We start from the raw sequence: 57,671 nt of genomic DNA, 5'->3' as shown, positions 1-57,671 counted from the left end.
AAATAATCACTCATATTAAGGATAAATGTGATTACATTGCTAAAACTTATGGATTTCATCCAACACCTTTTGAAATTGAAACGGCTTTGGCTTTTGAATATTTCAAAAGAAAGAATTGTGATATTGTGTTAGTTGAATGCGGTATGGGTGGTGCAACAGATGCCACAAATGTTTTCAATAAGGTTCTTTGTAGTATTATTGCCAATATTTCCTTGGACCACACAGCTTTTTTAGGTGACACAATTGAAGAAATAGCAAGGGTAAAATCGGGCATAATAAAAGCAAACTGTCCCGTTGTAGTAGCAAAACAGCAAAAAGAAATATGCGATGTAATAAGGGAGGAAGCTGAAAAAAAGAATTCCCATATAGTTATGGCTAAAGAAGCACAACTGGATTTGGGTAATGGAGAAAATATTGTAACTTACAGAGCCTCTAATGGAAAAGAATATAAAGCTAATCTAAAAATGCTTGGAACTTATCAGGGAAAAAATGTGGCAACAGCAATTGAGGTTGCATTAATTCTTGAAAAAAAGGGTTACAATACAGAAAAATATATAAAAAATGGCATTGAAAATGCAGTCTGGAAGGGAAGATTTGAAATAATTTCAAAGCAACCATTATTTGTAATTGATGGCGCACATAATCCCGGAGCTATAGAGGAATTGGTAAAATGTATTGATTTGTATTTTACAAATAAACGAATTACCTTTATAATGGGAGTGTTGGCCGATAAAGACTTTGAGAAGGAAGCAGGTCTTATTGCAAACAAAGGAGAAAATATTTTAACTGTTACACCAAATAATGCCAGAGCATTAGATGGAAAGAAGTTGGCTAATACAATTTCTAAATACAACCCAAATGTTCAGTATGTAGAAAGTATAGATCAGGCTGTAGAGAAGGCAATTGATTTAGTAAACAGTAAAAAATCAGATATGATATTAGCTTTTGGCTCTTTATCACATCTAAATGATATTAATCAAGCAGTTAAAGCCGGAAGGAGAGATTGACTGATGTTTGATAAAAACAAAATAGAACAGGGAATCAAATTATTATTAGAAGGTATCGGTGAAGATCCAAGTAGAGAGGGTTTAGTGGATACTCCAAACAGAGTTGCACGTATGTATGAAGAGTTATGTGCAGGTATGGACAAAGATCCAATGGAGCATCTGTCAAAGACTTTTACATGTGATAATGAAAATGTAGTTATTGAAAAAGATATTACATTTTACTCAACTTGCGAACATCATTTGATGCCTTTTTATGGTAAAGCAAACATTGCTTATATTCCAAATGGAAAAGTTGTTGGAATAAGCAAGCTTGCAAGAACAGTGGAAGTTTTTGCAAGACGATTGCAGATTCAGGAACAAATGACAAATCAGATAGCCGATGCTATTGAAGAATGCTTAAATGCAAAGGGGGTATTGGTTATGGTTGAGGCTGAGCATATGTGTATGTCAGCAAGAGGAATTAAGAAACCAGGTAGTAAAACAATTACTTTTTCAGCAAAAGGCGCTTTTGAAGAAGACAGCAGTTTAAGAAGAGACATTCTTCATTTAATGGAAAAGTAATTAGACTTCTTATCATGGATCATATGGCAGAAGATAAAAACAGTTGCTTAATAGGCACGCATTTTTTGTGTAATGTATCGTAGGTGATATTCTTTTTTACAAAAATAATTAATAGAGAGTAAAGGAAAAATAAATGCAAATTGGAAAATATAATTTTGACTTAGATAACGATCCTATTATTATGGGAATTTTAAATGTAACACCTGACTCATTTTCTGACGGTGGTAAGTGGAATAACATGGACGCAGCTTTAAAGCACACTGAAGAAATGATCAAGGACGGTGCAAGAATTATTGATGTTGGCGGTGAGTCAACAAGACCGGGCTATACTTTAATTAGTGATGAAGAAGAAATAGAAAGGGTTGTGCCGGTTATTAATGCGATAAAAGAAAGATTTGATGTATGCGTATCCCTTGATACATACAAAACTAATGTGGCAAAAGCCGGAGTTGAAGCCGGAATCGACATGGTTAATGATGTGTGGGGATTTAAGTGGGACAGGCAGGATATGGCTGATTTAGTAGCAAAATCAGGAGTTGCTGCATGTGTTATGCATAATAAGGATAATACTAACTATGAAAGCTACGTGGAAGATGTTTTAAAGGAAATGAAGGAATCAATTGACATTGCCCACAAAGCTGGAGTAAAGGATTCACAGATTGTATTAGATCCGGGCGTTGGTTTTGGAAAAGATTATGCACAGAATTTATCGATTATTAAACATGTGGACAGGCTAAAAGAACTTGGTTATCCTGTGCTTCTTGGAACATCCAGAAAGTCAGTTATCGGACTTACACTGGACGTAGATAAGAATGACAGAATGGCTGGAACTGTTGCAACAACTGTTATGGGATATGAGAGAGGCTGTAGTATTTTCAGAGTCCATGATGTAAAAGAAAACTATCAGGCATTAATGATGGCAAAGGCGATAAGAAATGAAAAATTGTATTAAAATTAAGCAGTTAGAAGTATTTGCATACCATGGCTGTGAGGAACAGGAAAAAATAAATGGTCAGAAATTTTATATTGATGCTAACTTATATACAGACATAAGTGTTGCAGGCAATACTGATGATTTAAATGAAACTGTTAATTATGCTGAGGTTTGCGACTTTATAAATAAATTTCTAACAAAAAACAGATTTGATTTAATAGAAGCTGCGGCATGGCAGTGTACAACAGAATTGTTAAAAACATTTCCGAAAATCAGAGAAGTGGATTTTACAATATACAAACCACAGGCACCTATACCGTTGCCTTTTGGAAATGTTGCAATTTCCATCAACAGAAAATGGAGCAAGGCAATTTTATCAATCGGCTCTAATATGGGCGACAAGGAAGAACACCTAAATTGTGCAGTGGACAGTTTGTATGACGATGATAACTGCAGAGTTAATGTAGTATCAAATTATATAGAAACTGAGCCTTATGGGCCTGTTGAACAGGACAATTTCCTAAATGGTTGTATTGAAATAGAAACATTGTATTCACCTGAAGAATTACTGAAAAAAGTCAACCAAATAGAAGCTTTTGAAGGTAGGACCAGGGAAATACACTGGGGTCCAAGAACATTGGATATAGACATTGTTTTTTACGAAAACCAGATAGTGGATTTACCAGAATTAAAGATACCACATGTGGAAATGCACAAGAGAATTTTTGTGTTAGAACCATTAAAACAAATTGCACCATATTGGACACATCCTATTTTAAATAAAACAGTAACTCAGTTGTTAGAGGACTTAAGTCCTAATAGTGGCGGTTGCAGTGGTTGTGGTGGTTGTCCGAAAATTTCAGAGGAGACAGATAATTAAACAACGAAAGAAAGGTCTTTAACGTATACATGAAAGATTTACAGGAAAGTAGAAAAGAAATTGATTCAATTGATAGCGAGATTGTAAGCTTATTTGAAAGACGAATGGAAGTCTGTAAAGACGTTGCTGAATACAAATTAAGAACAGGTAAGGCTGTTCTTGACAGACAAAGAGAATTAGACAAAATTAAAACATTAAAAAACAAAGCCTCAAGTGATTTTTATGCTCATGGTGTGGAAGAATTGTTTGAACAGATAATGGCAATGAGCAGAAAGATGCAGTATAAGCTTCTAACAGAAGAAGGGGTAAATAACGACATTGGATTTGATATTGTTGATAAAATCCCAATGGATGGTGCAAAAGTCGTATATCAGGGAATTCCGGGCGCCTACAGCCAGCAGGCAGCTACAGAATACTTTGGAGATAAGGCTGAATACTTAAATGTAACAACTTTTAGAGAGGCAATGAAGTATGTAAGAGACGGCAAGGCTGATTACGCAGTTTTACCAATGGAAAATTCATCTGCAGGAATTGTAACAGATGTGTATGACTTGCTGGTTGAATTCTCTAATTATATTGTTGATACATTCGATGTAAAAATAGAGCATTGTCTTTGTGGTTTAAAAGGTTCAAGAATAGAGGATATTCATGAGGTATATTCTCATCCACAGGCTTTCATGCAAAGCAATAAATTTATTGAGGAACATGGTTTTGGAAAAGTGAATCTTGCTAATACAGCAATTAGTGCAAGATATATTTCAGAACAGAATGACAAGACAAGAGCGTGTATAGCAAGTGCTAATGCAGCAGAAATTTATGGACTTGAAATATTACATAGAGGAATTAATTTCAATGATACAAATACAACAAAGTTCATTATCATAAGTAGAGAGAGAATAGCAAGAGTTAATGCTGATTTAATATGTATCAGTTTTGAGATGCCACATGAAAGCGGTACTTTATATCAGATGTTGTCTCATATTATTTACAATGACTTAAATATGACACGTATAGAATCAAGACCTGTACCTGAGAAGAAGTGGGAATACAGATTCTACGTTGAATTTGAGGGAAAAGCAAATCAGGCAGGAGCAATTAATGCTTTAAGCGGTATTAATGCAGAAGCCCTTAATATGAAAATATTAGGAAATTACTAGAAAAATTAATATCCTGTTGCGTGGCTATATGAAAAAAGGGGTTGCATTTTTGCAACCCTTTTTCATATATGATTTTATTCTATTGTAACTACTTTCTGCAGTGATAAACATAAAGCAGTTAATGTTAGTCCTGATATCTAATATCTTCAATGCCAGCCTTGATTTCCAAAAACTTAAGTATGTCTTCATAAACTTCCGAAGCGTTCTTTTCATTAAATACTTCATGTCGCATACCTTTGTATACTTTAGAAAAAGTATTAGGAAAGCCACAATGCTTAAAGTGTAAAACAGCCTTCTTGAAAGCTTTGTCCCCTTGTCTGCAAGGATCATTCTCACCTGAAACAAACATTACAGGAAGATCACGATTTTTCTTGGACCAACCAAGTTTGCTGTATACTGTTTGAATCAAACTAAACAGTGCATAGTAACCATTTAAAGTAAAAGTCACGCCACATAACGGATCCTTGTTGTATTCTTCAACAACATCTCTATCTGAACAAATCCATGCATTTACGATGCCCTCTTTCATAAAAGGTTTTTCAAAAGGTCCATTAACCATTTTCTCAATCATTGGGCTTCTGTAATTCCAGCCTCTAAAAAGAGCCATAAATCGAATTAGTCGTTTGCCAAAGCTGGCAAGCTGATTATCAGAAGGAGAACCACTTAAAACGACGGCATTCACTTCGTTAGAAAACTTTTTCAAATAAGCTCTTACAATAAGAGAACCCATGCTGTGTCCTACAATAATAAGTGGAAGATTAGGATATTCTCTTTTTAGAAACATTGTAAATTGATGAACGTCTTCGACAAGTCCTTTGTAGCCCTCGTGACCAAAGTAGCCCAAGTCATCAGTGGTTAAAATATTTTCACCATGCCCTTTTATGTCGGAAATGGCACAAATAAAACCACAATTACTAAAATACTGTAAAGTTTTTTCGTAACGTTTTCGCGTTTCACACATACCATGTACAAATTCAATTATACCAAGAGGTTCAATACCCTCCGGTGGAAAAGTAATAGTAGTTGGTCGCATATTACTCACCTCGCAATTAGTCGTTTATATCCATTCCCTCAGTTGTGTAAACAGTTCTCTTTCTAGCCATTTCGTCATTTTCAAGATATTCGTCATAAGTTGTAATCTTGTCAATAAGCTTGCCGTTTACAATTTCCATAATACGGTTTGCAGTTGTCTGAACAACCTGATGATCTCTTGATGAGAATAAAAGTACACCAGGAAACTTAATAAGGCCTGTGTTAAGGGCTGTAATACTTTCCATGTCTAAATGGTCAGTAGGTTCGTCAATAACTAAAACGTTAGCACCGCTAATCATAAGTTTTGAAAGCATAACCCTAACTTTTTCACCACCTGAAAGAACCTTAACTTTTTTAACACCATCATCACCTGCAAAAAGCATTCTACCAAGGAAACCACGAACGTATGTGGCATCTTTGATTTCTGAATACTGTGTAAGCCAGTCAACGATTACATCGTCACAGTCAAAATCTTTTGTGTTGTCTTTAGGGAAGTATGACTGACTTGTTGTGATACCCCATTTGTAATCACCTTCATCAGGTTCCATCTGTCCCATAATAATCTGAAATAATGTTGTTTTTGCAAGTCCGTTTGAACCAACGAAAGCAACTTTGTCTTCTCTACCGATTGTAAATGAAACATCATCTAAAACCTTAACACCGTCTATGGTTTTTGATAAATGTTCAACAGTTAAAACTTCGTTACCGATTTCTCTTGCAGGTCTGAAATCAATGTAAGGGTACTTTCTGCTTGAAGGCTTAATGTCATCAAGTTCGATTTTTTCTAAAGCACGCTTTCTTGAAGTAGCCTGTTTTGATTTAGAAGCATTGGCGCTAAATCTTTGGATAAAGTCCTGTAATTCCTTGATTTTTTCTTCTTTCTTTCTGTTAGCTTCTTTCATCTGTTTAACAATTAACTGACTTGATTCGTACCAGAAATCGTAGTTACCGGCATAAAGCTGAATCTTTGCATAGTCAATATCAGCAATCTGTGTACAAACTTTATTTAAGAAATATCTGTCATGAGATACAACGATTACTGTGTTTTCAAAATTGATTAGGAATTCTTCAAGCCAGGCAATTGCATCTAAATCCAAGTGGTTAGTAGGTTCGTCTAAAAGAAGAATGTCAGGGTTACCAAATAATGCCTGAGCTAAAAGAACCTTAACCTTTAATGTGCCGTTTAAATCTTTCATCTGGCTGTAGTGATATTCGGTATCTACTCCTAAACCGTTTAAAAGAGTAGCAGCATCAGCTTCAGCGTTCCAGCCGTCCATGTCGGCAAATTCAGCTTCAAGTTCTGATGCCTTAATGCCGTCTTCATCAGAAAAATCTTCCTTCATGTAGATTGCATCTTTTTCTTTCATGATTTCGTAAAGACGGGCATTACCCATAATTACTGTATCAAGAACAGTGTATTCATCATACTGGAAGTGGTCCTGCTTTAAGAAAGAAAGACGTTCACCAGGTGTGATAATAACTTCACCGCTTGTAGGTTCAATCTCCCCTGTTAATATTTTTAAAAATGTTGATTTTCCGGCACCGTTAGCACCAATAAGTCCGTAGCAGTGACCTGGAACAAATTTAATATTTACATCTTCAAATAATGCTTTTTTGCCAAAACGTAAAGAAATATTACTTGTACTTATCATTTATAAATCTCCTTATTTTTATACATGTTTTAGGTAAATGCAAAAGAATAACGGATTTTTGACCGCAAAAATCCCGTAAACTTTTGCTGATTGCTCATCAAAGTATATCAGTTTTTAGGAATTAAAGCAATCTAGGAAAGGGAAAAATTACCTTATAATATGGGAAAAATAATTAAAAACAGTTTTATGTTTTTATAAACGGGTAAATATGTTATTATATGTCAGTAGGAGGCGAGGACATGAATAAGAAGAGACTGATTAGTTTGTTGTTAGTTTCAACACTTACAATTACAAGTGTATGTGGCTGTTCTTCAACAAAAGAAAAGACTACAAAAAAAGATAATACAGCAAAAACCAAGGCTGAAACTACTGTAGGACTTGATCCTGCAAAAGATTCAAGCTGGCCAAGAAGTTTTAGTATAAATGAAGGTTCAAAGGAATCTGATAATGGAACATATATTGAACAGTTAAAAATAAACGGAAGAAGACTTTACTTAAAAGGAAAGTTTGGCGTAATTGATGCCATGGACGGTCAGGTGTCAACAAGAGAAGAAGCGGATATTGAAATATCAAAGTCCTGTTCTTTTTATGATCAGAGATTAGATGGTGATGGCTCAATGACATTTAAAGAATTTAAAGAACATATTGCAGATAGCGGTTACACAGCCCCTGATAATTACATGATAACAATAGATCGGGGAAAAGTTTATTTGATACAGTTATTTGATTAGAATGATTCTGTTACAATGGCGGAAGTTAGAAACAGGGAGAGGGACCTGTAATAGAGATTGGTTTTTTTGAAACCAGATTAATTTAAGCATAAAATAAGACAAGTTACAGACATGAAAGGACGACAACATGGACAAGTTAGGCAACATAAAAGTATATAGGGGAAATCCGTTAATAATGGGTGCTACGGTAATGGGTGACAATGTTAATTTTGCAATTACTGCAAAGTATGGTAGCAAGTGCGAAGTAATATTGTACAGGAAAGGTGAAGACAGGGAAGCTTTTCGAATCCCATTTGAAAATGCACAGGTTATTGGAAGTGTTTATGCCATGTGTGTAACAGGACTTGATTATAAGAAATATGATTATAACTTTTGTGTTAATGATGAGATAATTGTAGACAAATACGCGAAGGCTTTATCAGAAAAAAAGCAATGGGGAGAAAAGAGCAAAAATCTTAGGGCAGGAATTGTTTCAAATGAATATGATTGGCAGGGGGATGCCCCTTTGAATATTCCTTTTGATGAGACAATTTTGTATCGTCTACATGTTAGAGGCTTTACAAAGCATGTTAGCTCAAAAGTAAAACATAAGGGAACTTATTTAGGTATTGTAGATAAGATTCCTTATTTCAAAGAACTTGGAATTACAATGATTGAGCTTATGCCAGCATATGACTTTAATGAAATAAAATCAAGACCTGCAACTTCAATGAAAGGCCAGTTCTCAATTGAGGAGCCAAAGCTAAACTATTGGGGATATACTGATGGTTTTATTTTTGCACCAAAAGCGGCTTACGCTTATTCTAATGCCATTGGTGGAGAAGTAGAAGAATTTAAGTATATGGTTAGGGAATTACACAAAAATGGAATTGAGATTTCCATGGAATTTTTCTTTCCTGAGCAGACTAACCCTAAGGAAATTTTAGACTGTCTTCATTATTGGGTAATGGAATACCACATTGACGGAATTCATGTGAACCTTGAAAGTGCAGTGATGCGAATGGTTCAAGCAGATAATTTGCTATGCACAACGAAAATATTTACTTATAGCTTTGCGACAGATACAGATTTTTACAATAGTGCAACGGAAGTAAGAAATCTGGCTAATTTTAATGATGATTTTATGATTGCCACACGAAGATTTATAAAAGGTGATGAAGACATGCTTTCAACCATTGCCTATAAGGTGAAGGCAAATCCACCGGCAGTGGCAATTGTAAATTATGTGGCAAATCATAATACATTTACATTATATGATTCTGTATCTTATGACAGAAAATATAATCAGCCAAATGGTGAAAACAACAGAGACGGTGCTGTCTATAATTACAGTTGGAACTGTGGGGCTGAGGGAGATACAAGAAAACGTAAAATAATGGACTTAAGAAAAAAGCAGATTAAGAATGCTTTAAGTTTGGTATTTTTAAGTCAGGGTGTGCCTATGCTTTATGCAGGTGATGAAATGTGCAATTCTCAAAAGGGAAACAATAATCCATATTGTCTGGATAATGAAATTTCGTGGACTAATTGGAATAAAACAGCAATGGCAAAGGAAATATTTGAATTTACAAAGAATATAATTAAATTTAGAAAAGAACATAAAGTGTTACATCTAAAAAATGAAACAAGACAGATGGATTATAAATCCTACGGTTTACCGGATATGTCTTATCATGGAACAAAGGCGTGGTACGGAGACTTCAGTCATTTTAACAGACATTTTTCAACTATGTACTGTGGAAAATATGCAATGGATGAAACAGGAAGTGATGAAGCTGACGTGTACATTGCATACAATATGTATTGGGAAGAGCAAAGTTTTGGAATTCCTTCAGCACGAAATAAAAGGAAATGGAAGGTTGCTTTTTCAACCAGCCCTAATCAGAAAAGTGAAGAGGTGGGCAGAACATTTAATGTACCGGGAAGGAGCATAACGGTTTTGATTGCAAAACCTGAATAATATGTTAAAAGAATTAAACGAAAAAGGAATTGGTAAATATATTAATCTTGAAAAATGGGGATTAAGCACATTTGAATTAAAGATTTTAGCAATCCTTGCAATGTTTATTGACCATTTTTCAATTATTTTTTTAGAAAACAATAATAATACATTGTATTTAACGGGCCGTGCCATTGGAAGAATTTGTTTCCCAATAATATGTTTTGTTTTGGTTGAAGGATTTTTCCATACAAAAGACAGAATGAAACATGGAATTATTTTAGGCATATTCGCGTTATTATCAGAGGTTCCTTATGATTTAATGTATGGTTCATTATGGGACCTTGCAAGACAAAACGTGTTAATAACTTTGTTTATCGGTTATATGATGATATGGATGCTTGATTCAATTTCAAAGTTCAGAATTTCATATCCTGACAAAGTGTTACAAAAAATCGGAGTGGCAAGACTAAATACTTTGATTGAATTAGTAGTTATGTTGGTAGGATTTGCCATGGCATATTTTATTAATTGCTCATATTCCTATGCAGGGATAATGATAATTCTTTGCTTTTATGTTTTTAGAAAACATCACATAAGTCAGGGGATTGTAAATATTGTTTTTAATATGGGCATGTATCCATTGTCAATTCAGTGGTTTGGGGCATTAAGTATTATTCCTATTGAATTATACAATGACACACCGGGAAAACATAAATGGAAATATTTCTTTTATTTATTTTATCCATTACATATAGTGATTTTGGTAGGTATAAAAATATTTTTAATAAAATGATTACCTTTTATATAATTTTTTATCTTTCTATAGTTTTTAGTTTTTGTATACTTAAATTAGCTTTGAGCGGAAAATTTTTAGGAGGGTAAATTATGATATCAAAGTTAATTAAGAAAACAACAACATTTGTAGTTTCAGCAGCCATGGTTTTTTCGACAATTACATTTGCAATGCCTGAAAAAACAGTTAAGGCTTCTCCAACTACAGGCTCTACATTAGTATGGAGCGATGAATTCAATGGGAATTCCATTGATACTTCAAAATGGGGATTTGAAATAGGAACAGGTTCAAATGGATGGGGAAACAACGAACAGCAATATTATACTAACAGATCGGACAATGCTTATGTTGCTGACGGTGCCTTACACATTAGAGCAAAAAAAGAGTCTTACGGTGGAAAGAATTATACATCTGCAAGACTTAATACAAATGGGAAATTTACATTTACATATGGCTATGTAGAAGCAAGACTTGCATTACCATCTAATCAGGGAATTTGGCCTGCTTTTTGGATGCTTGGTGCAAATATTGGTAGCGTAGGTTGGCCATCATGTGGTGAAATCGACATTATGGAAGCAATTAATGCTGAAAATAAAACATATGGTACATGTCATTGGAACGCAAACGGACATGCTGAATACGGTAAGCCAACAGGTAATTTTGATATAACACAGTATCACACATATGGTTTACAGTGGGATAATGAGTATATCAGATTCTTTGTTGATGGAAATAAATTCTACGAAATGTCAATTGCAAACAATGTAGGCGATACAGAAGAATTCCACAGACCATTTTATTTATTATTAAATGTGGCAGTTGGAGGAAATTGGCCTGGCTTCTCAATTAATGACAGTGCATTTCCACAGGAAATGAAGGTTGACTATGTTCGTGTATATCAGGACAATCCTTCATACAATAGTTCATCATCAAACAATGTAGATAAGAGCAATGGTAGCAGTGCAGGAAGTAGTGGTAATACAGGAAATACAGGAAATACAGGAAATACAGGAAACAGCGGCAATAATGGTTCATCTTCAAATACGCCGGCAAGTGGTATGGGAATGAATTATGCTGGTGACAGTTCTGCAACAGCTTATGTAAATGATTCAAAGTGGACAGACATTCATTATTCAGTAAATGGTGGTGGACAGCAGAACGTAAGAATGACTCAGTCAGGAGATAAAGCAACTTACACAGTTAATGGCTTGAAGTCAGGGGACACAGTTAAATACTGGTTTACATACTGCAATACTTCAGGCTATGTAAAAGACACAGCAAGTTATTCATATACACATAAAGGTAACAGTTCTTCAGGTGGTTCATCAAGTGGTAGTTCTTCATCAGGAAGTACATCAGGAACAGTAAACACTGCATCAGGTGATGTAACAATTTATCAGGATGCAAATTATGGTGGTAAAAGCACATCATTAGGCGTTGGAAGTTACAATCTTGCATCACTTATTGCAAAAGGCTTTAAGAATGATGATATGTCATCATTAAAGGTTCCATTTGGTTATAAGGTAACAATTTATCAGGATGACAATTTTAGTGGAAAGTCAAAGCTAATTACAAGCGATGCAAGTTACATTGGAAATGACTGGAATGACCAGTTGTCATCTGTTAAGGTTGAAAAAGCAAGATATAAAATTATCAACAGACACAGTGGCCTTTGTCTTGATGTTGCAGGAGCAAACAAAGCAAGTGGTACAAATGTACAACAGTGTCAGGCAAATGGAAACGTAGCCCAGGAATGGGAAATTGATTTTAATAAAGATGATTCAACATACATTCTTAAGAGTGCATTAACAGGAAAAGCACTTGATATGGGGGGCTGGTCACAGGATAATGGTGGTAATGCCATAATCTGGGATAACAATAAAACTAATAACCAGAGATGGTATATTACAATGGTTGATGGAGAATATTCATTCCTCATTAACAAACACAGTAACAAATCATTAGAAGTTGCTGGTTGGTCAACATCAAATGGTGGTAATGTACAGCAGTGGGATTATTTTGCTCAGGCAAATCAGCAGTGGAAGTTTGTTTTAGCTAATTAAATACATCTAAAAAGCTTAAAGGCTTAAAAAGTAAAAACAAAAATACCTCTAAAGTAGACAGATAGAATTGGAAAGTCTGTTACTTTAGAGGTATTTTTATGTAAATGAGTGTGGTATATTATTAGCTAAAGATTTATTTTTTTGGGGGAAGAACATATTAATTTAAAAGTATTCAGTAAAAATTAAGAATAGATTAATTAAAGGTTTACTAGGGAGAAAATTAAGAAAATTATTAGCTAAAATTAATTTGAGAGAAAATTATAAACTAAAATTTATTCGGGAGAAAATGAAAATGAAGATAAAACCAGCATATACGTTAAAAGGATATAAGAAAGAAAATTTAATAAAAGATATATTTACAGGAATCATTATAATGGCTGTGTCTATTCCAATATCCATGGGATATGCACAGATAGCGGGCTTGCCGGCAGTATATGGTTTGTATGGCTCGGTTTTCCCAATTATAATTTTTGCACTTTTTTCAACATCACCACAGTTTATTTTCGGAGTTGATGCAGCTCCGGCGGCGTTGGTAGGTGCAGCTCTTCTTAGTATGAATATTCAGGGCAGTACAAAAGAAGCAATGGAAGTAGTTCCTATAATTACTTTTTTAGTGGCAGTTTGGCTGTTGGCTTTTTATTTTATGAAAGCAGGAAAATTTGTAAATTATATTTCGGCCCCTGTTATGGGTGGTTTTATTACAGGAATATGTACAACAATTATTTTAATGCAGGTTCCTAAAATTATGGGTGGCACATCAGGTACGGGAGAGCTTCCTGAATTGGTGGAACATATTATTGATACAGGAAAAGATATTAATATGCCTTCGATTTATATTGGAATCGTGGCACTTATTATTTTACTTGTTTCTAAAAAGATTATGTCAAAATTTCCTATGGCGGTTGTACTTATGGTCATAGGTGTTATAATGACAAAATTTATGCCGTTACAACAATGGGGTGTAAAAACTCTTGATAGTGTTGCACTGGGACTTCCAAGTTGGAAGGTTCCTGATTTTGGAGCATATCCTATGACTGATTTGGTTATGATAAGTCTTTCTGTGGCAGTTGTTATTATAGCTGAAACGCTTTTGGCTGAAAATAGTTTTGCACAAAAGAATGGTTATAGAATAAATGATAATCAGGAAATACTTGCCTTTGCCCTTGGAAATTTTGTGGCAGCGTTTACAGGTTGTTGCCCTATAAATGGCTCAGTTTCAAGAACTGCAATGGGAGAGCAGTATCAGGGAAAAACACAATTAACGGGAATTGTGGCAGGTTTCTCCATGATGCTGCTTCTTTTGGTAGGTACAGGCTTTATTGGATATTTGCCGGTGCCAATTCTTACGGCAATAGTAATTTCTGCATTAATCGGCGCAACAGAGTTTGATTTGGCTGTCAGACTTTGGCAGGTAAGCCGTACGGAATGTTTTATTTTTATAGGCGCCTTTATGGGGGTGCTTATGCTTGGAACAATTAATGGTGTTTTAATTGGAATAATTCTTTCATTTACTGAAATGATTATCAGAACGGCAAAGCCGGCTACATGTTTTCTTGGCATACAACCGGGCCATAAGCATTTTAGAGATTTGAATGAGGGACGTCACATACATGCCATACAGGGTGTGGTTATTTACAGATTTAGCAGTAATTTGTTTTTTGCTAACATACAAACATTGCAAAGAGACATTGAAGATGCCATTAAAGAAGATACAAAGGCTGTAATTATTGATGCAAGTGCTGTGGGTAGCATTGACATAACAGCAGCCGACAGATTGGAAATTTTATATAAATCTCTTCAGGAGAAGGGGATTCGCTTTTATATGACTGAACATATTTCAGGTGTTAATGAACAGTTAAGAAAATTAGGTCTTGGTTATTTAATTGAAAATGGAAATGTTAGAAGAACAATTCATGTAGCGTTAAAAGACATGGGAATTAATAGACCTTATCCCTTAGAAGGAGATGTAGAAAATGAGCAACTTACACCTTCAAGAAAACGAGTAGACAACAGGGTTCAGGAATTTGTTTGGGCATTTGGTAAGGAAAGTGAAAAAGAAATCGAAAATCAAATAATGCTACAGATAGACCAACTAAAGAAATCAGGAGATGTGGAAAATCTTTTCCATGGACGCTGGTCCCACATGGATGCTTTTGACGAGGACGAATGGTTGGAGCATCTTGAAGAACACTTAAAAGAGATTGTAAATATTTCAGGCAAAGACGAAAAAGATATTGCTAAGCGACTTGAAGAACATAGAAGAGAAATTCACAATCGTATACACAAGGAGCATCCTGAACTTGCAGAACGCTTTGTAGAACGCAGACATATACTAGATGAGCATTTGCAGAAACGACATCCGGAAGTGTATGATTTGATTGTAAGTATAAGGGAAAAATAAGAAGTGTATGATTTGATTGTAAACATTAGAGAAAAATAAGAAGTGTAGTTGTTTTTTTCAATAGATTTGATGATTTGACTCTTATGCTTGCAAAAGATTCCAGCGATTTCCACCCCTTTAGTCATGTTATAGAGCATAGGGGTGGAAAAAGTGAGCTTGATGAACTTATGCTTGCAAAAGATTCTGGCAGTTTCCACCCCTTTAGTCATGTTATAGAGCATAGGGGTGGAAAAAGTGAGCTTGATGAACTTATGCTTGCAAAAGATTCTGGCAGTTTCCACCCCTTTAGTCATGTTATAGAGCATAGGGGTGGAAAAAGTGAGCTTGATGAACTTGTGCTTGCAAAAGATTCTGGCAGTTTCCACCCCTTCGGTTATGTAATAGCACATAGGGGTGTAAAAACAGAGTTTGATGAGCTTGTGTTTGAAAAAGATTCTGGCAGTTTCCACCCCCTCGGTTATGTAATAGCACATAGGGGTGTAAAAACAGCATTTGATGGACTTATGCTTATAAATGATTGCAGAAAAATCCACCCCTTTAGTTCTGTGAGAACATAAAGGGGTGGAAAAAGTGTATTTGATTAGTTTCATTTACAAAATTTGTCGAAAATAGATTAACTTTGTGGATAAACCAAATGCTCATCTGTAATATCTTCAAGAACTTCTGTGTAGAATTTGTTACACAAATACTTTGCCATATTAAGATTCATGTCTAAGTAGTTACCGCAATCCTTAGCACATGCGCCTGGCACTTCGCCTTCAAAGTTTCTCATAAAGTCGAACATTTCTTTCATTAAATCAACAATATCTTTTGATTCGTAATCTCCGGCCAAAACTAAATAGAAACCTGTTCTGCATCCCATTGGTCCAAAGTAAATTGTTTTGTTAGAAAATTCCTTATGGTTTCTTAAAAATGTAGCGCCTAAATGCTCTATAGTGTGAACTTCCGCAGTATTCATAACCGGCTCAAAGTTAGGTCGTGTCATTCTAATATCAAAAGTTGTAATAGTATTCTCACCAACTTTGTCTTTTCTTGAAACATATACTCCGGGTAATAGTTTCAAATGGTCTATTGTAAAACTTGCAATTTTTTCCATAGTATGCCTCCTGATAAATAATAAATTTCTAGAAATATATTAAATAATTGTATGGGAAAAATCAACAAAAAGATAGCGTGATAAGTTTCTAAAATTATATTGAAATATTTTGACGAAATATATTATTGATAAAATAGAATATGGCAACCCAAAGCTTATATAGAATCATAAAGCACTATCATATAACATAAAATATATATTGTTTTGATGCTGTTTTGATGCTTATTTGATGTAAACATTTGGTATATCAATAACAATTAATATATTATGGAGGTTTTAAAGATGAAAAGGATTCTCATAGGCTTAGTTCTAACAACTATATCAATCATTTTGATTGCATGTAAAAATGATGGTGTACAACAGAAAAGTACAACAGTAAAAAAGCAAGTGATAACAGTGACTGAAAATAGTAGTATTACATCGGATGCTACAAATACTAAAGAAAACCACAATTCAATGCATAAAGACAACAGCAACACAAGGGAAACAACATGTACAGATAATAGTCAAACAATAAAATCAGCATATTCTGATGAACAAATTGATGAAGCAAAAAAAGTCGCAATAAACTATTATAAAAATTTCCCACATAAGTTGAGAAACTTGAAGTTTAAAAAAGTCGAAGGCAAAAAAGTAATGTTTCAAATATACGATGAAACTAATCAGGCTACCAGAGCAATATATTTGAAATTACAAAATGGTAAATGGAAAGTTACTAATGAGGGATATTAATTTGAATATGCTGGCTTAGTTTTAGTTTACGATTGTATCGGTGAATTAATGAGTTTTGAGTAAAATAAAATTGGCAACCAAAATCAAATATAAAATTGTAAAGGGTTGCCAAATTCCTAAAAATATCGACACAATACTAGATATTATAAGAATATTGTTTACGTTATGATGTCTGTATAGTAGAATTATGAATATAAAATGGTGTAAAATAATTATTTAGGAGAAAATTTTATGAAAAAGAAAAAAGCATATTTAATCATAGTGATTGTTATATTATTGGCAATACTATTGGGATTTATCTATATGTACGTTCAGAGAAAAAATACTGTAGCTCAAATTAAAAAAGTAGTTTTGAATTGTACACAAAATAAAGTTGATGCTAGGTTTATAAATAACAGTGCCGGAGAGAAGATTTATAGCACAATACAAAATAATTGGAGCGAAGCAGGTGGAATAAAACTAAAAAAAATGGAGTGTGATATTGAAAACGAAAACTGGGGCAAAAATTATATTTGCGTAGTTGTACGTTACAAAGGAACATTAAAGAATGGAAAAAATGCTGAAGATTGTGAATATTACAAAGTGCATTTCGAAAAGAATAGTAACGGCATATATATTGATAAAGTGGGTGTGTCTGTAGGCGAGAAAGGTATTTATATCTATTAGGAAATAGTTGATACAGAAAATAATTAATAAACAACATATAAAACAGTAAATTATTGAATGTTGATTATAGTAAAAAGTGCTAGACGAATATTATACAAGGTATTATACTAATTTCAAAGAAAGTGTTCAACTTAACAAGTTTACTTCTTGCGGGAGTTGGGGCATTGCCGCCCAGCACTTTCTTTTTTTGATATAATTCGGAATGTTAACTAAGAATAATTACATTAAATTTAAATAAATGCACCCAATATAATGTATAGAAAAGATAATACAAATTAAATATAGAGAAAATAATAGATTTTGTAAAAAAATTTACAATAAAATATAACTGAAAGAGTGTGATTCATGTAATAAAATTCAAACCACAAATATTATCCAAAATACAAACATCAAATCTACAAGAAAATATAACTAAAACAGTACAATTCATGTAATAAAATACATTAGTAGGAACAAAAAATATCAGTTACGATCAATGCTAAATAGGAACAAAAATAGCAATGATTCCAAAATATTTGCAAGTAGGAATACAGATAACAAAAAGCGAATAGTACAAATACAGGAGAAATTGCACAAATGCCTAAAATAAAGGATATATTGTGCAAAATATATAAGAAAGTATAGAGAGTAGAAAATGGAAGATAACAAGAACAACATAAGTGAAAAGAACATAAATACAGACAAATATGAAAAAACTCAGAACAATACAAATCAAGATAGTCAGACAAAAGAAAACAATATACTAAATAGCCAGCAACAAGATAACAATATTCAGGATAAAACACACAAGCGTCGTGTAAGGTACAAGGGAACTCATCCTAGAACTTTTGCGGAAAAGTACAAGGAGCACAATCCTGAAAAATACAAGGATACAATTGAAAAAGTAATTAGCAAGGGTAGCACACCTGCGGGAATGCATATTTCTATTATGGTTCAGGAAATTCTTGATTTTCTTGAAATAAAACCGGGACAAAAAGGGCTTGATGCAACTTTAGGCTATGGTGGGCATACGTCAAAAATGTTGGAGAGGCTAGAAGGAAAAGGGCATGTGTACGGACTTGACATTGATCCTATTGAAATAGAAAAAACTAAAAAAAGGCTAAAAGACAAAGGCTTTGGGGAAGATATTTTTACAGGTGTAAATATTAACTTTAAGGATATTGATAAGGTAGCAGAAAAGTATGGAAAATTTGATTTTGTTTTAGCTGACTTAGGAGTATCGTCAATGCAAATTGATAATCCGGAAAGAGGCTTTACTTACAAATATGAAGGACCGCTTGATTTAAGGCTGAATCCAAATCAGGGAATTTCTGCAGCAGAAAGGATTAATACAATTTCAATGGATGAATTGGAAGGTATGCTTATTGAAAATTCAGACGAACCTTATGCTTACGAAATTGCAAAAACAGTTGTTGAAGAAAGAAGAAAAAAGAAAATCGAAACAACAACTCAGTTAAAAGATATTATTGAGAAGGCTTTGATTTACCTACCTAAAAAAGAAAGGGAGGAAGCTGTCAAGAAAAGTTGCGCAAGAACATTTCAGGCACTTAGAATTGATGTTAATAATGAATTTGAAGTTTTATATGATTTTCTGGAAAAATTGCCGGAGGTTTTGGCACCAAATGGTAGAGTAGCAGTACTCACATTCCATTCAGGAGAAGACAGATTGGTGAAAAAGTCATTTAAGGCTCTAAAAAAACAAGGTATTTACAGTGATGTGGCAAGAGATGTAATAAGACCGGGAAAGGCTGAATGCAACAGAAACCCAAGAGCCAAGTCGACAAAAATGCGCTGGGCAATTAAGAAGTAAAGGTTATAAAAGTATTAATATATTCTATATTTGACGTTTAAATATTTAAAACTTAATTTGCGAACATTGTAATATCATAATATGGAAAAATAATTTGCAGGTAAAAAGCTTTGTAATTGCAGTAATTAAAGAACTGGTTCCATACTTTTTTCTATACAATTTATTACAAAAGTGATACAATACAATGGTATGTTAAATAATGGACAAACAATATTATTCAAGGAGAAAAAATATGCTAGGAGATAAGAAAGTTTCATATAGTGCCATGCAGTCAACAGGCACACTTACATTAGGAAATTATTTAGGAGCTCTTGACAACTGGTTAAAGATGCAGGAAGAATATGAGTGCTTTTATGCAATTGCAGATTTACATTCATTAACTGTAAGACAGAATCCTGCAGAACTTCGAAAGAGAGCAAGAGATTTATATACATTATATATTGCAGCAGGATTAGATCCTGAGAAGAACTGTATTTACTTCCAATCACATGTATCTGCACATGCAGAGCTTGCATGGATTTTAGATTGCTTCACATACATGGGTGAACTTAACCGTATGACACAGTTCAAGGACAAGGCTGCAAAGCATGCTGACAATATTAATGCAGGATTATTTACATATCCGTCACTTATGGCAGCAGATATTTTATTGTATCAGGCAGATGTTGTTCCTGTAGGTGTTGACCAGAAGCAGCACTTAGAGTTGACAAGAGATATTGCTACAAGATTTAATGGAATTTACGGTGATGTATTTACAATTCCTGAACCATACATTGGAAAGTCAACAGCAAAAATTATGAGCCTTCAGGATCCATCAAGAAAAATGTCAAAATCAGACGAGAATCCAAATGCAAGTATTTTGCTTATGGATGATCCTGACACAATTATCAGAAAGTTCAAGAGAGCTGTTACAGATTCAGATATGGAAATCAGATATTCTGATGACAAGCCTGGAATTCAGAACTTAATTAACATTTATTCATGTATTACAGGAAAGACTATTGAAGAAGTTGAAAAAGAATTTGACGGAAAAGGTTATGGCGAGTTTAAGTTAGCAGTAGGTGAATCAGTTGCAGACAGACTTAAACCATTACAGGACAGATTCTATGAAATTCAGAAAGACAAAGCATATCTTAATGGTGTTATAAAAGAAAATGACGAAAAGGCTGCATATTTTGCAAACAAAACATTAAGAAAAGTTCAGAAGAAAGTCGGACTTACAGAAAAAATCAGATAATGATAAAAAATATATTATTAGATTTAGATGATACAATTTTAGATTTTAAAAAGTGCGAGCATGTAGCATTGGATAAGGCTTTAACAGTTCTTGGAGTGCCACATGATGAAAGTACTATTAAGCTTTATAGCAAGATAAATGATCTTCATTGGAAAAAGTTGGAAACAGGAGAACTGACAAGAAATCAGGTACTTTTAGGCAGATTTGAGATGCTGTTTGAGAAGATAGGTGTTCAGTGTTCAGGGCAAAAAGCTTGGGAAACATACGAAGAAATGTTAAGTAATCAGTATTTCTTTGTGACTGGAGCAGTAGAGCTGTTGGAAAATTTAAAAGACAAATATGATTTATACATAGTTTCCAACGGAACCGCTTCAGTTCAGGATAGAAGAATAGCCGGAGCCCACTTAGAAAGATATTTTAAGAAAATATTTATTTCGCAAAGAGTTGGAATAAACAAGCCGGACATTAGATTTTTTGAAAGATGTTTTGCTGAGATTCCTAATCTAAATAAAGATGAAACAATTATCGTGGGCGACAGCTTAAGTTCAGACATACAGGGTGGAACAAATGCAGGTATTAAAACATGCTGGTACAATCCACATAATCTAACCACACCTGACAATATGAAAATCAATTATGTTATAGGCAACTTAGAAGAATTGTATGATGTTCTAAAAAAAGAAAAATAAAGAATTATTTCCTAGTGGAATGTTTTATACGTAATAGGAATTTCAGAGAAATTTTATATTACTTACATAAAAAACATTAAGTATTTATTGAATGACCAAAAGTTAAATTGGTAATAAAAATTAAACTTGTAATATAAGTTTAACTTGAAACATAACAGTTTAAAGGTTGATTCAAAGAAATACTTAATGTTTTTTTGTTTTTAAATTGCTTAAAAATTTATCTGCAAAAACAATAATAGTATTAACCGCCAGAAATATAACGGTAATTACCACAATGTAGAGTAAACACTTTCTCATACCCAAATAGTCATAATTTAGGAAAAAGTATGGGTATTTAGGTACATTTCTAAATTCTTCCGGTGTGTTACAGGCACATCTTGTAAAAAATGCGAAAATATATACTAATGGGAAAGCAAGCCAACTGAAAATATAACTCCATTTAAATAATCCCTTGGGCTGGAATATAAGCCAGTCAAAAACAAACATAAACGGCACAATATAGTGGGCGATGATGCTTTCCACAGGCAATCCAAGAGGTGTCATAGTGTCCTGTTGCAATACTATTTTATGTTCTGAAAAATGATAAATTAAAAATGTACATGTAATGCAGGACAGTGCCATGCCCTTAAAATAAATTAAAAGAGTAGAGCGGGTATTCTTTTTTGTAAAATGTTTAATTAAAAGAACACTCATAAATACAGCACAGAAAATATTGCTCCACAATGTAAAGAAACTAAATTCGTGAACATTAACATCCCTGTCATTAATGTCAAAATGTATGGCGATTCCTGTAATTGATATGATTATAAATAAAATTCTGTAAATTAACTCAAATCTTTTTTTCATAAAACAAACACTCCTGATAATAATATTATTACCAGGAGTATGAAAAAAACATTTGTAAAATATTTCATTGTTAATTGCGTGTTTTAAAATCTCAAACACTTTTATAGATTAAAAAACATGTTTGAGTAATATATTAAAAAATCTAATATATTTAAACTATTATATTTAAATTATTATATTTAATCTAATATATTCAAATTATTATATTGTTGTAGTTTTTACGATTACAGATTTTACATAACTATAGTTTGCGTATTAACATTTGTGTATGAACAAATTAAGTTCCCAAATAAGAGAAATGCATGTAGTCTTTTCTGTTGCCCCAAAAGCCTCTTTCAAAGCCATACTTATTTAAAATTTTTACAAGCGGGCATTTTAGTGGAATTGAATATTTGCTTTTTTTAGGTTTCCAAAAAGAACCTGCTAAAATCTGACCGTTGTCAATCATATAGTTTTCATTTGAATTAATATCAAAGGCTGTGCCGATACAGTGTTCAGAGGCTGAGCCGTTTCCACGCCAGTTGTAGCAACCAATGTCGTGAATAGGAAAACGTTCTTTTGTTTTGTAAATTTCTTTAAACATTTTTTTTACAGAAGGTGCCAGTCCCTTGTTCACCGTAACATAAAAATGTCTTGTATATTTTTTGCCAACTGTTGTTCTGTCCCAAACCTTAATTCTAACTGTTTTCATATTTTTACTTGCAATTTTTGAAGTTTTGTACCAGGCAGTTTTACTGTTGCCAAACAGTCTTTGTATACGACTGTCATAAGGTTCATTTTCAAAAGAGTAGTAGTTACAGTATTTTTCATAATAGCCGGGTTCAACGCTTAGAAGCATTTTTCCGGAAACTGTTTTATAGCTGTAAACCTTGTAATAATAGGCTTTGCCGTTTTTTACTTTTTTATGAGTGTAGTGTAATTTGTTGTTACCCTTTAAGGTGGCAAGCTTTTTGTATTTGCCATTGTATTTTGTTGAATAATAAATTACATAACCGTTACCATCTGAAATTTTCTTCCAGTAAAGAGTGTTGGTCTTTGGTTTTTTTGAATATGTAGTAGTAATTTTTGCACTGTCAGTTCGAACCTGGGCATATTTTACTGTAGAAAAATTACTGTAATATTTTACATTGTCATAAGTTACATAAGCACGTATTTTATAGTAATAGGTTTTACCAACTGTAAGTTTTTTATTTGTGTAACTGTAAGGTGCCATATAGTAATCAAAAGAGGTAGTTTTTACGGTTTTTATTAATGAATAACTTCCATTTGAAGTGGTGCTTCTGTAAACTTCGTAGCCTTGTGAGTCCTTTGTCCCGTTCCAGCTAAGTGTTATGCCATGAGACTTAACGGCAGTTGCTGTTTTTAATGTTGGTACAGCAAGAGGTGTAAAAACATCTTCTACGAAAGTTGCCTCGCTTGTTTGCAAATTATCATTTTCATCGAAATATACTGTCTCGATTTTATAAAAATAATGCACGCCGGCACTGAAATTATAATCAGTATAATAAGGGAAATAGCTTTGTGACAATAACTGATAGTCGCCGTCCTTAGAAGTGGCTCTGTAAATATTAAAGTAGTAGTAATCATCATCACTAACATGCCATCGTAGTTCAACTGAGTCTGCAGTCTTATTTACATTGTCAATAACTGGCTGATAGTTTGTGGATAATGTGTCAGCAAAAACATTACCATTAAAAATAAAAGCAATATTAAATAGTAATGCGACAATGAAAAGCCCGACTAAACTATATTGTTTCTTTTTCATTTTCATATCTCCTTGTAAAATATTTTAGGCATAAACATACCCTGTCTACAAGTTTACCATAAAAGATGATTTTATAATAGAAAATAATATTTTATAACAGAAAATCATTTGAAGAAAGAAAATAAATATTGTATAATATATTGGTTAAAGTGGCTTTTTGCGTTCTGACGTTGGAAAGCTTAGACTTACTTAATGGAAAAGAGATATTATGATTTTAAAAACTAATCAATTGGACATAGATACATATTTAAAGTTAAGAGAAAAAGTAAACTGGAAGAAATTGACCAAAACTCAGGCAGAAGCAGCAATAAAGGGGAGTCTTTATACAGTAGTGGCTTATGAAGATAATGAGCCTGTAGGCATGGGAAGAATTGTAGGTGACGGGGCAGTAATCTGCTATATACAGGACCTTATAGTTGTTCCTGAATGTCAGAAAAAAGGCATGGGACATGCAATTATTACTAAGCTTATTGATTATGTAAAGGAAATAAAGTTAAGTGACACAGAGATAATGCTTGATTTAATGTGTGCAAGAGGCAGAGAAAACTTTTATAAGAAGGAAGGCTTTATTTCAAGACCTAATGATAAGTTAGGCCCGGGAATGATTATGTACATAAAATAGAATTTTGGAAGGAGTAAGATTATGAATATTTACTTAATAAGACACGGCAGACAAAACAGTACATTATGTAATGTAGATGTGGAACTTTCAAAAGAAGGTAGAGAGCAGGCAGATTTATTAGGAAAAAGACTTGCAGAAAATGATTATGGCATAGAAGCTGTTTATTCAAGTCAGCTTATTAGAGCAAAAGAGACAGCAGATATAATTAATTCTCATTTGAATAAAAAGAGAGTAATAGATGAAAGATGGCAGGAAGCAAACTTTGGCGGTATGACAGGACTTGAGAATTCTGTTATTAAAGAAAAATATCAGGATTTTCTTTCTAAGAGAGTCTTAATGGAAGAAGATTTGCCATATCCTGACGGTGGTGAAAACTGTGAAATGGTGTTTAACAGAGTAATGGAAGCACTAAAGGATTTAACAAAGGAACCATACGAAAATGTATGCGTTGTAACTCATGGTGGAGTTCTAAGAGCTTTGCTTACAGGAATTCTGGGAGCTGATTATTGTAAATGGCTTACATACGGAAGACAAATTGAAAATAGCAGTATCACTCACATTATGTATGATGAAAAAATGAAAACTTTCCATATTGAAAGATTTAATGACTTTGCACATTTGGAAGGAAAAGATTATTTAATGAGAAAGCATTTTGGAACAGGTTTTTTCAGAATGCAGAAAGATAAATAAATTTAAGACAGGGAGTTTTTTATGGCTAATAATTATGATGGAAATAGTATAGCGGTACTTGAAGGACTTGAACCGGTAAGAAAAAGACCGGGAATGTATATTGGTAGCGTAGGTACTAAAGGACTTAATCATCTTATATATGAAATAGTAGACAATTCGGTGGATGAACATTTGGCAGGGTACTGTTCTGAAATTACAGTAACTTTGGAAAAAGACGGTTCGGCTACAATTAAAGATAATGGACGAGGCATACCGGTTGACTTAAATGAGCAGACAGGTAGGCCGGCAGTGGAAGTTGTTTTTACAACCCTTCATGCAGGTGGTAAATTTGGTGATAGTAACTACAAGATTTCAGGTGGCCTCCATGGTGTAGGCTCATCAGTTGTTAATGCTTTATCACTTTGGCTGGAAGTTAATGTAAAAAGAGACGGAAAAGTTTACAACCAAAGATATGAACAGGGTAAGATTTGCTACGACTTAAAGGAAGTTGGAAAATGCAGAAAAAATGATACAGGTACAACTGTTAGCTTTTTCCCTGATGGAGAAATTTTTGAAAAAACATATTTTAAGGCAGATGCAATTAAAAGCCGTCTCCATGAAACAGCATACCTTAATCCTAATCTGACAATTATTTTTGAAAATAAAAGAGTAGGGGAAGAGGAGACAGTAACATTTTCTGAACCTGACGGAATTAAGGCTTTTATAGCTGACATGACTAAGGACAAGGAAAAAGTAACAGACATTATTTATTTTAAAGATGATATTGAGGGCATTGAACTTGAGATTGCTTTTCAGTATATAAATGAATTTACAGAAAATATTTCAGGTTTCTGTAATAACATTTACACCCAGGAAGGCGGTACACACATAACAGGTTTCAAGTCAGTTTTAACACAGACAATTAATCAGTACGCAAGAGAACTTGGTGTGTTAAAAGAGAAGGATTCAAACTTTACAGGGGCAGATGTTAGAAATGGTTTAGTGGCTGTTGTGGCATGTAAGCATCCTGATCCAAGATTTGAAGGGCAGACAAAAACAAAATTGGACAATCCTGACGCTGAAAAAGCAACAAAGAGCATCGCAGGAGAACAGCTTGTTTTATTTTTTGATAAAAATATTGAGACTTTGAAAAATGTAATTAGCTGCGCTGAAAAATCTGCAAAAATCAGAAAGTCAGAAGAGAAAGCAAAAACAAACATGCTTTCAAAAAGTAGATTTTCCATTGACAGTAATGGTAAACTTGCAAACTGCGAAAGCAGAAAACCTGAAAAATGTGAGATATTCATAGTGGAGGGAGATTCTGCGGGTGGTTCAGCCAAGACAGCAAGAGACAGAAAGACACAGGCAATTATGCCAATTCGAGGAAAAATATTAAATGTTGAAAAAGCATCAATAGATAAGGTACTGGCAAATGCAGAAATTAAAACAATGATAAATGCTTTCGGATGTGGTTTTTCAGAAGGCTATGGAAATGATTTTGACATTGAAAAATTAAAATTCCACAAAATTATTATTATGACTGATGCGGACGTTGACGGTTCTCATATTGATACATTATTACTTACATTTTTCTATAGATTTATGCCTGAATTAATTAATCACGGTCACGTATATATTGCAACACCACCTCTTTACAAGGTTGTTCCAAAAAGAGGAGAAGGTGAATATTTGTATGATGACAAGGCATTGGAAAAATACAGAAAGACTCACAAAGGTTTTACACTTCAACGTTACAAAGGTTTAGGTGAAATGGATCCTGACCAGTTATGGGAGACTACGCTTAATCCTGAAACAAGAATTTTAAAACAGGTAGAAATAGAGGACGCAAGACTTGCTTCTGATGTAACAAGTATGTTAATGGGAAGTGAAGTAGGTCCAAGAAGAGAATTTATTTATAATCATGCAAAAGACGCTGATTTAGATATTTAGGGAGATATTAATGGCAGAACAAATTATAAAAACAGAATATTCTGAGGTAATGCAGAAAAGTTATATTGATTATGCGATGAGCGTTATTTGTGCCAGAGCACTTCCGGATGCAAGAGACGGATTAAAGCCGGTACAAAGACGTGTACTTTATGCAATGGATCAGTTAGGCTTATCTCATGATAAACCACATAGAAAATCAGCCCGTATCGTAGGTGATACAATGGGTAAATATCATCCACATGGTGATAGTTCAATTTATGAAACTTTAGTAGTTTTGGCACAGCAGTTCAAAAAAGGAATGGCGTTAGTTGACGGTCATGGAAATTTTGGCTCAATTGAAGGTGACGGAGCCGCTGCAATGCGTTATACTGAAGCTAAACTACAGAAATTTACAGAAGATGTTTATTTGGCAGACTTAAATAAAGATGTTGTAGATTTCGTACCAAACTTTGATGAAACAGAAAAAGAACCACAGGTACTTCCTGTACGTGTACCAAATCTTTTGGTAAATGGTGCAGAAGGTATTGCCGTAGGTATGACAACAAATATTCCTACTCATAATTTAGGGGAAGTTGTGGATGCGGTTATTGCTTACATGGACAAGAACAGCATTACAACAGAAGAATTAATGAAGATAATTCCCGGCCCGGATTTTCCCACAGGAGGAATTGTTGCCAACAAGTCTGATTTGCCTAAAATTTATGAAACAGGTACAGGTAAAATCAAGCTTCGTGGAAAAGTAGAATTTGAAAAAGGCAAAGGCAGAGAAAAAGACAAGTTAGTTATTACTGAAATTCCATACACAATGATTGGTACAGGAATAAGCAAGTTTATTTCAGACGTAATTGACCTTGTTGAAACAAAGAAAACAAATGATATTGTTGATATTTCCAACGCATCAAATAAAGATGGTATTAGGATTGTTTTAGAGTTGAAAAAGGGAGCAGATGTTGAAAAATTAACAAACATGCTCTATAAGAAAACTAAACTTGAAGATACATTTGGAGTTAATATGTTAGCCATTGCAGAGGGTAGACCGGAAGTAATGGGCCTTAAACAGATTGTTAAATACAGTGTTGATTTTCAGTATGAACTTGCCACAAGAAAATATACAACTCTTTTAAATAAGGCTTTAGAACAGAAAGAAGTTAAGGAAGGTCTTATTAAGGCAACTAACATTATTGATTTAATAATTGAAATAATCAGAGGTTGTCAAAGCCAGAAACAGGTTAAGGACTGTCTTGTAAACGGTAATACTGAAGGCATTAAATTTAAGAATCCTGAGTCAGCTTTATTAGCAGGCAATTTATGTTTTACAGAACGTCAGGCCCAGGCAATTTTGGACTTAAGACTTGCCAAGTTAATCGGTCTTGAAATTATGGCTCTTCAAAAAGAATACGAAGAACTTGTAAACCAGATTGCTGATTACGAAGAAATTCTTAACAGTAAAAGAGCCATGACAAATGCCATCAAGAAGGATTTAAGAGCCATTAAAAAGGAATACAACAGACCACGTAGAACTCTTATTGAAGATGGAAAAGAAGCTGTGTTTGATGAAAACGCATTTGTTGAACAGGAAGTTGTATTTGTTCAGGACAAGTTCGGTTATGCCAAACTTTTAGAGCCGGCAGCATTTGATAGAAATATTGAAAGTGTTACAGCCAATAACAAATATTACTTTAACTGTATGAACACAGATACAATTTGTATTTTTACAGATAACGGCAATGTTCATCAGATTAAGGTACAGAATATTCCAACAAAGAAAGTAAGAGAAAAAGGTGTCCCAATTGACAATTTAGGCAATTACAGTAGTCAGGGGGAAAACATAATTGCATTAATGTCTTTTGATATGATTAAAGATAAGAAACTTTTATTTACAACTAAAAACGGAATGATAAAGCTTGTTGATGGTAGCGAGTTTGAGACTAACAGAAAAACAGTAGCAGCCACAAAGCTTGGAAAAGATGATGAGTTAGTATCAGTAGTCATTACAAGAGTTTCAGAGAAGGAAGTTGTGGAAGACACTGAAATGCCTATTGCATTATCAGGTGGTTCAGATGATTTTGAAATGCTTGATTATGAGCAAATGGAATTTACCAATATGGATACTGACAATCATCAGGAGAAAGAATTACAGTATACAAGAGAAATCTTAGTTTTACAGACAAACGACGGTATATTCTTAAGATTCCCAATTAAGGAAGTACCTGAATTGAAGAAGGCAACACTTGGTGTTAAGGGTATTAAACTTAATGCAGAAGACTTTGTTACACACGTATATCTTTTGGATATTGGCGATAATGAAGTTGTTGAATATAAAGGAAAACAGGTGGAACTTAGAAAACTCAAAATTGGAAAGCGCGGTACTAAAGGTGTAAAAGTTCGCAGATAATGAGACTTTGAAGAACTTGTAACTTGTTGTTATGCAAAAAAAGGATGAAATATATGAGAGCACGCAAAAAAACAGTAAAAAACACAATTATAATAATTGTTATAGTAACCATGATTGTAAACTTGTTTTTTGGAATATCTTTTGACAGCAGAGAAGTAATGGCAGCAGATTCGTTTGAGACAAGTATTAAAGGTTTTCCTGACAGTTATAAACCATATTTAAGGAAGCTTCACAAAAAATATCCTAAGTGGAAATTTGTTCCTTATAATACGGGAATCAATTTTAATACTGCAGTGGAAAATGAATTAAAAGATGACAGAAGCTTAATTGAAAAAAGTTACAGCAATTATTTAAAGTCTACAGAACCCGGAGACTATAATGCTTCTACAGGAGCTTATATAGCAAAAGACGGTAGTAGTTGGGTAACAGCCTCAAAGGTAGCCGTCCAGTATTTTATGGATCCGAGAAACTTTTTAAATGATACGCATATTTATCAGTTTGAAAAATTAGCATACGATTCAACACAGACTGCAAGTGGAGTGGAGGCAGTTTTAGAAGGCTCTTTTATGTACAAAACAAACATTGGTTATTTAACAACTGCTGGCAAATACAAGTCAACAGATGTTAAATATTCATCAAAAATTATAGAAGCTGCAAAAGGAAGTAAGGTAAGTGCTTATTATATTGCCTCAAAAATACTTCAGGAAGTTGGTTCAAAGAAGAATTCAAAATATGCAGGTATGGGAGCAAGTGGTAGTGTTAATGGAGAGTATTCTTCTAAGTACAAGGGAATTTATAATTTCTATAACATTGGGGCTTACACAAGTTCTAATCCAATAGCTAACGGACTGGCATGGGCAAGCTCTGGTAATACATATAATAGAAAGTGGAAAGCACCGGGAAAATCTATTATAGGTGGAGCAGAATATATAGGAGAAAAATACATTAATGCTGGTCAGTACACTACATACTTCCAAAGATTTAATGTAAATAAAAACTCTACATACGGTTTATACCAGCACCAGTATATGACTAATATTTACGGAGCAGCTTCAGAAGCAGCACTTGGAAGTGATGCTTATAATGAGATGGGTGTCACAAAACTTGCTTTAACTTTTGTAATTCCTGTTTACACGAATATGCCATCTACAAGTGCCAAGGTAACAATAGGTAGCAGTTCAAAACAAGGGACGGTTATCTCAACAGTTAATTTAAGACAGGGTGCAGGCACTAATACAAATACATTAACAACTTTAAGTAAGAATACAAATGTTACAATATTAGAAGGTGTAAGAACAAGTAATCTGTTTGGCTCATCTTGGTTAAGTAACCCATACTGGTATAAAGTAAAATGTGTGAAAAATAACAAGACTTACACAGGCTATATTGCAGCATCTTATTTGAATGTTCACAGTGAAAAGTCAATTTCAAAAGGTGCTAAATACAAGTTACCGGTGTCAGTTACAAAAGGTCAGAGTGTTTATTATATGAGTGACAATCCGGCAGTTGTAAAGGTTGACCAGTCAGGTTATGCTACAGCATTAAAGAAAGGCACAACAACAGTTAGAGCTTATACGGCAGCAGGCAATATGAGTGCTATGACAATAACTGTTGGACAATCCTATAAACCTTCAAAGCCTGTAGTTTCAGGTAGCTCAAAGAATTACAATTCTGTTACTGTTAAATGGAATGCTCAGAATAATATCAATGGATATTATTTATATAGAAAAAACGCAGCAGGAAAGTATGTTATAATAGCAAAGCCTAAGGGAAATGTTAACAGTTATGTGGACACAAATCTTGTATCAGGTACAGTATATAGCTACAAGGTAAAAGCCTATAGAACTGTATCAGGCAAGAAACACAAAAGTGCAAAATCAAAAGCAGTAACCATAAAACCAATACCTTCAAAGGTAAAAAAGCCAACTGTTGCTAAGCAGGGCAAAACTTTGAAAGTTACATGGAAAAAGGTAGCTGGTGCAAGTGGTTATGTTATTTACAGGTCGACAGCAGCAAAGGGACCATTTACAAGAATAGCAGTTAAATCCGCTAACAATGTAAATTGCGTTGATAAAAATGTTCAGGACAAAAAGACATATTTTTATAAGGTTGCTGCATATAGAACAGTTGGAAACAAGAAGATTTATGGAAAAAAATCAACAAAAAGGAAAATTATAAATTAAAAATAACTAGGAGGCAAAATGATTAATTTTATTGTGTGTGGTTTAGAAGGCACATTAATAGATGAAAATAATAAAACAATTTCAGAAGAAACAATTGACTTAATCGCTACACTGTTAGAAAATGATTTTAAATTTGCTGTAGCAACAGGGTTAAATTACAATCTTGTTAAACCATTATTTGGAAAAATACAGGATGATATTATTTATATTTGTAATGATGGTGGCGTGATTTTTCAGGGAGAAAAAGTAATAAGCAAGACAACAATTGACCGTCTTGTTTGTTTAGATGTACTTATTGAAATGGAAAAAGATGAATATAATAATGATATTCGTTTGGTTTTTTCAAATGAGAAAGATACAGCTATAAAAACTCATGATTACGAGTTTCTCAAATACTTAAATAACAAAGGGATTGAGCCTGAACATATTGATGACTTAAAAGAATTAAATGGAGATGTTACAAAGATTACATTATGCTCAAAAGATGGATTTGATGAAAAAAGCTTTGAGAAGATTTACAAAAGATGGTCTGCAAAAGCCAATGTATCAATTTCATCTCCTAATGAAATGTTTATAACAGGACAATATGTAACTAAAGGTATGGCAATAGCCTTAATTCAGCACTTTTATGAAATATCAGAAGAAGACACAGTTGTGTTTGGAACAGGTTTTACTGATATAGACATGTTTGAACATTGTTTTTACAGCTATGCAATGCAATGGGCAGATTCTCAGGTAAGACATGCGGCAAAACATATTACGGAAAGTGTTGATACTATTTTGGAAGATATTATGAGAATGTAAAACATAAATAGAGACTGGCAGGAAGGAAGAAAAAATGAATTTTTCAAAATTGAAAAAAATTGCAGCTACAGGAATTGCAGTTACATTAACCGCATCATTTTTAACAGGTTGCGGCATAAAAAGTGACACATTCATATTAGGAAAAATCTTTGGATTAAGCAGTGATGAAATTTTTAAAATAGATGACTTAACATGTTCTAAAAGTGAATACAAATTGATTTTTATGAACTATGTAAACAAATATAAAAAGGACTTTGGCGGAAAAGTTGACTGGAATGCAAAAGTGGACAAGGACACAACGTTAAAAGATTTCGTTATGGAAAAAGTTAAAGAAGACATGACTGTTAAGTATACAATTGCAGCCATGGCAGACTCAGAGGGTATCAAAATAGATAAAGATGACATGCGTTCAATTAATGATGTGGCAGACAAGTTTTATAATTCATTAAGTCAAAGTGAATTGGAATACACAGACGCGGATTTGGATACAGCAACAGTATTGTACAGAAATTATTATTTGGCGGACAAGGTTTACAACAGAGTTACCGAGAAGGTAGATGAGACTGTAAGTGAAGAAGATGCAAGAGTAATAAAAATACAGTACATTCGTATGTCATCAGATAATACAGCCCCTGATACAATCCAAAAGAAGTTACGTTCCATTGCTAAAAAAGTTAAAAAAGGAACTGCAAACTTCGAAAAGGAAGCAAAGCAGATAAGCGAAGATGACTCAGCTACAAAAGTTATAAAGAAAAATGAAGCTACAACAACATTGGAAAAAGAAGCCTTTAACGTTAATAAAAATCAGACCAGTGAAATTATTAATGACGGAAATGATTATTACCTGATTTACTGCGTTGATAATTATATGAAAGATGAGACAGCTAAGAACAAGGAAGATATCATCAAGAAGCAAAAAAAGGCACTATTCCAGAAAGAATATAACAGTTTCCTAAAGGACAGCAGTTATGATTTTAATACGTCAGAATGGGAAGATATTGTCCCTGAAGATATAAAAGATTTAAAATCATCAAACTTCTTTAGTTTGTATGGAGATATTTAGTCGTATAATATTAAGCTATAAAAGAACATAATACAAGGAAGATTTAGTTTACAGTATTTGTTTAGCAATTGGTGTTATATGTCTTATAATGATAAAAATAGCAAATAGAATGGAACCGTAAAATGAGGGCAGTTGATATACCATTGATTAATAAATTTAAGATGGAATTTATTGCAAGTTTGATTCATTAAAATTTATAAAAAAGAAGTTTTGTTTAACAAATAAATTTGTTAAGCAAAACTTCTTTTTTTATGGTTTTTTATTGATATTAACGATAATTATTCATTATCACTTTCATCGCTAATTTCAACAGGTTTAGCTACCTGAATTTTCTTTACAGTACCCTTTGAAAACTTAGCTAAAATCTTATCTTTGAAAGTTAAGCCAAGGAATACAAGAAGTGAAAGAAGACTGATTAAAATACCACTTCCAAGTCCCTGAGGTTTATACTTAAATGTTACTTCATGTGTACCTGAATCTACTAAGACACCAATTTGAGCACCATCACAAATAGGTGTAATTGCACTTTCTACACCGTCAACATATACGCTCCAACCTTTGTCGTAAGGAATAGAAGTATACATAATACCCTGTTCTTCTGAAGTTACTGTACCTGTAATTTTTGTATCACTGTATTCTGATACAGTGTATGGATTTGCATTTAATAATTGGTAATCATATGACCAGGCATCGTTATCAAATGCGTATGCATAACAACTACTAATTGCCTGATTATCGCTGGCTGTAATTGTGATTTTTGAGCCAGGTGTTACATTTCCTAAATGACAGATATAATTCTGGTTTGTAGAAGAAAATGTCTTTGTTGTAGTAGATGTCTGTGTACCGTTCTGGTTTTCCATAATGCTACCGTCTGTAACTGTAGCAGTTAATGTTTCTGATGATGTTACACAGAAGAAGTATACATCCATTGTTTTCTCGTCTATTGAAGGAGTAAATTTGTCGCCTTTTTCTAAACTGTATTCAGCACTAAATTTACCGACTTCAGATGATGTAAGCTGGTGGAAAATGTTCTTGCCATCATTTACAGCAGACTTAATGAAATTATTCTGTGTAGCAAATGGATTGCCTGTATTCTTTTTCCAACTAGCTTCTGTATTTAGATTCATCATAAATCCAAGTGGAAGAGTCTGATTATATTTGTATAATTTAAGTGAACTCTGTCCGTTAACAGTTTTATATGACTGCTGACTTAGTAAAGTCATATAATTTGGCAAAGTAGGATTTCCTGTTGTATATTCATATTTCACTGCAGATAAAGCAGCAGTAAGAGGAGTATGACCATAATATGAATATGCGTTAAATGATGTCTGTAATCCAATCTCATCATAATAATCCTGCATAGCTGCTGATGCTACAGAAGAGAATGTTGAAATACTGTTGTACCCAAATCTTGCACCATCATTTCTTGTTGCATGGTATTCGCCTTCTGTTCTAAAGAAGTTGTAATTGTCTTTCTTTGCATCGCTTTTGGCTACTTCGTTAAGTTTATCATAAGCTTCTGTTGCTTCATAGTAGCCGCTTCTAGAAGAAGTACTTGGAATACTTGTAACAGTCATGTTAAGAGTCAATTCACAGAATACAAGTAGAACAAGTAAATATGTGAAAAACGCTTTCATGTCACGATATTTTCTGAAACAGAAGAAGATTACAAGGTATGCACCAATAAACAAAATGCTTAAGTAAGCAATTTGTGTCATGTTTGTACTAATATCTAAATCTGTAAATAATTCTGAACTTTTGAAAATTTCTTCAAAAAGTAAAATTAAACCAACAGATACTCCTGCCGAACCGATAATGTGTACCGGCTTAAATTCCCTAATATGAGTAAATGCTTCATATCCCATAGTTACAATTAAGAAAATATATAAGAATGATTCTCTACAAGGTAAACTATTTGGAAAATGTAAACCATGCCAAATATAGTTTGGAATATTGAAACTAAAACTTAATAACATAATAACAGCAATAACTGTTTTTCCGATACGTTCTTTTTTACTAATTTTTTTGCATAACCAAAATAGTGGTATTAAAATAAACATTGCAACACCACAATAGATGTTAGGATCATGTGGGTATTTCAAATCAGCTATTGGAACACAAATAAGTGATCTAAATAGCATATACATCATTGAAAAATATTCTTCCAAAGCTTCAGGGAATGATGTGTCTGCTGACTTAGTAATAAGCATGTTAAAATACTCAGGAAGAATAATGCAAGCAGCAAGCCCACCACCTAAAACTGAATATATTGCAAAATCCTTTAAAGCTAAAAGTCTTGCTTTTAAAGCACCGATTTCACTGTCAAAATCAGATACACAAAGAAGATATACAAAATATATTACACTGTAAAGACAAAGCATAATACCAATGTAGTAGTTAGAAAAAATACCAAAGGCGAGAGCTAAACAGTACATCTTGTATCTTTTTTGTGTTACTAATCTTTCAAGACCTAATATAATAAATGGAAGAATCCACATACAGTCAAGCCACATAATATTCCAGCTAAATGCTGCAAAATATGCTGACAATGCGTAAAACATACCAAAGATTACAGTGTTAATGTTTTTTGACTTAAATCTTTTTGAAAGATAGTAAGTTGTAGCAAAGCCTGCAAGTCCCATTTTCAAAATAATTGAAAAGTTTACAAAATCAGCCATGTTTGTAGGCCAGAGAATTGTAAGTAAGTTAAATGGGCTGGATAAATAGTAGGCTGCAATTGCCACAAAGTTCATACCGGCACCAATTTCCCATGTGTAGAATAGGCTACCACCGCTTTGAAGTTTCTTTTGAAGTATTTCCAAATAAGGTGTGTACTGATGATAGCAGTCGCTTCGTAAGTACATTTCATCACCAAATGGGAAAACTCCCTTCACTGCGTAAACGACAAGCATTGATACTACCGGAATAAGAAATGCCAGTAAGTATAATCGGTTGTTGTCAAACCATGTTTTTAATGAAAAATTATGCTGTTTTTTGGATTTCATTATGAGTCCCCTTTCTGTTGTTAAAAATAAATAATATACTAAACACATAATTTAATATTATCGTAATAATCATTGCGATTAGTTTTGCTAAATATTTGTTACCGTTAATTAGCTTTTCGTTAATCAGCAGAATAATTTCAGTCATAATTAAAGTAGCAAATCTAACATAAGCAAATCGCATAAATTCTGCAAATACTTCAGTAAATCCGTGAGTTTTACTTTTAAAAACCCAGAGTTTATTAGTAGTATAAGCAAAAACAATGGCACAAATGGTAGATATTATATTAGAAATCAGTGCAGTACATCCATAGGAAGTTATTAATGAAAAAATGCCTATGTCAATAATGAAAGTACCGGCACCAAAAAAAATATAGTATACCATTTCGTAGCTTAACAAGCCTATAATTAAAGACTGTAATTTTTTGTTACTAACATGTGCCAACAAAAATTCCCTTAACCTAATTATAGTTTCTTTCATTTGTCTGTTGTCCTTTTAAATTATAAATGGTTTTCAATAGTTTAATTTGTTTATATTTTTAGACTTTTATGGGCTAGGGCAAATTAGTCCATATCCTATTTATTTTACTATAAATTGCCATTAGTGTAAATAAAAACAAACATAATAGACAAAAATGCAAAATGTATGGATATAAAAATAATATAATTGACCCAGTTTTAAAAATATTTTATAATATATAGTAATTATGGAAACGTTTCCAAGAAAGAAATAATATTACTATTCAAATTAAAAATTATAAATGTACGGAGGTTAATATAATGGAAAGAAAGTGGTGGCACAACAAAGTTGCATATCAGATTTATCCTAAGAGCTTTAATGACACAAATGGTGATGGAATTGGTGATATTAAAGGCATAATTGACAAGCTGGATTATTTAAAGGAATTAGGCATTGATATTATATGGATTTCTCCAATATATCAGTCTCCTTTTGTAGATCAGGGCTATGATATTTCGGATTATTACAGAATAGATGAAAAGTTTGGCACAATGGAAGATTTTGACACATTACTTGAAGAAGCAAAAAGCAGGGATATGCACATTGTTATGGACTTGGTTATTAATCATTGTTCAGATAAACATCAATGGTTTAAGAAGGCATTAGAGAATCCAGCAGGAAAATATGGAGATTACTTTTATTTTAGAAAAGGAAAAGACGGTAATCCGCCAAGCAACTATCGCTCATACTTTGGTGGAAGTGCCTGGGAAAAGGTTGAAGGTACGGATTTATATTATTTACATATGTTTGCAAAAGAACAGCCGGACTTAAACTGGTACAACAAAGAAGTTTTAGATGAACTTTATAAAATGATAAACTGGTGGCTTGATAAGGGTGTTTCAGGCTTTAGAATTGATGCCATTATTAACATTGCAAAAGATTTGAATTTTGAAAATCTTGAGCCTGACGGTGAAGACGGACTGGTACATGCTGGCAAGGTGGCAGAGCACGCAACAGGCATTGGTAGCATGCTTGAAAATTTAAAGAAAAATACTTTTGAAAAACACGATGCGTTTACAGTAGGTGAAGTGTTTAACATGAAAAAAGATGAACTGGGAGAATTTATCGGAGAAAACGGTCACTTCTCATCTATGTTTGATTTTTCAGCTCAGTGTTTGTCTTTTGGTGGACATGGCTGGTATGATGCACCTGATTTTACATTTAAACAATATAGAAATGCTATTTTTAATGCTCAAAAAGAAAGTGAAAATGTTGGCTTTTTGTCAAACATAATTGAAAACCATGACGAGCCAAGAGGGGCAAGCAGATATCTCCCTGAACATGCAAGAAATGCCCAAGGCACCAAAATGCTTGGGACAATTATTGTTTTGTTACGTGGAATTCCTTTCATATATCAGGGACAGGAAATAGGCATGACTAATACAAGATTTGAAGACATATCTGAATATGATGATATTAACACAATAAATGAATATAATTTGGCAATTGAAGCAGGCAAAACAAAAGAAGAGGCAATGGATATTTGTTACAAACACAGTAGGGATAATGGAAGAACTCCTATGCAGTGGTCAGATGAAAAAAATGCAGGATTTACAACAGGTACACCATGGCTTAAAGTTAATCCGCTGTATGCACAGTGTAACGTAAGGGAGCAGGAAAAAGACAATAATTCTGTTTTGAATTACTATAAGAAGTTAATAGCATTAAGAAAAAATGAAAAATATGCAGATTTATTTGTTTACGGGAAAACAACTCCGATTTTTATGGACAAAGATAATGTTTTTGCATACAAGCGTGTGTTTGAAGGTAAAGAGATACTTGTAGTTGCCAATTTTGGTCAGGAAGATATTACTTTAGAAATGGAAAAAGAATATCAGGTACTTCTCAATAATATGGAAGAATGTGAGATGGCAAATAATAAGTTAGTAATAAAAAGCACTCAGGCGTTGGTATTGAAATAAGAAACCCAAATCTTAACATTAGATAATAAAACCACATTTAAGATTATATAAAAAGAAACCCACATTTAAGATTAGAAATTAATCATTAGATGTGGGTTTTCTTTGCTTACAATCTATAAATTACAATTCATAAATTAGTAAGTTATATAAAAATTAATTATTTCTGAAGTCCGTTTTCTTTCTTCATCATAGCTCTAACCTTTAGTGGTAAGCCAAATAATGTGATGAATCCTTCAGCATCATGGTGGTCATATAAATCACCTGTTGTAAATGATGCAAGGCTTTCACTGTATAATGAATATGGAGAAGTAGTTCCGGCTTTGATGATGTTTCCTTTGTAAAGTTTGAATTTAACTTCACCTGTAACGTATTCCTGTGTTGATTCAACAAATGCCTGGATAGCTTCACGAAGTGGTGTAAACCATTTTCCTTCGTAAACAATCTGAGCTAATTTGTTGCCCATGTCTTTCTTTGTTTCCATTGTGGCACGATCAAGAACTAATTCTTCAAGCTGTCTGTGAGCTTCCATAAGAATTGTTCCACCTGGAGTTTCATAAACACCACGAGACTTCATACCAACAACACGGTTTTCAACAATATCAATAATACCAATACCATGTTTTCCACCAAGTCTGTTTAATTCACGAACAATGTCAGATACTTTCATTTTTTTACCATTAACAGATGTTGGAACACCCTTTTCAAATGTCATTGTTACATATTCACCTTCGTCAGGAGCCTTTTCTGGAGAAACACCTAACATTAAAAGATGTTCATAGTTTGGTTCGTTTGCAGGATTTTCTAATTCTAATCCTTCATGACTAATGTGCCATAAGTTTCTGTCACGGCTGTAGCTCTGGTCTGTACCAAATGGAAGATCAATTCCATGAGCCTTACAATATTCAATTTCAGCTTCTCTTGAGTCCATGTTCCATTTGTCATCTCTCCAAGGAGCGATAATCTTAATGTCAGGAGCAAGAGCCTTAATTCCAAGTTCGAAACGAATCTGGTCATTACCTTTTCCTGTAGCACCATGACAAATTGCTACAGCATCTTCTTTTCTTGCAATTTCAACTAATTTCTTAGCAATACCAGGTCTAGCCATAGCAGTACCAAGTAAATATTTATTTTCATAAACTGCATCTGCCTGTACACAAGGTACAATGTAGTCATCACAAAACTCATCTGTAATGTCTTCAATGTATAATTTTGCAGCACCTGAATATTTAGCTCTTTCTTCAAGACCATCTAATTCTTCGCCCTGTCCACAGTTGATGCAACAGCAAACAACATCATAATTATAATTTTCTTTTAGCCAAGGGATGATAGCAGTTGTATCAAGACCACCTGAATAAGCTAAAATAACTTTTTCCTTTGCCATAATATTAATCCTCCATATAATATATATTCTTTCCACGAGCTACTATACATCAATAATGCATAAAATGCAAGAAAAAATATAAATTAATGTATAATTATGCATAAAACTCAAAGAAAACTTGCATATTATACATAATAGGTGTATAATTTCTACATTGCAGTAAAATCCCTTGTGTTTTATGTAATATAATTATAAAATTAAACAGGTCCATAAATACCATATTTTATGGCTGAAAAACACTATTAACACATAATGAAATGAATAGCTTCATTATTATAAAATGAATAGGTTCAATATTATATTTCATTATTATAATAGGTTAGATTAATAGATTTGACTGCTTATATATAGGAGGAAATTATGATTAAGGTTGGAATTATTGGCTCTACAGGATATGCAGGAGTAGAAATTGTAAGATTAATTATGCAGCATAAAGAAGCTGAAGTTGTATGGTTTGGCTCAAGAAGTTATGTTGATCAGGATTACGCATCAGTATTTAGAAATATGTTTCAGATTGTTGATGCAAAATGTTTAGAAGATAATATGGAAGAATTAGCAGAAGCTGTAGATGTTATTTTTACAGCAACACCACAGGGCTTATGTGGTTCATTAGTTAATGAAGAAATATTAAATAAGGTAAAAATTATAGATTTAAGTGCAGACTTTAGAATTAAAGATGTTGCAATTTACGAAAAATGGTATGGCATCAAACACCAAAGCCCACAGTTTATAGAAGAAGCTGTATATGGACTTTGCGAAATTAATAGAGACAAAGTAAAAGGTGCAAGAATTATTGCAAATCCGGGTTGCTATACAACATGCAGTATTCTTTCAATTTACCCAATGGTAAAAGAAGGCTTAATTGATCCTAAGTCAATTATTGTTGATGCAAAATCAGGAACTTCAGGTGCAGGCCGTGGAGCAAAAGTTCCAAACTTATTCTGCGAAGTGAATGAAAACATCAAAGCATACGGTGTAACAACACACAGACACACACCTGAAATTGAAGAACAGTTAAGCTATGCAGCAGGAGAGGAAGTAATGATTAACTTTACTCCACATTTAGTACCAATGCAAAGAGGAATATTAGTAACTGCATATGCTAATTTAAAGAAGCCTGTTTCTTATGAAGAAGTAAAGGCAGCCTACGACAAATACTACGGAGACGAATTCTTCATCAGAGTATTAAATAAAGACGAAACACCTGAAACACGTTGGGTTGAAGGCAGTAACTTCGTTGATGTAGGCTTCAAGATTGATGAAAGAACAAACAGAATTGTAATGATGGGAGCTCTTGATAACTTAATCAAAGGAGCAGCCGGTCAGGCAGTTCAAAACATGAACATACTATTTGGATTAAAAGAAACAGAAGGCCTTGAACAGGTACCAATGTTCCCATAGAACATAATTAAGTTTCATTTCAGATGGATAACATCTTGTTGTAGAAGGAATTGAAGTTGAAAATTTTTAGGAGGAAAACAATGAAAGTAATAGATGGCGGCGTTACAGCTGCAAAAGGCTTTAGTGCATACGGCCTTAGAGTCGGCATTAAAGAAGGTAATACAGAAAAGAAAGACATGGCTATGATTTATAGTAAAGAACCATGCGTTGCAGCAGGTACTTTTACAACAAATCAGGTTAAAGCTGCCCCTGTAAAATGGGACAGTAATATAGTAGAAAACAGTGATTTTGTACATGCCGTAGTTTGCAACAGCGGAGTGGCAAATGCATGCACAGGGACTGAAGGAATGAAATATTGCGAAGACATGGCAGAAGCTACAGCTAAGGCTTTAAATGTAGGTAAAGATGAAGTATTAGTTGCATCAACAGGTGTAATTGGTGCCCAGCTTCCTATGGATAAAATCACAAAAGGCATTGAAATGCTTGTGCCTGAATTAAATGACACAGTTGACGGCGGTCATAATGCAGCATTAGCCATTATGACAACAGATACAGTTCCAAAGGAAATTGCCTACGAAGTAGAAATCGGTGGTAAGAAATGTACTATTGGTGGCATGTGCAAAGGTTCAGGAATGATTCATCCTAATATGTGTACAATGTTAGGGTTTATTACTACAGATATTAATATTTCAAAGGAACTTTTAACAGAGGCTTTGAAAGAAGACATTAAGGATACATTTAACATGATTTCTGTTGATGGAGATACTTCAACAAACGACACTGTTTTATTGTTATCAAACGGTTTATCAGGTAATGACAAAATTACAGAAAAAAATGACGATTACTATAAATTTGTAGAAGCATTACATAATGTTAATGTATTTTTGTCAAAGAAAATTGCTGGTGATGGCGAAGGGGCAACAGCTTTATTTGAAGTGAAAATCGTTAACGGAAGTTCTAAAGAACAGGCAGTTACACTTGCAAAATCAGTTATTACATCAAGTTTAACAAAGGCTGCTATTTACGGACATGATGCTAACTGGGGAAGAATTTTATGTGCTCTTGGTTATTCAAGTGCAAAAATTAATCCTGACACAGTAGATATTTATTTTGAAAGTAAAGCAGGTAAGTTAAAGATAGTTGAAAATGGAATGGCAACAGATTACAGCGAAGAAAAAGCTACAGAAATTTTGTCAGAAAACTATGTTACAGCTATATGTGACATGAAAATGGGAGAGGCAGAAGCTACAGCCTGGGGCTGTGATTTAACACATGAATATGTAAGCATTAACGCTGACTACAGAAGTTAAAAATAAAAAATATAATTATAGTGTCAAAATGTTTTATCAACTTGTGCTTATACAATATTGAAAAAAGACATTGAGCCACAACAGGACTGATAATAAATATGCAGATTAGGTAAAGAAAAGGAGAGAGAAGCTATGATAATGAAGGGACAGCAGCAACTTGATATGGATAAATGGATTGAAAAAGGAGATGTTCTTATTGAAGCATTACCTTATATCCAAAGATTTAACAGAAAAATTATTGTTGTAAAATATGGCGGTAGTGCAATGCTTGATGAAAACTTTATGAAGAGTGTTATTCAGGATATTACACTTCTTAAATTAGTAGGTTTTAAACCTATTATTGTTCATGGAGGCGGTAAGGCAATCAGCCGTCATATTGACAGACTTGGAATGGACACTAAGTTTATTAACGGACTTAGAGTAACAGATGAGGACACATTAGAAGCTGCTGAAATGGTTCTTAACAGTGTAAATAAGAAATTAGTTCAGATAGTAGAACAGTTAGGCGTTCGTGCCATTGGTATTAGTGGTAAAGACGGTAGACTTCTCACTGTAAAGAAAAAATTATCAGAGGGCGAAGATATTGGATATGTAGGTGAAGTTACACACGTTAATGAAGATATACTTCTTGAATTACTTGAAGATGATTTCTTACCAATTGTATGTCCTATTGGTTTAGATGAAGATTTCCATGGCTATAACATTAATGCTGATGATGCTGCAAGTGCTATTGCAGAGGCAGTAAAGGCTGAAAAACTTGCGTTTTTAACAGACACTGAAGGTGTTTATATGGATAAAGATGACAGCAGTACGGTAATTTCTGAAATGACAGTTTCAGAAGCAGAAAAGTTAATTGAAGACGGCATAATCGCAGGTGGTATGTTACCAAAGATTAGAAACTGTATGGATGCAATAAACAATGGTGTCTCAAGAGTTCATATCCTTGACGGAAGAATCCCTCATAGTATTCTTTTGGAAATCTTTACAAACAAGGGTGTTGGAACAGCAATTTTAGGCGATGAACAGACAAAATTCTTTAATGAATAATTTAGATTAAAAGAAAGGTTTTTGGTAAAAATATGAAAGATACAGAGTATATGGACAAGGCAGAACAATATTTTGTACATACTTATAATAGATTTAAAGTAGTTATTGATAAAGCAGAAGGGGCTTATATTTATGATGTAAATGGAAAGAAATATTTAGATTTTGCATCAGGAATTGGCGTATGTAGTTTAGGCTATGGCAATGAAGTTTACAAAGAAGCCTTAAAGACTCAGATTGACAAAATAACTCATACATCTAATTTATTTTACAATATACCATCTATAGAAGCTGCTGAAAAAATTGTTAAGGCAGCAGGGCTTGAAAAAGTGTTCTTTACAAACAGTGGTGCAGAAGCTATTGAAGGTGCTTTAAAAATGGCAAAACGATATGCTTATGACAGAGACGGTCATGCAAATCATGAAGTGATTGCAATGAATCATTCTTTCCATGGTAGAACAATGGGTTCATTGGCACTTACAGGAAATGAACATTATCAGAAACCTTTTGGGCCTATGATTGGTGGCATTAAATTTGCAGAATATAATAATTTAGACAGTGTAAAAGAATTAGTAAATGATAAAACCTGTGCAATTATTTTAGAACCATTACAGGGTGAAGGTGGAATTTATCCTGCAACAAAAGAATTTATTGAAGGCATAAGAGAGTTATGTACAGAAAAAGACATAATTATGATTTGTGACGAAGTGCAGTGTGGTATGGGTAGAACCGGAAAAATGTTTGCTTTCCAAAATTATGATGTAGTACCGGATATTATTGCTTCAGCAAAAGGACTTGGCTGTGGTGTACCTGTAGGTGCATTTATTGCCGGCAAGAAATGCTGTAACTCTTTAGTTCCAGGCGACCATGGAACAACGTATGGTGGCAATCCATTAGCAACACAGGCTGTATCAACAGTCCTTGATATTTATGAAAAAGAAAATGTTTTAGATAACGTAAAAGTTGTTGGTGCATATTTAGAAGAGCAGTTAGACAAAATTGTAGAAGATTTCGACAACGTAAAAGGAAGACGTGGAAAAGGCATGATGCAGGGACTTGTTCTTGAGACACCTGTAGGCGATACAATTGCAAAAGCAATTGAAAACGGACTTTTTGTTATATCAGCAGGGGGAAATGTTCTTAGAATGTTGCCACCGCTTATTATAACAAAAGAGCAGGTTGACGAAATGATTACTATTTTACGTAAATGTTTATAAAATTATAATTTGACTGATTTAGCAATCTGGTGGCAGGTTTGTGTCACCGGGTTGCTTTTTCTTTGTTAAATTGAATTGTTTTTACAAAAATTGCAATATTGTAAAAAAAGTTTTGTTTTTTGTAAAAACTGTGATAAAATTTTACATAGACTTTACATTAGATTGTTATGGTGGTTTACGGAAAACTTATAAATTTATATGATTAAAATGAACTATGTTCAGATAATAAAATTTATGGGAGAAAGAAAATGTATGTATTAATTACACAATTGCTTAGTGGATTGGCACTATTCCTTTTTGGAATGAAGTATATGAGCGACAGCTTACAGCAGGCGGCAGGTGGTAGGTTAAGAACCATTTTGGACCGTTGTACAAGAAATAAATATATAGCTGTTGTATGTGGTGCTTTATTCACAGCGTTTATCCAGTCATCCGGTGCAACAACCGTTATGGAAGTTGGTTTTGTTAATGCCGGTATCATGACTTTGGAACAATCTGTAGGAATTACATTTGGTGCGAACATTGGTACAACAATTACATCACAGCTTGTTTCATTGAAACTTACAGCAGTGGCACCATTTATTATTTTCATTGGTGCGGCAATATTATCATTTTGTAAGAAACCAATGTTAAAGAAAATCGCAGCCGTTATTTTTGGTTTCGGTTCATTATTCTTAGGAATTAATTTTATGACAGAAGCACTTCATGGAATTAAGGAAATACCTGAATTAATGAATGTGTTTGGATATTTAACTAACCCAATAATATCAGTGCTTGTAGGATTGATTTTTACATCAATTCTTCAGAGTTCATCAGTAACAGTCAGTGTGCTTGTATTGTTGGCAGGTTCAAATATTATTATTGATCCGGTAACAGGTGGAACAGATTATCTTGCATGTTTATATTTTATTTTAGGTGCAAATATTGGTTCATGTATGCCAGCGGTTATGGCAGCAATGAATGCAAACCGAAAAGCAAAAAGAACAGCTTTTATCCATGTAATGTTTAATGTTGTAGGATTAGTTGTAATTGGTGCTATTTTAATCTTTGCTTCAGAACCAATTGTTAATTTGATTAATTCAATTAGTGGAACAGATAAGCGTTTTGTAGCAAATGCAGATACAATATTTAAGGTATTCCAGTGTATTATTTTATTACCATGTTCTAACTTACTTGTTAAGTTATCCAAGAAGGTTATTCATTCTAAACCTGGTGAAGAGCAGGATGAAGACGAGATGGTATTAAAGTATATTAGAAAATCAGGTCTTACAAACCCAACTACTGTTGTGGTTGAAGTTGTTCAGGAAATTCAGCGTATGGCTGACATGGTTAAGATTAACTTAGAAGAATCATCAAAAGCCTTAATTGACAAGGAATTTTCAACATATAAGGAAGTATACGCCAGAGAAAAATATATAGACTTTTTAAGTCATGGTATTACTGAATACATGGTTGATGCTAACAGATACGGTTTACCACTTAAGGATAAAGAAAGATTAGGTGGACTTTTCCATGTAGTAATTGACGTTGAAAGAATCGGCGACCATGCAGTTAATATTATGGATGATGCCTTGAAAGAGAAGAATCAGAAAATCGAGTTTTCTAAAGAAGGCAGAGACGAAATGCTTACTATGTATGAGAAAGTTATGGATATATACGAGAAGGCAGTTGAAATCTTTGTAAATGAAGATAAATCAAAATTTGATGAAGTTGACCGTTTAGAAAATGTTATAGATCAGATGAAAATTGATTGTCAGGAAGGTCATGTTAAGAGAATGGCAGCCGGAAAATGCTCAATTGAATCAGGACTTGTGTTTACTGATTTAGTAATTGGTTACGAAAGAATTGCAGATCATGCTGTAAATATTGCATTTTCTATTTTACCTGAAAAGAAAATAAACTAGAAAAGATACTAACGAAAATGGGCATGGAAACGTGCCCATTTTTCTCGATAAGGAGAAAATACATGCAGAAAATATATATAGTTGAAGATGACAAGAATATAGCTGAAATTGAAGAGTTTGCATTGAAAAATTCAGGCTTTGAAGTTTATACATTTTCAAATGCCAAGGATTTCGATAAAAAAATGGAAAATAAATATCCGGATTTAATTATTATGGATATTATGCTTCCTGACAGAGATGGCTTATCCCTTGTAAAAGATTTAAGGGAACATCCTGAAACAGCTTCCATACCGGTTATTATGGTTACTGCCAAATCATCTGAAATGGACAAAGTAAAAGGTCTTGACCAGGGAGCGGATGACTACATGACAAAGCCTTTTGGTGTAATGGAGCTTATTTCAAGAGTAAAGGCAATGCTTAGAAGAGCTAATCTTTCTGTTGAAACATCACTGGAATTTGAGGGGATTGTTCTTAATGATGCAAAACATAAGGTAACTGTAGATGGTAAGCAGTGTGATTTAACATATAAGGAGTTTGAATTATTAAAATACCTTATGCAAAATTCGGGTATTGTCCTTCAAAGAGGCAGAATCCTTGACAGAGTATGGGGAATTGATTACGAAGGAGAATCAAGAACTTTAGACATGCACATTAAGACTTTAAGAAAGAAATTAGGTGACAAGGGTGCATTAGTTCAAACTGTTAGAAATGTTGGTTACACTTTAAATTATAAAAAGGAAAAGTAGATATACCTGTAATAATTAAAGTGGTAGAATGTGAACAGGTGAAAAATTAGTTCTATACGGAATCATAAACAATATTTAATTACAACAGTGTATAGAAAAAGAGGATAAGATGAAAAGAAAAATCTATATTAGAATGACATTAGTATCAGTAATAATGATGCTTTTTACAATGAGTGTTACAGTGTTTACCTTTTATAATTTGTTTAGTGAACAGGTTATGGAAGATTTGAAAACACACGTCCATATTCTTAATACAACAGAAGCTGTTCTGCAGTATGTTGAAAAAGATTTTGATCCCAAGATTGATAATTTAAGAATAACGGTTATTGATACAAAGGGCGACGTTTTATACGACAGTAATGCAGATATTGGAACTATGGATAACCATGTAAACCGACCTGAAATTAAAGAGGCATTAGAGCATGGACATGGTGAGGCAACAAGAAAGTCTGATACCTTAGACAAGACAACCTACTACTATGCCGAGAAGCTGGAGAATGGTCAGATTCTTCGTGTGGCAAAAGAAGTAGTAAGTGTCTGGCAGTTTATTTTTAAGATTTTACCAATATTAATAATGGAACTTCTATTGGTAGCAATAATCTGTTTTATCGTATCAAAGCTTCTTGCAAAGAGATTGGTAGAACCCATAGAACAGCTTGCTCAAAATATGGATGAGGAAGAAGTAACAGAAACTTACGAGGAAATTAAGCCGTTTTTAAATAAGATACACAGTCAGCATAAAGCCTTGAAAAAGAGTGCTAATATGAGACAGGATTTTACGGCAAACGTTTCTCATGAATTAAAAACACCTTTGGCATCAATTTCAGGCTACGCAGAGTTGATTGAAACAGGTATGGCAAAGGAAGAGGATATATGTAGATTTGCCGGTGAAATTCATAAGAGCTCATTAAGACTGTTGTCTTTGATTAATGATATTATTGAACTTTCAGAACTTGATGTTATGAATGGTCAAATGTCAAAAACTAAAGTAAGTCTTACAGATGAAGCGGTTAATTGTGTGGAAATACTTCAAATGAATGCAGAAAAGCATAATGTTAATATTTCATTGGATAAGTGTGAAGATGGCTGTGTAATTGATGCAAATCAGGATATGATACAGGAAATTATTTATAATCTTTGTGATAATGCTATTAGATACAACAAGCCGGAAGGAAATGTTTGGGTATCAGTATTCAGAGAGAAAGACAACATTATTCTTCAGGTTAGGGATAACGGTATTGGTATACCTGAAAAAGAGCAACAGCACATATTTGAAAGATTTTATCGTGTTGACAAGGCAAGGTCAAAGAAAACAGGTGGTACAGGTCTTGGACTTGCAATAGTAAAACATATAGCAGAACAACACAACGCAGAAATAAAAATAGAAAGTTATGTAAATGAAGGAACTACAATTTCTGTGATTTTTTAACTGAAAAGAAAAAGTGATGTCGCCCCATTCCTGCATTGCGTTAAGAATAGGTCCCATGGTCTTTGAAGAAGATTTCTTAAATTGCATAAAAGTTACATATTTGGAAATCCTAAAGAAAAAGTTTTTTAGGAGGAAGTTATGTGGGGATTTATTATTGCATTAATATCAGGTGCGTTAATGAGTATACAAGGGGTTTTTAATACGGGAATAACAAAAAGCAGCAGTATGTGGGCAGCGAATTCGTGGGTTCAGCTAACTGCTTTTTTAGTTTGCGTAATTGCATGGTTTGTTACAGGAAAACAAAATATAATGGGGATGTTTCATGTTGAAAATAAGTACATGCTTTTAGGAGGCGTTATAGGTGCTTTTATAACAATGACAGTTATAAAAAGCATGAACAATCTAGGTCCGGCTAAGGCTGTGCTTATTATTGTCATCTCTCAGATAATTGTTGCATATTTAATTGAGCTGTTCGGTCTGTTTGGCGTAGACAAAGCACCTTTCCAGTGGAGCAAATTGGTTGGTGCCTTAGTTGCAATTGTGGGAATTTTTATTTTTCACAGGTAATTCAATTTTAAAATTGTTAAAAAAGTCAGTTGATAAGTATTGTTTATTTTTGTACAATTAGAATAGCGTTCATAGGGAAGCTCCGAAAGGAGAATGAATGGCAAATAAAATAATTATTATGATAACAGTTGTACTTGCAACATGTTCTTTTTTTGTTGGCTGTGGAAAGGATAATTCGGTGCAATTATCCGGTGAAAGTTCTAACGAAAGTGTGTTAGAATCAGGTAGCAAAAAACAGGAAACAAAAAATGATAATATATACGTATATGTTAACGGACAGGTTAAGTATCCAGGTGTGTATAAATTGAAGAATGGTGACAGAGCTTATAAGGCAATTAAGAAAGCCGGCGGTTTAACGAAGAATGCTAAGAAAAACAACATTAATTTAGCAGAGACAGTTGTAGATGCTCAAAATATTTATGTAATGTCTAAGAAAGAATACAAAAAGAGTCTTTCAAAGAAAAGCATATCTGGTGAAACTAATGATAGTTTAAGCGAAAATCAGGATACAAATAGCAGTCTGATTAACATAAATACGGCGAGCGAAAGTGAATTAACCAAGTTGCCGGGAATTGGAAACTCAAAGGCGGCAGCAATTATAAAATATAGAGAAGAGAATGGTAATTTTTCTTCAAAAGAAGACATTAAAAATGTATCAGGTATAGGCGACTCAACCTATTCCAATATTGAAGATTTAATTACCGTATAGGATATAGATAGTAGGAGAGAAATAAAATGAAGGCTTTAGTGGTAGATGATGAAAAGTTAATTGTTAAAGGACTGAAATTTAGTCTTGAGCAGGACGGATATGAAGTGGATTGTGCTTATGACGGACAGGAAGCCATAGATAAGGCAAGAGATAAAGAATATGACATTATGCTTTTAGATCTAATGTTACCTGTATTTGACGGGTATCAGGTATGTCAGCAGGTTAGGGAATTTTCAGATGTTCCAATAATTATGCTTACAGCAAAAGGCGAGGATATGGATAAGATTTTAGGACTTGAATATGGAGCAGATGATTATATCACTAAGCCTTTTAACATTCTTGAAGTGAAGGCAAGAATTAAGGCGATTATAAGACGTAACCGTAGAAAAACTCCTGCAGTACAGGAAGAACCAAAAGTAATTGTGTCAGGTAGCATGAGATTAGACATAGATGCAAAACGTCTGTACATAGATGAAAAGGAAATAAGACTTACTGTAAAAGAGTTTGATATTTTAAAACTTTTAGCTGAAAATCCCGGTAAAATTTATTCAAGAGAACAGTTGCTTACTTTAATTTGGGGGACAAAGTATCCGGGAGATGCGAGAACTGTAGATGTTAATGTAAGAAGATTAAGAGAAAAAATAGAAGAAAACCCTGCAAAACCAGAGTATGTTCATACAAAGTGGGGCATGGGTTATTACTTCCAGGGATAGAACAATGGAAAAACAGTGGTTAAAAAAAATAATTAATTTATTAAGAAGCTTAAGATTTAAGATATTTATATCGGTGTCTTTACTAATAATGATACCAACAATAATTGTTAGTATTGTATTAGTGAATTTATCGGTAGACGCTTACAGTGATAAGAAGATAGAACGATTTAAAATCAATAACTCCATGCTAAAAAACAGCATAGTAAGTGAGGGTTATTTAGAAAAAAATAACCAGTCGAAGGTTATAGAAACTCAAATAGCGCAGCTTGCAGGAGAACATAACTGTAGAGTACAGATTATTAACAGCCAGTATGTTATTGTTGAAGATACAGACAATAGTGCAGTTGGAAAAACAAGTGTTGCTGAGAATGTAATCAAGGCAATGGAGGGAAAAAGCATATTTATTAACAGCAAAAAAGGTAAATATGTTGAATTTGCCCAGCCTTTGATTATAAGCGTTAATGTTTCAAATAATATAGTTAATAACAAGTCAAGCATTATAGGTGTTTTATATATCAGATATTCTATGGAGGATGTACAAAGCTATAGAAAAACAGTTGACAGATTTGCAGCAATTGCAGATTCGTTAGTTGCTGTTTTTGCACTTATTATGGCATGGATTTGTTCGGTAGCGTTTAACAGACCGATTAAGGAAATGTACGGTTCAATTAAGAGAATTACACATGGTCATACACATGATGAAAATAAGAGTAAATATCCTGAAATAACGAAAATAACAGAAGATTTCTCTCATTATGTAGATAGAATGAAAGCACAAAATAAAACAAGACAGGAATTTGTTTCAAATGTTTCCCATGAGTTAAAGACACCGATTACATCAATGAAGGTGTTGGCAGAATCCTTAATTGGAAATCAGGGGATGCCTGAAGAATTATATCAGGAATTTTTAGGTGATATTTGTAAGGAAATTGACAGGGAAAATGACATTATAACCGATTTGTTAAGTTTGGTTAAAATGGAAAAGCCGGATGTAGAACTTAATATTTCAACTGTAAATATCAATGAAATATTAGAGACTGTATTAAAACGACTAAAACCTATTGCTGAAAATAAAAACATCGAGCTTGTATTTGAAAGTTTCAGACCAGTTATTGCCGATGTAGATGAGATAAAATTTGCAAGTGTTGCAACTAACTTAGTTGAAAATGCAATAAAATATAACAATACGGATGGGACGGTTACAGTTTCACTTAATTCAGACCATCAGTATTTTTACCTAAAGGTAATTGATACAGGTATTGGTATTGCAGAGGAAGATCAGGAAAGAGTATTTGAAAGATTCTTTAGAGTGGATAAGGCAAGAGCCAGAGAGACCGGTGGAACAGGTTTAGGTTTGGCTATTACAAAAGATATTGTTCTCAAGCATCATGGATCAATTAAGATTCATAGTAAAGAAGGAGAGGGAACAACATTTATTGTAAGAATTCCGCTTAAATATATTGTATAAGGGTGTAAAAATGAAAACTACAAGAATTTTAATTATTGCCATAATGTTAAGTATGGTTGCATCTTTGTTTGTTGCCTGTGGCAATAATGAAGAAAAGAAAAAATCAGGTTTGTCGGTTTACTACGTTTCAAAAAGTGAAAATACAGTTGTAACTGAACAACATAACCTGAAAAATAAAAGTACAATTCAAAGTATTGGTGAAATACTTGATTGCTTAACTACTCAGGGAAAAGAGCAGAATTATAAAAATGCAATACCAAAAAGTGTAAAGGTAAACGGCTATGACTTTTTAGACGGAGTAGTGAAAATAGATTTTAGTAAGAAATATTATGACTTAAGTTCTAAAAGAGAACTGCTGCTTAGGTCTTCAGTTGTTTTAAGTCTTATACAGTTAAAGTCAGTTGAGTACGTTGCATTTACTGTAGAAGGAAAACCATGTACAGGAAAAGACGGAAAGTATTTAAATGCAATGAATGCTTCTGATTTTGTATCAGATTTAGGAAACAATAAGCAGGATAAACAGGATTTTATTTTATATTTTTCTAATGAAAAAGGGACAGCATTAAAAGAATATAAATTAAAAAATGTTAAATATGGAAATAAAACAAAGGAAAGATACATTGTTGAACAGCTGATTAAAGGTCCTTCCAGAAAAGGATTTCTAGGAACTTTGTCTTCCCAAATTAAGATATTAAGCGTTGTTACAGCGAACAGTATCTGTTATGTAGACTTTGACAGTAATTTCTTAACAGAACGAAATCAGGTGGCACCTAAAGTTGTTATTTATTCTATTGTTAATTCACTATCGGAACTTGATAAAGTTCATAAGGTTCAGATAAGTGTTAGAGGTGAAACTTCAATTAAGTACAATGAGGAAATTTCTTTAGAGCAGCCATTTATCAGAAATTTAGATTTAATTAAATAGAAGGTGAAAAGCATTAAACGACCAATTTTTATATCATTTTTGGCTTTTGTATTTGGAGAGTTTATTGCTGAAACTAATTTATATAGTGGAATAAGGATTGGGATTATAATTATTTCCATTGTATTTATAGTAGGTTATACAATCATCACTAAACAACAGGTAAGTTTTTTAGTGGTGATTTTTTTGTTTTTGGTTATGGGTTTGGTTATTACCAAATCAGAACAGGCTATCAGAGATGAAATATATTCCATAGAAGACGGTAATGTTAAAGTAAGTGGGACAGTTGCAAAAATAACAGAAACGAAAATGGGGTACGGAATTTATTTAAGGAAATCCAAATTTGACGCTGGAAAAAATGAAAATATAATTGTATATGCAGAGGATGTTTCTAAAATAAAAATAGGCAATGTAATAGAAGTGCGGGGAGATTTTGAACAATTTGAAAATGCACGTAATCAGGGCAATTTTGACAGCAGGAAATATTACGAAAGTCTTGGTATATACGGGAAGCTTAGTGCTAATAAGATTGTTGTAATCGATAAAAGAGTCAACATTTTTAAAGAAAATATACGCCAGTTAAAAAGCTTTATTGAAAAAAGACTTGATGATATATGCAATAAAAATAAATGGAATTTGGAAATATTAAAAAATAAAAATTCCATGTATGAGGCAATACTGTTAGGCGATAAAAATAATCTGGATACTGAAATAAAAGACTTGTACGCTTTTTCGGGAATTGCTCATGTGCTTGCTATTAGTGGGCTACATATAAGCATCATTGGCATATTTATTTACAATAGTCTTAGAAGGAAATTTAAGTTTTTTGTATCAGCATTTTTTTCAATAATAGTGGTATTTTTATTTGGCTTTCTGTCAGGCATGGCTGTGGCAACAATTAGGGCAATGGTTATGTTTGCGTTAAGATTAATAGGTGATGCCATAGGAAGAAATTATGATGGTCTTACGTCTATGTCCCTTGCAGGAATATTGTTACTTATCAACAATCCTTTTATTATTTACAATTTGGGCTTTCAGATGTCCTTTGCAGCAATTTTTTCCATAATAATAGTATGGAAAAAAATAGAGTATGTTTTTCAGTTTAAAGAAAAAATTAGAAATTTAGACAAAAACAAAGAGAACGATAACGTTATATCTAAAAAAGATAGAAGAATAAATAAATTAAAAAAAGCAAAGTACAAATGTGAAAGCTCCTTAATGTTTAGTGCAGTAGTGTCAATATTTATGAGTCCTATAGTAGCATATAATTATTATTCATTGCCAACCTACGGGTTCTTGCTTAATCTTATAATTATTCCGCTAATGAATATTGTTGTTATATCAGGAATTGTTGGAATTATGTTGTCTTTAATAACAACAACGTTAGGAGTAGTAGGTATAATGCCAGGAGCGTTGGTTTTAGAATTTTATGAGAAATTATGTGATTTAATGGCTGATGTACCCTTTTCAAATATAACTGTGGGAAAGCCTGAAGTATGGCTGATAGTGTGTATTTATATATTATTTCTAATAGGAGTGTGTTGGTTAGAAAAAAGAAGAAAACAATTTGAAAGGGAAGAAAAAGTATTACGGAAAACTGTTCCTTTAGGCGGGATAACAATGATTGAAAAATTAAATATAGAGAGAAATAGAAGAGTAAAAGAGTTACAATTATACAGCGTTTTCCTTTTGCAAATTGTTTTATTCCAAGTTGTGATTTATGGTTATTATCCTGTAAAAAATAACATTGTGAATAGTAAAAAACTAAATATATCAATGCTTGATGTGGGACAGGGTGATGGGATATTTTTAAGAATGCCTAACAACACAACAATGCTAATAGACGGTGGAAGCACCACAGTAAAAAATGTGGCAAAGAACAGAATTGTACCAACTATTCAGTCAAGGGGACATGGAACAATAGATTATGTGGTAGTTACACATTGTGATGAAGACCATGTTAACGGTATAAATGAGCTTTTAAACAGTAGTATCAAAAAACTAAAGATTAAAAATATCATATTGCCTGACATATATTTAAAGGATGAAAAATACATGTCAGTTGTAAACAGTGCAGAAAACAATAAAATAAATGTACTTTACATTACAAAAGGGAATAGCCTGAAAATAGGTAATGTGAAATTTACCTGTTTAAGTCCAGGAACGGAATACATAAATGATGACCGAAATGATTATTCAACGGTTTTGAGATTGGAGTACCATCAGTTTTCAATGGTTTTTACAGGGGACATATCCGGTGAAATCGAAGAAAAAATACTGGAGGACAAGTTAGTGGTTAATAATATAAGGGAATGTGTTGCCTTAAAGGTAGCTCACCATGGTTCAAAATATTCTACAACAGACAGGTGGCTTGAGAAAATAAAGCCAACTTATTCATTTATTTCCGTAGGAAAAAACAATATGTACGGGCATCCCACACAGGAAACTTTAGATAGATTGGAGCAGGTGACTTCCAAAATATTTAGAACAGACTATTCAGGAGAAGTGGATATAATAAGTGATGGCAAGGAGATTAGTATAATAGAAAACATAAAAAATACAGATAAGTAATAGTGGTTACTTGTTCATAAATTTAATGTATGTTAAAATTATGAACAATGTAAGAAAAAAGATACAATTATGGAAAGGCAGAAAAGTGAAAACATTATCAGAAGATATAAAATCAGGAAATTTTAAAAATGCATATTTAATTTGTGGTGAAGAGGAATACCTAAAGCTTAATTATAAGAATCAGATGATTAAGGCAATTGCAGGTGACGATACCATGAATCTGGCTTTATATGAAGGAAAAAACTTCGATGTTAATGAAGTAATAGATAATGCTGAAACATTTCCTTTTTTTGCAGAACACAGATTAATAGTTATGGAGTCAACAGGGCTTTTTAAAAGCGGTGGTGAACAATTAGCAGAGTATATGTCAAAAATCCCAGAAAGTACGGTTTTTTTGTTTGTAGAACAGGATGTGGACAAAAGAAGCAAGATGTACAAGGCTGTTAAGGCTAATGGTTATATTTGCGAGATTAACAGACAGACGGAAAAAGACTTAAGTATGTGGGCTGCAAGAATATTTGCACATGACGGTAAGAAAATAACTAATGCTAACATGTCGTATTTAATAGGTAATGTTGGAACGGACATGGAAGTTCTTTCCAGAGAAATCGAGAAGCTTATTAGTTATGATTTAGACAAGGACGTTATATCTAAAGAAGATATAGATGCGGTGTGTATTAAACAGTTGAACGTTAGAATATTTGACATGGTGGATGCAATTTCCGTAAAGAATCAAAAGAAAACTTTGGACTGTTATTATGAGTTAGTAGCAGAAAAAGAACCACCAATGAGAATATTGTTTATGGTTTCAAGACAGTTTAACTTAATTCTTCAGGCAAAAGATTTATCAGCAAGAGGCATGGATAGAAATGCAATAGCATCTGTAATGGGTGTGCAGGGATTTATTGCAAACAAAAGCATTAATCAAAGCAGAAACTTTTCTGTAAATGAATTAAAGCTGGCATTAGCAGATTGCGTTGCAACAGAAGAGAATATAAAAAAAGGCATAATGGATGAAAACATAGGAGTAGAAATGCTCTTAGTTAAATACAGTAGAAAGAATTAAAATAAGAGAAAATAAATAAAAAAATAGAAAATAAATAAAAAAATAGAAAGAATAAAACAAAAAGAATAAAATAGAAGAACTAAAAACAAAAGAGATAAA

At 33.2% G+C, this 57,671-nt stretch carries 46 protein-coding genes (1 of these 46 only partly in view); 38 read left to right on the top strand and 8 right to left on the bottom strand.

All coding sequences use genetic code 11. From position 1 onward, the window contains the following. From ACQY63_RS04775 to ACQY63_RS04755, 5 genes are all read left to right on the top strand, one after another. Positions 1 to 1,007, top strand: partial view of a bifunctional folylpolyglutamate synthase/dihydrofolate synthase gene (locus tag ACQY63_RS04775; protein ID WP_428244810.1) — the 3' portion only. The gene continues 289 nt to the left of window position 1, outside the view; 1,007 of the gene's 1,296 nt are visible here — the last part of the coding sequence; its start codon lies beyond the left edge, outside the window; its stop codon occupies positions 1,005 to 1,007. A gap of 3 nt (positions 1,008 to 1,010) precedes the next feature. After that, entirely contained in the window at positions 1,011 to 1,568 is a 558-nt protein-coding gene (gene folE / locus ACQY63_RS04770; RefSeq protein WP_302690297.1) for a GTP cyclohydrolase I FolE, read from the top strand. Positions 1,569 to 1,701: 133 nt separating this feature from the next. Then, positions 1,702 to 2,520: a dihydropteroate synthase gene (gene folP / locus ACQY63_RS04765; protein WP_412623092.1), complete on the top strand. Its 819-nt coding sequence runs from the start codon at positions 1,702 to 1,704 to the stop codon at positions 2,518 to 2,520. Then, complete coding sequence (gene folK, locus ACQY63_RS04760; RefSeq protein ID WP_428244809.1) at positions 2,504 to 3,382, top strand: 2-amino-4-hydroxy-6-hydroxymethyldihydropteridine diphosphokinase; 879 nt, start codon at positions 2,504 to 2,506, stop codon at positions 3,380 to 3,382. The genes folP and folK overlap by 17 nt, the downstream gene beginning before the upstream one ends. Positions 3,383 to 3,411: 29 nt before the next feature. Next, complete coding sequence (locus tag ACQY63_RS04755) at positions 3,412 to 4,539, top strand: bifunctional chorismate mutase/prephenate dehydratase (protein WP_412334477.1); 1,128 nt, start codon at positions 3,412 to 3,414, stop codon at positions 4,537 to 4,539. A gap of 124 nt (positions 4,540 to 4,663) precedes the next feature. Here the strand turns inward: ACQY63_RS04755 and ACQY63_RS04750 are convergent, their stop codons facing one another. Together ACQY63_RS04750 and ACQY63_RS04745 are read right to left on the bottom strand one after the other, a co-directional pair. Then, complete coding sequence (locus ACQY63_RS04750) at positions 4,664 to 5,572, bottom strand: alpha/beta fold hydrolase (RefSeq protein WP_428244808.1); 909 nt, start codon at positions 5,570 to 5,572, stop codon at positions 4,664 to 4,666. 16 nt (positions 5,573 to 5,588) lie between these two features. After that, the gene (locus ACQY63_RS04745) at positions 5,589 to 7,223 is read right to left on the bottom strand and encodes an ABC-F family ATP-binding cassette domain-containing protein (RefSeq protein WP_022165451.1); all 1,635 of its coding nucleotides are present in this window, start codon (positions 7,221 to 7,223) and stop codon (positions 5,589 to 5,591) included. Positions 7,224 to 7,462: 239 nt separating this feature from the next. Between ACQY63_RS04745 and ACQY63_RS04740 the strand changes: the two genes are divergently transcribed. From ACQY63_RS04740 to ACQY63_RS04715, 6 genes are all read left to right on the top strand, one after another. After that, the gene (locus ACQY63_RS04740; protein WP_022165452.1) at positions 7,463 to 7,954 is read left to right on the top strand and encodes a hypothetical protein; all 492 of its coding nucleotides are present in this window, start codon (positions 7,463 to 7,465) and stop codon (positions 7,952 to 7,954) included. A 127-nt stretch (positions 7,955 to 8,081) separates the two neighbouring features. Then, the gene (locus ACQY63_RS04735; protein ID WP_428244807.1) at positions 8,082 to 9,914 is read left to right on the top strand and encodes an alpha-amylase; all 1,833 of its coding nucleotides are present in this window, start codon (positions 8,082 to 8,084) and stop codon (positions 9,912 to 9,914) included. 1 nt (position 9,915) lies between these two features. Next, the gene (locus ACQY63_RS04730) at positions 9,916 to 10,689 is read left to right on the top strand and encodes a TraX family protein (protein WP_022165454.1); all 774 of its coding nucleotides are present in this window, start codon (positions 9,916 to 9,918) and stop codon (positions 10,687 to 10,689) included. A gap of 92 nt (positions 10,690 to 10,781) precedes the next feature. Next, positions 10,782 to 12,752 carry an RICIN domain-containing protein gene (locus ACQY63_RS04725; protein ID WP_428244806.1) on the top strand — a complete coding sequence of 657 codons (1,971 nt, stop codon included), beginning with the start codon at positions 10,782 to 10,784 and terminating at the stop codon, positions 12,750 to 12,752. A 292-nt stretch (positions 12,753 to 13,044) separates the two neighbouring features. Further along, positions 13,045 to 15,153 (top strand): SulP family inorganic anion transporter, encoded by a 2,109-nt coding sequence (locus ACQY63_RS04720; protein ID WP_428244805.1) that lies wholly within the window; start codon positions 13,045 to 13,047, stop codon positions 15,151 to 15,153. An 83-nt stretch (positions 15,154 to 15,236) separates the two neighbouring features. After that, complete coding sequence (locus tag ACQY63_RS04715; RefSeq protein ID WP_428244804.1) at positions 15,237 to 15,710, top strand: hypothetical protein; 474 nt, start codon at positions 15,237 to 15,239, stop codon at positions 15,708 to 15,710. 56 nt (positions 15,711 to 15,766) lie between these two features. Here ACQY63_RS04715 and ACQY63_RS04710 read toward each other — a convergent pair whose 3' ends face one another. Then, positions 15,767 to 16,249, bottom strand: a complete 483-nt coding sequence (locus ACQY63_RS04710; protein WP_022164562.1) for an S-ribosylhomocysteine lyase — start codon at positions 16,247 to 16,249, stop codon at positions 15,767 to 15,769. A gap of 282 nt (positions 16,250 to 16,531) precedes the next feature. Between ACQY63_RS04710 and ACQY63_RS04705 the strand changes: the two genes are divergently transcribed. From ACQY63_RS04705 to ACQY63_RS04685, 5 genes are all read left to right on the top strand, one after another. Further along, on the top strand, positions 16,532 to 16,981 hold the full coding sequence (locus tag ACQY63_RS04705; protein ID WP_178061821.1) for a hypothetical protein: 450 nt from the start codon (positions 16,532 to 16,534) through the stop codon (positions 16,979 to 16,981). Positions 16,982 to 17,212: 231 nt separating this feature from the next. Beyond that, positions 17,213 to 17,647 (top strand): hypothetical protein, encoded by a 435-nt coding sequence (locus ACQY63_RS04700; RefSeq protein WP_022165279.1) that lies wholly within the window; start codon positions 17,213 to 17,215, stop codon positions 17,645 to 17,647. Between the two features lie 634 nt (positions 17,648 to 18,281). Next, on the top strand, positions 18,282 to 19,457 hold the full coding sequence (gene rsmH / locus ACQY63_RS04695) for a 16S rRNA (cytosine(1402)-N(4))-methyltransferase RsmH (RefSeq protein ID WP_428244803.1): 1,176 nt from the start codon (positions 18,282 to 18,284) through the stop codon (positions 19,455 to 19,457). A 232-nt stretch (positions 19,458 to 19,689) separates the two neighbouring features. Beyond that, positions 19,690 to 20,694: a tryptophan--tRNA ligase gene (gene trpS / locus ACQY63_RS04690; RefSeq protein WP_117998847.1), complete on the top strand. Its 1,005-nt coding sequence runs from the start codon at positions 19,690 to 19,692 to the stop codon at positions 20,692 to 20,694. Next, positions 20,694 to 21,383 (top strand): YjjG family noncanonical pyrimidine nucleotidase, encoded by a 690-nt coding sequence (locus ACQY63_RS04685; protein ID WP_428244802.1) that lies wholly within the window; start codon positions 20,694 to 20,696, stop codon positions 21,381 to 21,383. Before trpS ends, ACQY63_RS04685 begins: the two co-directional genes overlap by 1 nt. Positions 21,384 to 21,566: 183 nt before the next feature. Here the strand turns inward: ACQY63_RS04685 and ACQY63_RS04680 are convergent, their stop codons facing one another. Then, positions 21,567 to 22,229, bottom strand: coding sequence for a Pr6Pr family membrane protein (locus ACQY63_RS04680; RefSeq protein ID WP_428244801.1), 663 nt, complete (start codon positions 22,227 to 22,229; stop codon positions 21,567 to 21,569). A 277-nt stretch (positions 22,230 to 22,506) separates the two neighbouring features. Continuing rightward, positions 22,507 to 23,994, bottom strand: a complete 1,488-nt coding sequence (locus ACQY63_RS04675; protein WP_428244800.1) for a M15 family metallopeptidase — start codon at positions 23,992 to 23,994, stop codon at positions 22,507 to 22,509. 208 nt (positions 23,995 to 24,202) lie between these two features. Here ACQY63_RS04675 and ACQY63_RS04670 point away from each other — a divergent pair, with 208 nt between their 5' ends. The 7 genes from ACQY63_RS04670 to ACQY63_RS04640 are packed head-to-tail and all read left to right on the top strand — an operon-like array spanning position 24,203 to position 33,680. Beyond that, positions 24,203 to 24,616 (top strand): GNAT family N-acetyltransferase, encoded by a 414-nt coding sequence (locus ACQY63_RS04670; RefSeq protein ID WP_302689924.1) that lies wholly within the window; start codon positions 24,203 to 24,205, stop codon positions 24,614 to 24,616. Between the two features lie 21 nt (positions 24,617 to 24,637). Continuing rightward, the gene (locus ACQY63_RS04665) at positions 24,638 to 25,306 is read left to right on the top strand and encodes a histidine phosphatase family protein (RefSeq protein WP_022165996.1); all 669 of its coding nucleotides are present in this window, start codon (positions 24,638 to 24,640) and stop codon (positions 25,304 to 25,306) included. A gap of 21 nt (positions 25,307 to 25,327) precedes the next feature. Then, entirely contained in the window at positions 25,328 to 27,235 is a 1,908-nt protein-coding gene (locus ACQY63_RS04660; protein WP_302689926.1) for a DNA gyrase/topoisomerase IV subunit B, read from the top strand. 10 nt (positions 27,236 to 27,245) lie between these two features. Further along, the gene (locus ACQY63_RS04655) at positions 27,246 to 29,630 is read left to right on the top strand and encodes a DNA gyrase/topoisomerase IV subunit A (RefSeq protein ID WP_022165999.1); all 2,385 of its coding nucleotides are present in this window, start codon (positions 27,246 to 27,248) and stop codon (positions 29,628 to 29,630) included. 53 nt (positions 29,631 to 29,683) lie between these two features. Continuing rightward, the gene (locus tag ACQY63_RS04650) at positions 29,684 to 31,813 is read left to right on the top strand and encodes an SH3 domain-containing protein (RefSeq protein ID WP_428244799.1); all 2,130 of its coding nucleotides are present in this window, start codon (positions 29,684 to 29,686) and stop codon (positions 31,811 to 31,813) included. An 18-nt stretch (positions 31,814 to 31,831) separates the two neighbouring features. Continuing rightward, positions 31,832 to 32,617 (top strand): HAD-IIB family hydrolase, encoded by a 786-nt coding sequence (locus ACQY63_RS04645; protein ID WP_117998856.1) that lies wholly within the window; start codon positions 31,832 to 31,834, stop codon positions 32,615 to 32,617. 34 nt (positions 32,618 to 32,651) lie between these two features. Continuing rightward, positions 32,652 to 33,680 carry a peptidylprolyl isomerase gene (locus ACQY63_RS04640; RefSeq protein ID WP_022164790.1) on the top strand — a complete coding sequence of 343 codons (1,029 nt, stop codon included), beginning with the start codon at positions 32,652 to 32,654 and terminating at the stop codon, positions 33,678 to 33,680. 278 nt (positions 33,681 to 33,958) lie between these two features. Here ACQY63_RS04640 and ACQY63_RS04635 read toward each other — a convergent pair whose 3' ends face one another. Continuing rightward, a complete protein-coding gene (locus ACQY63_RS04635; protein WP_022164791.1) occupies positions 33,959 to 36,685 on the bottom strand; it encodes a YfhO family protein in 2,727 nt (908 codons plus the stop codon). Then, the gene (locus tag ACQY63_RS04630; RefSeq protein ID WP_022164792.1) at positions 36,663 to 37,163 is read right to left on the bottom strand and encodes a GtrA family protein; all 501 of its coding nucleotides are present in this window, start codon (positions 37,161 to 37,163) and stop codon (positions 36,663 to 36,665) included. Before ACQY63_RS04630 ends, ACQY63_RS04635 begins: the two co-directional genes overlap by 23 nt. 299 nt (positions 37,164 to 37,462) lie before the next feature. Here ACQY63_RS04630 and ACQY63_RS04625 point away from each other — a divergent pair, with 299 nt between their 5' ends. Next, a complete protein-coding gene (locus ACQY63_RS04625; protein ID WP_022164793.1) occupies positions 37,463 to 39,124 on the top strand; it encodes a glycoside hydrolase family 13 protein in 1,662 nt (553 codons plus the stop codon). A gap of 157 nt (positions 39,125 to 39,281) precedes the next feature. On the opposite strand, the gene ACQY63_RS04620 is transcribed toward ACQY63_RS04625, so the two are convergent. Further along, entirely contained in the window at positions 39,282 to 40,505 is a 1,224-nt protein-coding gene (locus ACQY63_RS04620; protein WP_022164794.1) for an argininosuccinate synthase, read from the bottom strand. 360 nt (positions 40,506 to 40,865) lie between these two features. Between ACQY63_RS04620 and argC the strand changes: the two genes are divergently transcribed. The 14 genes from argC (at position 40,866) to holA (ending at position 57,572) form a co-directional block, all read left to right on the top strand. Further along, on the top strand, positions 40,866 to 41,906 hold the full coding sequence (gene argC / locus ACQY63_RS04615; protein WP_022164795.1) for an N-acetyl-gamma-glutamyl-phosphate reductase: 1,041 nt from the start codon (positions 40,866 to 40,868) through the stop codon (positions 41,904 to 41,906). An 80-nt stretch (positions 41,907 to 41,986) separates the two neighbouring features. Further along, positions 41,987 to 43,216, top strand: coding sequence for a bifunctional glutamate N-acetyltransferase/amino-acid acetyltransferase ArgJ (argJ, locus tag ACQY63_RS04610; protein WP_412334506.1), 1,230 nt, complete (start codon positions 41,987 to 41,989; stop codon positions 43,214 to 43,216). A gap of 132 nt (positions 43,217 to 43,348) precedes the next feature. Then, positions 43,349 to 44,263, top strand: a complete 915-nt coding sequence (gene argB / locus ACQY63_RS04605; protein ID WP_022164797.1) for an acetylglutamate kinase — start codon at positions 43,349 to 43,351, stop codon at positions 44,261 to 44,263. A gap of 32 nt (positions 44,264 to 44,295) precedes the next feature. Next, a complete protein-coding gene (locus tag ACQY63_RS04600) occupies positions 44,296 to 45,477 on the top strand; it encodes an aspartate aminotransferase family protein (protein ID WP_412622248.1) in 1,182 nt (393 codons plus the stop codon). Positions 45,478 to 45,725: 248 nt separating this feature from the next. Continuing rightward, positions 45,726 to 47,381: a Na/Pi cotransporter family protein gene (locus tag ACQY63_RS04595; RefSeq protein WP_428244798.1), complete on the top strand. Its 1,656-nt coding sequence runs from the start codon at positions 45,726 to 45,728 to the stop codon at positions 47,379 to 47,381. Between the two features lie 62 nt (positions 47,382 to 47,443). Continuing rightward, complete coding sequence (locus ACQY63_RS04590) at positions 47,444 to 48,127, top strand: response regulator transcription factor (RefSeq protein WP_022164799.1); 684 nt, start codon at positions 47,444 to 47,446, stop codon at positions 48,125 to 48,127. 109 nt (positions 48,128 to 48,236) lie between these two features. Next, on the top strand, positions 48,237 to 49,556 hold the full coding sequence (locus ACQY63_RS04585; RefSeq protein WP_022164800.1) for a sensor histidine kinase: 1,320 nt from the start codon (positions 48,237 to 48,239) through the stop codon (positions 49,554 to 49,556). Positions 49,557 to 49,694: 138 nt separating this feature from the next. Beyond that, positions 49,695 to 50,123, top strand: coding sequence for a DMT family transporter (locus ACQY63_RS04580; RefSeq protein WP_022164801.1), 429 nt, complete (start codon positions 49,695 to 49,697; stop codon positions 50,121 to 50,123). Positions 50,124 to 50,220: 97 nt separating this feature from the next. Further along, positions 50,221 to 50,832: a helix-hairpin-helix domain-containing protein gene (locus ACQY63_RS04575; RefSeq protein WP_428244797.1), complete on the top strand. Its 612-nt coding sequence runs from the start codon at positions 50,221 to 50,223 to the stop codon at positions 50,830 to 50,832. A 26-nt stretch (positions 50,833 to 50,858) separates the two neighbouring features. Beyond that, a complete protein-coding gene (locus tag ACQY63_RS04570) occupies positions 50,859 to 51,545 on the top strand; it encodes a response regulator transcription factor (protein WP_022164803.1) in 687 nt (228 codons plus the stop codon). Positions 51,546 to 51,549: 4 nt separating this feature from the next. After that, entirely contained in the window at positions 51,550 to 53,013 is a 1,464-nt protein-coding gene (locus ACQY63_RS04565) for a sensor histidine kinase (protein WP_428244796.1), read from the top strand. A gap of 10 nt (positions 53,014 to 53,023) precedes the next feature. Next, positions 53,024 to 53,938 carry a GerMN domain-containing protein gene (locus ACQY63_RS04560; RefSeq protein WP_428244795.1) on the top strand — a complete coding sequence of 305 codons (915 nt, stop codon included), beginning with the start codon at positions 53,024 to 53,026 and terminating at the stop codon, positions 53,936 to 53,938. Positions 53,939 to 53,941: 3 nt separating this feature from the next. Continuing rightward, complete coding sequence (locus ACQY63_RS04555) at positions 53,942 to 56,506, top strand: DNA internalization-related competence protein ComEC/Rec2 (protein ID WP_428244794.1); 2,565 nt, start codon at positions 53,942 to 53,944, stop codon at positions 56,504 to 56,506. Positions 56,507 to 56,591: 85 nt separating this feature from the next. Further along, positions 56,592 to 57,572 (top strand): DNA polymerase III subunit delta, encoded by a 981-nt coding sequence (gene holA / locus ACQY63_RS04550; protein ID WP_022164807.1) that lies wholly within the window; start codon positions 56,592 to 56,594, stop codon positions 57,570 to 57,572. Positions 57,573 to 57,671 lie beyond the last annotated feature (99 nt).

The sequence above is a fragment of the Eubacterium sp. Marseille-QA0814 genome, from assembly GCF_965119675.1.
Classification (GTDB): Bacteria; Bacillota; Clostridia; order Lachnospirales; family Lachnospiraceae; genus Eubacterium_G.
The sequence above is the reverse complement of the archived record's forward strand: the minus strand, read 5'-3'. Positions and strand labels throughout refer to the sequence as shown.

Excerpts from the sequence above, each read along its gene's own strand:
- rsmH (WP_428244803.1), top strand. The coding sequence starts at position 18,282 with ATGGAAGATAACAAGAACAACATAAGTGAAAAGAACATAAATACAGAC.
- ACQY63_RS04685 (WP_428244802.1), top strand. The coding sequence starts at position 20,694 with ATGATAAAAAATATATTATTAGATTTAGATGATACAATTTTAGATTTT.
- ACQY63_RS04730 (WP_022165454.1), top strand. The coding sequence starts at position 9,916 with ATGTTAAAAGAATTAAACGAAAAAGGAATTGGTAAATATATTAATCTT.
- folP (WP_412623092.1), top strand. The coding sequence starts at position 1,702 with ATGCAAATTGGAAAATATAATTTTGACTTAGATAACGATCCTATTATT.
- ACQY63_RS04740 (WP_022165452.1), top strand. The coding sequence starts at position 7,463 with ATGAATAAGAAGAGACTGATTAGTTTGTTGTTAGTTTCAACACTTACA.
- ACQY63_RS04675 (WP_428244800.1), bottom strand. The coding sequence starts at position 23,994 with ATGAAAAAGAAACAATATAGTTTAGTCGGGCTTTTCATTGTCGCATTA.
- folK (WP_428244809.1), top strand. The coding sequence starts at position 2,504 with ATGAAAAATTGTATTAAAATTAAGCAGTTAGAAGTATTTGCATACCAT.
- ACQY63_RS04585 (WP_022164800.1), top strand. The coding sequence starts at position 48,237 with ATGAAAAGAAAAATCTATATTAGAATGACATTAGTATCAGTAATAATG.
- ACQY63_RS04620 (WP_022164794.1), bottom strand. The coding sequence starts at position 40,505 with ATGGCAAAGGAAAAAGTTATTTTAGCTTATTCAGGTGGTCTTGATACA.
- ACQY63_RS04640 (WP_022164790.1), top strand. The coding sequence starts at position 32,652 with ATGAATTTTTCAAAATTGAAAAAAATTGCAGCTACAGGAATTGCAGTT.
- ACQY63_RS04655 (WP_022165999.1), top strand. The coding sequence starts at position 27,246 with ATGGCAGAACAAATTATAAAAACAGAATATTCTGAGGTAATGCAGAAA.
- ACQY63_RS04715 (WP_428244804.1), top strand. The coding sequence starts at position 15,237 with ATGCTTGCAAAAGATTCCAGCGATTTCCACCCCTTTAGTCATGTTATA.
- ACQY63_RS04575 (WP_428244797.1), top strand. The coding sequence starts at position 50,221 with ATGGCAAATAAAATAATTATTATGATAACAGTTGTACTTGCAACATGT.
- ACQY63_RS04600 (WP_412622248.1), top strand. The coding sequence starts at position 44,296 with ATGAAAGATACAGAGTATATGGACAAGGCAGAACAATATTTTGTACAT.
- ACQY63_RS04650 (WP_428244799.1), top strand. The coding sequence starts at position 29,684 with ATGAGAGCACGCAAAAAAACAGTAAAAAACACAATTATAATAATTGTT.
- ACQY63_RS04670 (WP_302689924.1), top strand. The coding sequence starts at position 24,203 with ATGATTTTAAAAACTAATCAATTGGACATAGATACATATTTAAAGTTA.
- ACQY63_RS04635 (WP_022164791.1), bottom strand. The coding sequence starts at position 36,685 with ATGAAATCCAAAAAACAGCATAATTTTTCATTAAAAACATGGTTTGAC.
- ACQY63_RS04665 (WP_022165996.1), top strand. The coding sequence starts at position 24,638 with ATGAATATTTACTTAATAAGACACGGCAGACAAAACAGTACATTATGT.
- ACQY63_RS04590 (WP_022164799.1), top strand. The coding sequence starts at position 47,444 with ATGCAGAAAATATATATAGTTGAAGATGACAAGAATATAGCTGAAATT.
- ACQY63_RS04630 (WP_022164792.1), bottom strand. The coding sequence starts at position 37,163 with ATGAAAGAAACTATAATTAGGTTAAGGGAATTTTTGTTGGCACATGTT.
- argB (WP_022164797.1), top strand. The coding sequence starts at position 43,349 with ATGATAATGAAGGGACAGCAGCAACTTGATATGGATAAATGGATTGAA.
- ACQY63_RS04660 (WP_302689926.1), top strand. The coding sequence starts at position 25,328 with ATGGCTAATAATTATGATGGAAATAGTATAGCGGTACTTGAAGGACTT.
- ACQY63_RS04720 (WP_428244805.1), top strand. The coding sequence starts at position 13,045 with ATGAAGATAAAACCAGCATATACGTTAAAAGGATATAAGAAAGAAAAT.
- ACQY63_RS04710 (WP_022164562.1), bottom strand. The coding sequence starts at position 16,249 with ATGGAAAAAATTGCAAGTTTTACAATAGACCATTTGAAACTATTACCC.
- trpS (WP_117998847.1), top strand. The coding sequence starts at position 19,690 with ATGCTAGGAGATAAGAAAGTTTCATATAGTGCCATGCAGTCAACAGGC.
- folE (WP_302690297.1), top strand. The coding sequence starts at position 1,011 with ATGTTTGATAAAAACAAAATAGAACAGGGAATCAAATTATTATTAGAA.
- ACQY63_RS04725 (WP_428244806.1), top strand. The coding sequence starts at position 10,782 with ATGATATCAAAGTTAATTAAGAAAACAACAACATTTGTAGTTTCAGCA.
- ACQY63_RS04570 (WP_022164803.1), top strand. The coding sequence starts at position 50,859 with ATGAAGGCTTTAGTGGTAGATGATGAAAAGTTAATTGTTAAAGGACTG.
- ACQY63_RS04580 (WP_022164801.1), top strand. The coding sequence starts at position 49,695 with ATGTGGGGATTTATTATTGCATTAATATCAGGTGCGTTAATGAGTATA.
- ACQY63_RS04755 (WP_412334477.1), top strand. The coding sequence starts at position 3,412 with ATGAAAGATTTACAGGAAAGTAGAAAAGAAATTGATTCAATTGATAGC.
- argC (WP_022164795.1), top strand. The coding sequence starts at position 40,866 with ATGATTAAGGTTGGAATTATTGGCTCTACAGGATATGCAGGAGTAGAA.
- ACQY63_RS04680 (WP_428244801.1), bottom strand. The coding sequence starts at position 22,229 with ATGAAAAAAAGATTTGAGTTAATTTACAGAATTTTATTTATAATCATA.
- ACQY63_RS04750 (WP_428244808.1), bottom strand. The coding sequence starts at position 5,572 with ATGCGACCAACTACTATTACTTTTCCACCGGAGGGTATTGAACCTCTT.
- argJ (WP_412334506.1), top strand. The coding sequence starts at position 41,987 with ATGAAAGTAATAGATGGCGGCGTTACAGCTGCAAAAGGCTTTAGTGCA.
- ACQY63_RS04700 (WP_022165279.1), top strand. The coding sequence starts at position 17,213 with ATGAAAAAGAAAAAAGCATATTTAATCATAGTGATTGTTATATTATTG.
- ACQY63_RS04745 (WP_022165451.1), bottom strand. The coding sequence starts at position 7,223 with ATGATAAGTACAAGTAATATTTCTTTACGTTTTGGCAAAAAAGCATTA.
- ACQY63_RS04560 (WP_428244795.1), top strand. The coding sequence starts at position 53,024 with ATGAAAACTACAAGAATTTTAATTATTGCCATAATGTTAAGTATGGTT.
- ACQY63_RS04735 (WP_428244807.1), top strand. The coding sequence starts at position 8,082 with ATGGACAAGTTAGGCAACATAAAAGTATATAGGGGAAATCCGTTAATA.
- ACQY63_RS04625 (WP_022164793.1), top strand. The coding sequence starts at position 37,463 with ATGGAAAGAAAGTGGTGGCACAACAAAGTTGCATATCAGATTTATCCT.
- ACQY63_RS04705 (WP_178061821.1), top strand. The coding sequence starts at position 16,532 with ATGAAAAGGATTCTCATAGGCTTAGTTCTAACAACTATATCAATCATT.
- ACQY63_RS04645 (WP_117998856.1), top strand. The coding sequence starts at position 31,832 with ATGATTAATTTTATTGTGTGTGGTTTAGAAGGCACATTAATAGATGAA.
- ACQY63_RS04565 (WP_428244796.1), top strand. The coding sequence starts at position 51,550 with ATGGAAAAACAGTGGTTAAAAAAAATAATTAATTTATTAAGAAGCTTA.
- ACQY63_RS04595 (WP_428244798.1), top strand. The coding sequence starts at position 45,726 with ATGTATGTATTAATTACACAATTGCTTAGTGGATTGGCACTATTCCTT.